Origin of the sequence: Corynebacterium sp. ACRPJ, from assembly GCF_022347345.1 — a bacterium.
Taxonomy (GTDB): Bacteria; Actinomycetota; Actinomycetes; order Mycobacteriales; family Mycobacteriaceae; genus Corynebacterium; species Corynebacterium tuberculostearicum_D.
In genome coordinates this window covers 1-56,782 of record NZ_JAKRNC010000003.1, presented here as the reverse complement: position 1 = coordinate 56,782, position 56,782 = coordinate 1, and the positions used below count along the sequence as shown (strand labels likewise).

The 56,782-nt window shown below is 57.9% G+C and carries 56 protein-coding genes, 7 tRNA genes and 1 pseudogene (1 of these 64 cut by a window edge); 18 read left to right on the top strand and 46 right to left on the bottom strand.

Annotation, left to right across the window (positions count from 1 at the left end):
* Together MHY08_RS02940 and MHY08_RS02935 are read left to right on the top strand one after the other, a co-directional pair.
* A protein-coding gene (locus tag MHY08_RS02940; RefSeq protein ID WP_239235248.1) for an L-serine ammonia-lyase crosses the window boundary here: on the top strand, positions 1-656 show its 3' end. 754 nt of this gene lie to the left of the window's left edge; only the last 656 of its 1,410 coding nucleotides appear in the window; the start codon falls outside the window, past its left edge; its stop codon occupies positions 654-656.
* A 10-nt stretch (positions 657-666) separates the two neighbouring features.
* Positions 667-1,242, top strand: a complete 576-nt coding sequence (locus MHY08_RS02935; RefSeq protein ID WP_239235246.1) for a TetR/AcrR family transcriptional regulator — start codon at positions 667-669, stop codon at positions 1,240-1,242.
* A 26-nt stretch (positions 1,243-1,268) separates the two neighbouring features.
* On the opposite strand, the gene hisS is transcribed toward MHY08_RS02935, so the two are convergent.
* From hisS to tpx, 3 genes are all read right to left on the bottom strand, one after another.
* Positions 1,269-2,558, bottom strand: coding sequence for a histidine--tRNA ligase (gene hisS, locus MHY08_RS02930; protein ID WP_204608860.1), 1,290 nt, complete (start codon positions 2,556-2,558; stop codon positions 1,269-1,271).
* A 5-nt stretch (positions 2,559-2,563) separates the two neighbouring features.
* The gene (locus tag MHY08_RS02925; protein ID WP_239235244.1) at positions 2,564-3,199 is read right to left on the bottom strand and encodes an MBL fold metallo-hydrolase; all 636 of its coding nucleotides are present in this window, start codon (positions 3,197-3,199) and stop codon (positions 2,564-2,566) included.
* 83 nt (positions 3,200-3,282) lie between these two features.
* Entirely contained in the window at positions 3,283-3,780 is a 498-nt protein-coding gene (tpx, locus tag MHY08_RS02920; RefSeq protein WP_239235242.1) for a thiol peroxidase, read from the bottom strand.
* Between the two features lie 143 nt (positions 3,781-3,923).
* On the opposite strand from tpx, the gene MHY08_RS02915 reads away from it, so the two are divergent.
* Both MHY08_RS02915 and MHY08_RS02910 read left to right on the top strand, forming a co-directional pair.
* Positions 3,924-4,784, top strand: coding sequence for a peptidylprolyl isomerase (locus MHY08_RS02915; protein ID WP_239192100.1), 861 nt, complete (start codon positions 3,924-3,926; stop codon positions 4,782-4,784).
* 354 nt (positions 4,785-5,138) lie between these two features.
* Positions 5,139-5,471: a hypothetical protein gene (locus MHY08_RS02910; RefSeq protein WP_204608852.1), complete on the top strand. Its 333-nt coding sequence runs from the start codon at positions 5,139-5,141 to the stop codon at positions 5,469-5,471.
* A gap of 129 nt (positions 5,472-5,600) precedes the next feature.
* On the opposite strand, the gene MHY08_RS02905 is transcribed toward MHY08_RS02910, so the two are convergent.
* The 13 genes from MHY08_RS02905 to MHY08_RS02845 all read right to left on the bottom strand — a co-directional run bounded on the left by MHY08_RS02905 (position 5,601) and on the right by MHY08_RS02845 (position 21,172).
* Entirely contained in the window at positions 5,601-6,173 is a 573-nt protein-coding gene (locus MHY08_RS02905) for a DUF421 domain-containing protein (RefSeq protein ID WP_239235240.1), read from the bottom strand.
* Positions 6,174-6,270: 97 nt separating this feature from the next.
* Positions 6,271-8,343, bottom strand: coding sequence for a bifunctional UDP-sugar hydrolase/5'-nucleotidase (locus MHY08_RS02900; RefSeq protein WP_239235238.1), 2,073 nt, complete (start codon positions 8,341-8,343; stop codon positions 6,271-6,273).
* Positions 8,344-8,530: 187 nt separating this feature from the next.
* Complete coding sequence (locus MHY08_RS02895) at positions 8,531-10,819, bottom strand: bifunctional (p)ppGpp synthetase/guanosine-3',5'-bis(diphosphate) 3'-pyrophosphohydrolase (RefSeq protein ID WP_239235236.1); 2,289 nt, start codon at positions 10,817-10,819, stop codon at positions 8,531-8,533.
* 86 nt (positions 10,820-10,905) lie between these two features.
* Positions 10,906-11,451 carry an adenine phosphoribosyltransferase gene (locus MHY08_RS02890; protein ID WP_239235234.1) on the bottom strand — a complete coding sequence of 182 codons (546 nt, stop codon included), beginning with the start codon at positions 11,449-11,451 and terminating at the stop codon, positions 10,906-10,908.
* Positions 11,452-11,504: 53 nt separating this feature from the next.
* Entirely contained in the window at positions 11,505-12,989 is a 1,485-nt protein-coding gene (locus MHY08_RS02885) for an ABC transporter substrate-binding protein (protein ID WP_239235232.1), read from the bottom strand.
* 236 nt (positions 12,990-13,225) lie between these two features.
* Complete coding sequence (gene secF / locus MHY08_RS02880; protein WP_239235230.1) at positions 13,226-14,386, bottom strand: protein translocase subunit SecF; 1,161 nt, start codon at positions 14,384-14,386, stop codon at positions 13,226-13,228.
* Positions 14,387-14,388: 2 nt separating this feature from the next.
* Positions 14,389-16,281: a protein translocase subunit SecD gene (gene secD, locus MHY08_RS02875; RefSeq protein WP_239235229.1), complete on the bottom strand. Its 1,893-nt coding sequence runs from the start codon at positions 16,279-16,281 to the stop codon at positions 14,389-14,391.
* Positions 16,282-16,519: 238 nt separating this feature from the next.
* Positions 16,520-16,879 (bottom strand): preprotein translocase subunit YajC, encoded by a 360-nt coding sequence (gene yajC, locus MHY08_RS02870; protein WP_239235228.1) that lies wholly within the window; start codon positions 16,877-16,879, stop codon positions 16,520-16,522.
* A gap of 74 nt (positions 16,880-16,953) precedes the next feature.
* The gene (gene ruvB / locus MHY08_RS02865) at positions 16,954-18,033 is read right to left on the bottom strand and encodes a Holliday junction branch migration DNA helicase RuvB (RefSeq protein ID WP_239235227.1); all 1,080 of its coding nucleotides are present in this window, start codon (positions 18,031-18,033) and stop codon (positions 16,954-16,956) included.
* A 21-nt stretch (positions 18,034-18,054) separates the two neighbouring features.
* Positions 18,055-18,672, bottom strand: coding sequence for a Holliday junction branch migration protein RuvA (gene ruvA / locus MHY08_RS02860; RefSeq protein ID WP_239235225.1), 618 nt, complete (start codon positions 18,670-18,672; stop codon positions 18,055-18,057).
* A 33-nt stretch (positions 18,673-18,705) separates the two neighbouring features.
* Positions 18,706-19,272 carry a crossover junction endodeoxyribonuclease RuvC gene (gene ruvC, locus MHY08_RS02855; RefSeq protein WP_239235223.1) on the bottom strand — a complete coding sequence of 189 codons (567 nt, stop codon included), beginning with the start codon at positions 19,270-19,272 and terminating at the stop codon, positions 18,706-18,708.
* A 178-nt stretch (positions 19,273-19,450) separates the two neighbouring features.
* Entirely contained in the window at positions 19,451-20,206 is a 756-nt protein-coding gene (locus MHY08_RS02850) for a YebC/PmpR family DNA-binding transcriptional regulator (protein WP_150851185.1), read from the bottom strand.
* A 93-nt stretch (positions 20,207-20,299) separates the two neighbouring features.
* Positions 20,300-21,172, bottom strand: a complete 873-nt coding sequence (locus MHY08_RS02845) for an acyl-CoA thioesterase II (protein ID WP_239235222.1) — start codon at positions 21,170-21,172, stop codon at positions 20,300-20,302.
* 182 nt (positions 21,173-21,354) lie between these two features.
* On the opposite strand from MHY08_RS02845, the gene MHY08_RS02840 reads away from it, so the two are divergent.
* The gene (locus tag MHY08_RS02840) at positions 21,355-22,692 is read left to right on the top strand and encodes a DUF2029 domain-containing protein (protein ID WP_239235221.1); all 1,338 of its coding nucleotides are present in this window, start codon (positions 21,355-21,357) and stop codon (positions 22,690-22,692) included.
* A gap of 21 nt (positions 22,693-22,713) precedes the next feature.
* Here MHY08_RS02840 and MHY08_RS02835 read toward each other — a convergent pair whose 3' ends face one another.
* From MHY08_RS02835 to MHY08_RS02760, 16 genes are all read right to left on the bottom strand, one after another.
* Complete coding sequence (locus MHY08_RS02835) at positions 22,714-23,175, bottom strand: hypothetical protein (RefSeq protein WP_239192134.1); 462 nt, start codon at positions 23,173-23,175, stop codon at positions 22,714-22,716.
* Entirely contained in the window at positions 23,175-24,278 is a 1,104-nt protein-coding gene (locus MHY08_RS02830) for a glycosyltransferase family 4 protein (protein WP_204608821.1), read from the bottom strand. Before MHY08_RS02830 ends, MHY08_RS02835 begins: the two co-directional genes overlap by 1 nt.
* On the bottom strand, positions 24,278-25,222 hold the full coding sequence (locus MHY08_RS02825) for a phosphatidylinositol mannoside acyltransferase (protein ID WP_239235220.1): 945 nt from the start codon (positions 25,220-25,222) through the stop codon (positions 24,278-24,280). Before MHY08_RS02825 ends, MHY08_RS02830 begins: the two co-directional genes overlap by 1 nt.
* Before the next feature lie 38 nt (positions 25,223-25,260).
* Entirely contained in the window at positions 25,261-25,866 is a 606-nt protein-coding gene (gene pgsA, locus MHY08_RS02820) for a phosphatidylinositol phosphate synthase (protein ID WP_239235219.1), read from the bottom strand.
* Positions 25,859-26,398: an HIT domain-containing protein gene (locus MHY08_RS02815; protein ID WP_239235413.1), complete on the bottom strand. Its 540-nt coding sequence runs from the start codon at positions 26,396-26,398 to the stop codon at positions 25,859-25,861. The genes pgsA and MHY08_RS02815 overlap by 8 nt, the downstream gene beginning before the upstream one ends.
* A gap of 46 nt (positions 26,399-26,444) precedes the next feature.
* Positions 26,445-28,508, bottom strand: a complete 2,064-nt coding sequence (gene thrS, locus MHY08_RS02810) for a threonine--tRNA ligase (RefSeq protein ID WP_239235218.1) — start codon at positions 28,506-28,508, stop codon at positions 26,445-26,447.
* 77 nt (positions 28,509-28,585) lie between these two features.
* Positions 28,586-29,812: a Dyp-type peroxidase gene (locus tag MHY08_RS02805; RefSeq protein WP_239235215.1), complete on the bottom strand. Its 1,227-nt coding sequence runs from the start codon at positions 29,810-29,812 to the stop codon at positions 28,586-28,588.
* 2 nt (positions 29,813-29,814) lie between these two features.
* Positions 29,815-30,417 carry a copper chaperone PCu(A)C gene (locus tag MHY08_RS02800; protein WP_239192163.1) on the bottom strand — a complete coding sequence of 201 codons (603 nt, stop codon included), beginning with the start codon at positions 30,415-30,417 and terminating at the stop codon, positions 29,815-29,817.
* Entirely contained in the window at positions 30,417-30,983 is a 567-nt protein-coding gene (locus tag MHY08_RS02795; RefSeq protein ID WP_239235213.1) for a copper resistance protein CopC, read from the bottom strand. Before MHY08_RS02795 ends, MHY08_RS02800 begins: the two co-directional genes overlap by 1 nt.
* A 199-nt stretch (positions 30,984-31,182) precedes the next feature.
* A complete protein-coding gene (locus MHY08_RS02790; protein WP_204608806.1) occupies positions 31,183-31,410 on the bottom strand; it encodes a hypothetical protein in 228 nt (75 codons plus the stop codon).
* 103 nt (positions 31,411-31,513) lie between these two features.
* Positions 31,514-31,589: transfer RNA gene (locus MHY08_RS02785), tRNA-Gly, on the bottom strand.
* 44 nt (positions 31,590-31,633) lie between these two features.
* A tRNA-Val gene (locus MHY08_RS02780) sits at positions 31,634-31,705 on the bottom strand.
* Positions 31,706-31,732: 27 nt separating this feature from the next.
* Positions 31,733-31,803 (bottom strand) — tRNA-Cys (locus MHY08_RS02775).
* A 30-nt stretch (positions 31,804-31,833) separates the two neighbouring features.
* Positions 31,834-31,909 (bottom strand) — tRNA-Gly (locus MHY08_RS02770).
* Between the two features lie 38 nt (positions 31,910-31,947).
* A tRNA-Val gene (locus tag MHY08_RS02765) sits at positions 31,948-32,019 on the bottom strand.
* 47 nt (positions 32,020-32,066) lie between these two features.
* A tRNA-Gly gene (locus MHY08_RS02760) sits at positions 32,067-32,142 on the bottom strand.
* Between the two features lie 245 nt (positions 32,143-32,387).
* On the opposite strand from MHY08_RS02760, the gene MHY08_RS02755 reads away from it, so the two are divergent.
* The 5 genes from MHY08_RS02755 to msrB all read left to right on the top strand — a co-directional run bounded on the left by MHY08_RS02755 (position 32,388) and on the right by msrB (position 35,796).
* A tRNA-Val gene (locus tag MHY08_RS02755) sits at positions 32,388-32,459 on the top strand.
* Between the two features lie 73 nt (positions 32,460-32,532).
* Positions 32,533-33,435: a DMT family transporter gene (locus MHY08_RS02750; protein ID WP_239235210.1), complete on the top strand. Its 903-nt coding sequence runs from the start codon at positions 32,533-32,535 to the stop codon at positions 33,433-33,435.
* A gap of 72 nt (positions 33,436-33,507) precedes the next feature.
* Positions 33,508-34,194 (top strand): pyrimidine reductase family protein, encoded by a 687-nt coding sequence (locus tag MHY08_RS02745; protein ID WP_239235208.1) that lies wholly within the window; start codon positions 33,508-33,510, stop codon positions 34,192-34,194.
* Between the two features lie 18 nt (positions 34,195-34,212).
* The gene (locus tag MHY08_RS02740; protein ID WP_239235206.1) at positions 34,213-35,364 is read left to right on the top strand and encodes a glycosyltransferase family 87 protein; all 1,152 of its coding nucleotides are present in this window, start codon (positions 34,213-34,215) and stop codon (positions 35,362-35,364) included.
* 9 nt (positions 35,365-35,373) lie between these two features.
* Entirely contained in the window at positions 35,374-35,796 is a 423-nt protein-coding gene (gene msrB, locus MHY08_RS02735; RefSeq protein ID WP_239235204.1) for a peptide-methionine (R)-S-oxide reductase MsrB, read from the top strand.
* A 114-nt stretch (positions 35,797-35,910) separates the two neighbouring features.
* Here the strand turns inward: msrB and hemQ are convergent, their stop codons facing one another.
* Positions 35,911-36,612, bottom strand: coding sequence for a hydrogen peroxide-dependent heme synthase (hemQ, locus tag MHY08_RS02730; RefSeq protein WP_239235202.1), 702 nt, complete (start codon positions 36,610-36,612; stop codon positions 35,911-35,913).
* 212 nt (positions 36,613-36,824) lie between these two features.
* Between hemQ and MHY08_RS02725 the strand changes: the two genes are divergently transcribed.
* Together MHY08_RS02725 and MHY08_RS02720 are read left to right on the top strand one after the other, a co-directional pair.
* Complete coding sequence (locus MHY08_RS02725) at positions 36,825-37,418, top strand: DUF3000 domain-containing protein (protein WP_239235411.1); 594 nt, start codon at positions 36,825-36,827, stop codon at positions 37,416-37,418.
* Between the two features lies 1 nt (position 37,419).
* Positions 37,420-38,664 carry an HRDC domain-containing protein gene (locus MHY08_RS02720; RefSeq protein ID WP_239235199.1) on the top strand — a complete coding sequence of 415 codons (1,245 nt, stop codon included), beginning with the start codon at positions 37,420-37,422 and terminating at the stop codon, positions 38,662-38,664.
* A gap of 20 nt (positions 38,665-38,684) precedes the next feature.
* Here the strand turns inward: MHY08_RS02720 and dxs are convergent, their stop codons facing one another.
* The 5 genes from dxs to dut form a co-directional block, all read right to left on the bottom strand.
* Positions 38,685-40,610: a 1-deoxy-D-xylulose-5-phosphate synthase gene (dxs, locus tag MHY08_RS02715; protein WP_239235196.1), complete on the bottom strand. Its 1,926-nt coding sequence runs from the start codon at positions 40,608-40,610 to the stop codon at positions 38,685-38,687.
* Positions 40,611-40,748: 138 nt separating this feature from the next.
* Complete coding sequence (locus MHY08_RS02710) at positions 40,749-41,972, bottom strand: class I SAM-dependent RNA methyltransferase (protein ID WP_239235193.1); 1,224 nt, start codon at positions 41,970-41,972, stop codon at positions 40,749-40,751.
* Complete coding sequence (locus MHY08_RS02705; RefSeq protein WP_370658780.1) at positions 41,965-42,687, bottom strand: DUF3159 domain-containing protein; 723 nt, start codon at positions 42,685-42,687, stop codon at positions 41,965-41,967. Before MHY08_RS02705 ends, MHY08_RS02710 begins: the two co-directional genes overlap by 8 nt.
* Positions 42,688-42,704: 17 nt before the next feature.
* Positions 42,705-43,652: a DUF3710 domain-containing protein gene (locus tag MHY08_RS02700; RefSeq protein WP_239235191.1), complete on the bottom strand. Its 948-nt coding sequence runs from the start codon at positions 43,650-43,652 to the stop codon at positions 42,705-42,707.
* Between the two features lie 48 nt (positions 43,653-43,700).
* Positions 43,701-44,174 carry a dUTP diphosphatase gene (gene dut / locus MHY08_RS02695; RefSeq protein WP_239235190.1) on the bottom strand — a complete coding sequence of 158 codons (474 nt, stop codon included), beginning with the start codon at positions 44,172-44,174 and terminating at the stop codon, positions 43,701-43,703.
* A gap of 142 nt (positions 44,175-44,316) precedes the next feature.
* Between dut and MHY08_RS02690 the strand changes: the two genes are divergently transcribed.
* Positions 44,317-44,775, top strand: a complete 459-nt coding sequence (locus tag MHY08_RS02690; protein ID WP_239235409.1) for a DUF3093 domain-containing protein — start codon at positions 44,317-44,319, stop codon at positions 44,773-44,775.
* 668 nt (positions 44,776-45,443) lie between these two features.
* Positions 45,444-46,517, top strand: coding sequence for an IS30 family transposase (locus MHY08_RS02685; protein WP_239235408.1), 1,074 nt, complete (start codon positions 45,444-45,446; stop codon positions 46,515-46,517).
* A 36-nt stretch (positions 46,518-46,553) separates the two neighbouring features.
* Here MHY08_RS02685 and MHY08_RS02680 read toward each other — a convergent pair whose 3' ends face one another.
* Together MHY08_RS02680 and MHY08_RS02675 are read right to left on the bottom strand one after the other, a co-directional pair.
* Positions 46,554-46,844, bottom strand: coding sequence for a DUF4193 domain-containing protein (locus tag MHY08_RS02680; RefSeq protein ID WP_005325023.1), 291 nt, complete (start codon positions 46,842-46,844; stop codon positions 46,554-46,556).
* Between the two features lie 112 nt (positions 46,845-46,956).
* The gene (locus MHY08_RS02675) at positions 46,957-47,844 is read right to left on the bottom strand and encodes an inositol monophosphatase family protein (RefSeq protein WP_239235189.1); all 888 of its coding nucleotides are present in this window, start codon (positions 47,842-47,844) and stop codon (positions 46,957-46,959) included.
* Between MHY08_RS02675 and ppgK the strand changes: the two genes are divergently transcribed.
* On the top strand, positions 47,843-48,601 hold the full coding sequence (gene ppgK, locus MHY08_RS02670; RefSeq protein WP_239235188.1) for a polyphosphate--glucose phosphotransferase: 759 nt from the start codon (positions 47,843-47,845) through the stop codon (positions 48,599-48,601). The genes MHY08_RS02675 and ppgK overlap by 2 nt on opposite strands.
* 200 nt (positions 48,602-48,801) lie before the next feature.
* On the top strand, positions 48,802-50,274 hold the full coding sequence (locus MHY08_RS02665; protein ID WP_239235187.1) for an RNA polymerase sigma factor: 1,473 nt from the start codon (positions 48,802-48,804) through the stop codon (positions 50,272-50,274).
* 140 nt (positions 50,275-50,414) lie between these two features.
* On the opposite strand, the gene MHY08_RS02660 is transcribed toward MHY08_RS02665, so the two are convergent.
* The 6 genes and pseudogenes from MHY08_RS02660 to MHY08_RS02635 all read right to left on the bottom strand — a co-directional run.
* Positions 50,415-51,158 carry an ABC transporter permease gene (locus MHY08_RS02660; protein WP_204608763.1) on the bottom strand — a complete coding sequence of 248 codons (744 nt, stop codon included), beginning with the start codon at positions 51,156-51,158 and terminating at the stop codon, positions 50,415-50,417.
* Positions 51,159-51,162: 4 nt separating this feature from the next.
* Positions 51,163-51,909, bottom strand: a complete 747-nt coding sequence (locus tag MHY08_RS02655; protein WP_239235186.1) for an ABC transporter permease — start codon at positions 51,907-51,909, stop codon at positions 51,163-51,165.
* Positions 51,906-52,820, bottom strand: coding sequence for an ABC transporter ATP-binding protein (locus MHY08_RS02650; RefSeq protein ID WP_204608759.1), 915 nt, complete (start codon positions 52,818-52,820; stop codon positions 51,906-51,908). The genes MHY08_RS02655 and MHY08_RS02650 overlap by 4 nt, the downstream gene beginning before the upstream one ends.
* Before the next feature lie 73 nt (positions 52,821-52,893).
* On the bottom strand, positions 52,894-53,571 hold the full coding sequence (locus MHY08_RS02645; protein WP_239235185.1) for a response regulator transcription factor: 678 nt from the start codon (positions 53,569-53,571) through the stop codon (positions 52,894-52,896).
* Positions 53,568-54,701, bottom strand: coding sequence for a sensor histidine kinase (locus tag MHY08_RS02640; RefSeq protein ID WP_239194915.1), 1,134 nt, complete (start codon positions 54,699-54,701; stop codon positions 53,568-53,570). Before MHY08_RS02640 ends, MHY08_RS02645 begins: the two co-directional genes overlap by 4 nt.
* A gap of 179 nt (positions 54,702-54,880) precedes the next feature.
* Positions 54,881-55,989: pseudogene (locus MHY08_RS02635) on the bottom strand (IS3 family transposase); the annotation flags it as partial.
* A gap of 70 nt (positions 55,990-56,059) precedes the next feature.
* On the opposite strand from MHY08_RS02635, the gene MHY08_RS02630 reads away from it, so the two are divergent.
* Both MHY08_RS02630 and MHY08_RS02625 read left to right on the top strand, forming a co-directional pair.
* Complete coding sequence (locus MHY08_RS02630; protein WP_239194917.1) at positions 56,060-56,368, top strand: transposase; 309 nt, start codon at positions 56,060-56,062, stop codon at positions 56,366-56,368.
* A 53-nt stretch (positions 56,369-56,421) separates the two neighbouring features.
* Positions 56,422-56,782 (top strand): IS3 family transposase (locus tag MHY08_RS02625; RefSeq protein WP_239235184.1); only part of this gene is annotated, 361 nt, incomplete at its 3' end.

Below are 56,782 nucleotides of genomic sequence, written 5' to 3'. Positions count from 1 at the left end.
TGTACGCCCAGTTGCTAGAAAATCAGGACGACACCAGCTGCGGTTTCTCCGCCATGGAGTGGGTTAACCTGTACGCCCTAGCGGTTAATGAGCAAAACGCTGCCGGTGGCCGCGTCATTACTGCTCCTACCAACGGTGCATGCGGCATCATTCCAGCAGTACTGCATTATGCGCGCGATTTCCGTGCAGACTTCACCCGTTCCACTGCCCGTCGGTACCTATTGACCGCCGGTGCCATCGGCATGATTATCAAGGAAAACGCGTCCATCTCCGGAGCCGAGGTTGGCTGCCAAGGCGAAGTGGGTTCTGCCTCCGCTATGGCCGCCGCAGGAATGGCAGAGCTGCTGGGTGCAGCCCCAGCGCAGGTGGAAAACGCCGCGGAAATCGCTTTGGAGCATAATTTGGGCCTTACCTGCGACCCAGTGGGCGGATTGGTGCAAATTCCGTGCATCGAGCGCAATGCCATTGGCGCGGTAAAGTCCATCAACGCCGCACGTATGGCCAAAATGGGCGAAGGCACTCACCACGTGACCTTGGACAATGCTGTGCAAACCATGGCTGAAACCGGCCGCGATATGCTCTCCAAATACAAGGAGACCTCCCTGGGCGGATTGGCCAAGACCATGGGCTTTAGCGTTTCGCAGGTGGAGTGCTAAAAAGGATTCCATGCGCGCAGATGCCCTTCACCGCCGCACCGCCATTATTGCCGCGGCGTGCCAGCTTTTTCGTACCCACGGCGATGATGTCGCTTTGGAAAAGGTGGCTACGCAGGCAGGGGTGAGCGTGGCCACGGTCTATCGCAATTTCCCCAACCGCGCGAGCCTCATCCGCGCGTGCGCGGAATATATGGGTGATGCCTTTGCCAAGTTTCAACAGCGCCTCATCGCAGACTTTGAGAACTCCACCCACTCTGGGAAAGACTACGTCCGGACCTACGCCACTCATATCCTGACCATGGGACTGAACACCCTCATTCCTGCGTTCGTCCCTCAGGATTTGGACTCTCTGAGCCCCGAGTTAACCGCCCAGCGCGACCTCCTCGAGCGCAACGGGCGCCGATTTATCGAGCTTGGCCAAGAGCAAGGCGAGATTGGCCCCGGCGTCACCCACCTCGAATTCATTGTGGGACTGTTGAGCCTGGCACGACCCCGCGAGGTTGATATCGAGGCCTACCAGCCGGATATTCAGGAAAAGATCATTGATCTCTTTCTAGCGGGCATAAAAAGAGGGCACCGCGCCTAAACGCAATGCCCACCGCCCAAAGAAATCTAGGCCTCGCCGTTGATTTCCCGAGCAAGTACGGACACTAGGTCAGAAACCTTTACGTCGTGCTGCTCATGGGCGGCAAGGTCCTTGAGCGCAACCGTGCCATTTTCTAGCTCCTGCTCGCCCAAGACCAGCGCGAAGCGTGCACCGGCGCGGTCGGCACCCTTCATCGCGCCCTTCAGGCCACGGTCTCCAAAGGACATATCAGCAGAGATTCCAGCCTTGCGGAGATCATTGATCAGGGTGGTCATCGTGCGCTTGGCGGTGCTACCCAGTGCAACGCCAAAGACGTCCACGCGGGACTCCACGCCTTCGAGGGTGATGCCCTCAGCCTCCAGCGCCAGCAGGGCGCGGTCGACACCCAGACCGTAGCCGATACCGGATAGGTCTTGACCGCCTAGCTGGGCCATCAGCCCGTCGTAGCGGCCACCGCCACCGATGCCGGACTGCGCGCCGAGTCCGTCATGGACGAACTCGAAGCAGGTCTTGGTGTAGTAGTCCAAGCCGCGGACCATGCGCGGATTAATCTCGTAGGCTACGCCCATATCATCCAGCATGCCGGTGACAGTTTCGAAGTGCTCGCGGCATTCGTCATTGAGGTGGTCGAGCATCAAGGGGGCGTCGGCAAGCTGCTCCTGGATCTCCGGGCGCTTGTCATCCAGCACGCGCAAAGGGTTGATCTCTGCACGGTGACGGGTCTCTTCATCCAAGTCGAGCTTAAAGAGGAATTCCTGCAGCTTCTCGCGGTAAGCCGGGCGGCAATTGCGATCGCCCAAGCTGGTGAGCTCGAGGCGGAAGCCGCTAAGCCCCAGCGCGCGGAAGGAACGATCCGCCAAGGCGATGACCTCGGCGTCTAGCGCAGGGTCGTCCACGCCAATAGCCTCTACACCGACCTGCTGTAGCTGGCGGTAGCGGCCAGCCTGGGGGCGCTCATAGCGGAAGAAGGGGCCAAAATAGTTGAGCTTCACGGGCAGCTGGCCGCGGTCCAGGTTGTGCTCGATGACCGAGCGCATCACGCCAGCGGTACCCTCTGGGCGCAAAGTAACGGAACGGTCGCCGCGATCAGCAAAGGTGTACATCTCCTTAGACACCACGTCGGTGGACTCGCCCACGCCACGGGCGAAAAGCGCGGTGTCTTCGAAAATGGGCAGCTCAATGTGCTGGAAGCCGGACAGATGTGCCTGCTCCACCATGGTCTGGCGCACCTTATAGAATGCGGCCGACTGCGGTGGGAAATAGTCTGGGACACCTTTGGGGGCGGACAGGGCTTGGAACTGCTTCTTTTTACTCACGGGTATTACAGTACCTCCCTCAATGTCGCGAAGAAGGGATTGGTCGCCCTCTCCTTACGCATCGTGGTGGTGGGCCCGTGGCCGGGTAGAATGTCAAGGTTATCGGGCAGACTCCACACTGGGCCAGCAAGCGACTTCTGCATGGCATTAGGGTCCGAGTGAGGTAAGTCAGTACGCCCAATGGCCCCGGCGAAGAGCACGTCACCGGTGAGGGCAAAGTCCTCGGCGACAATCATCACGCATCCCGGCGAATGCCCGGGCGCGTGTTTGAGAGCAAAGGTATGACCAATAAGCTCCAGGGTTTCGCCATCATGGAGCTCGCGGAGGTCGGAGATGGGGGTCATATGGGCGGCGTCGAAAAGCTCTTGGGCCTGGGGCGACACTCCTTCGCCGCTATCGAGCATAAACCTGTCAGCAGGGTGGATATAAACAGGGATGTCGAGCTTTTCTGCCAAAGACCCGGCATCCCGAGTGTGGTCAATATGGCCGTGTGTGAGCACGATAGCCTCATAGTCCAAGTCATGCTCGAGGACCTTTTCCATCGCATCCATGCCCGGGTCCACTATGAAGGCGCGGCGGCCTTCCGCAATCACGTAGGTATTGGTCTGAAACGGACCGGCAGTAAAACCGTAGATTTCCATACCCATTACCCTAGCTGCCCGAAACAAAAAGAGCCGGCCTCCCCCATTTTCAGGATGAGTAGAGGCCGGCCGCGCCGAACGGCTTAACGCAAAATATCCCAGACCTCGTCATAATCAAGCTCGGTGACCACGCCTGGAACCATTTGAGTGTGGATGACCTTGTGGTTTTCATCAGCCACCACCACGGAGCGGGCAAGCAAGCCTTCCAAGACGGAATCGCGCACAGTCACGCCGAACTTCTCACCAAAGTCAGAGCGAAATGCGGAGGCGGCGATGACATCATCAATGCCGTCAGCCGCGCAAAAGCGCTTGAGGGTAAAGGGCAAATCGAGAGAAACGGAAAGAAGCTTGGCGTTATCTAGCTGCGAAACCTGCTCATGAAAACGGCGCAGCTGATCCTGGCAGGCAGGGGTTTCAATAGAGGGTAAGATGGAAATAATAAGGCGCGTGCCCGCAAAAGTCTCATTGGTAATCTGACGCAGGTCGGTACCGATGAGTTCAAATTCGGGCAGCGGGTCTCCCACTGCGGGAAGTTCACCAACGGTGGGCGTTGGCGGATCGGTAAAATCTGGTTCAACCATAGAAACCAGCGTACTTATTATTGGGCTTTAGAGCTATTAACTTGCTCAGTTTTCCATGCCAACGCTTTCTCAGCTGTCGGGAACCGCTAGACTCAGTCAGGTTGAATCATGCCACCGATAATCGCTAGAAAGGTTGACTCCCGGTGCCAAATAATCAAAAGCGCGGCGAAGAGGCGCTGAGCAAGCTCGAGCGCGAGCTGAAATCCCGCGAACGCAAGCAGAAGGCACGCCCGCTAGGCGTTGTTGCCGCCTCCCTCGTAGTAATTCTCGCCCTCGTCGGCGGCATCTACTTCTTGTCCACCCGCGAAGGCGACGATGAAAACGTACAGGCTGAGGAGTCTTCCGCAGCTGAGACCTCGCAAGAAACGCCACAGGCGCAGCCCATCGCTGACAAGCGGGCCAAGGCCCTGCCGGATACCGTGACCTGTAAGTACGAGGACAACGGGCAAGAGTCCAACGGCGCGAAGAAGCCCAACGGCAAGGATATTTCCACCAAGGGCACCGTCACCGTTTCCTTTGAAACCAACCAGGGCACTATTGAGATGGAAATGGACCGCGCCAAGGCGCCGTGTACCACCAATGCTATTTCTGAGCTGGCCAAGTCGGGCTACTACGACGACACCGTTTGCCACCGCATGACCTCAAGCGGGATCAACGTACTGCAGTGCGGCGACCCAACCGGTTCCGGTTCCGGCGGCCCCGGCTTTAGCTTCGCTGATGAGTACCCCACCGACGAAGTGGAGGAGAAGGACGCACAGAGCCCCGTTGTCTACCCGCGCGGCTCCGTCGCCATGGCCAACAGCGGCCCAGACACCAATGGTTCCCAGTTCTTCCTCAACTACGACGATTCTGAGCTGGCCCCTAACTACACCTACTTCGCCACCATCACCGACAAGGGCATGAAGACGATGGATAAGATTGCCAAGAACGGCGTCGAAGGCGGCCAGCCAGATGGTAAGCCCGCTAAGGAAGTCAAGATTAAGAAGGCAACCGTCAAGGCTTAGGCCGCAGAAGAGCCCTGCTTGGCGACGCCCCCTCTTAGCTCCACCGCACCACCCCCTAACGGGGGCGGGTACAAAGCCCCGGCCATTGACCACACATACCGTGGATGAATGCGCCGGGGCTTATCCTTTCCTTAAGTTAGGCTGAGCTCTATTTTGAGGGTTAAGCTGCAGAAACAGGAGAACACTAAAATTCCCCCAGATCACAAGAGCCACAGTAGTAAACACGCAGCACACAGCGGACTTTCAGCTAGTTCAGCCAGTGAACAAAAACCTGCCGATACTGTTGCGGAAGCCTGTCAGCCTGTCTAGTATTTGAAACGTCTTTGACCACACCAAGCTTGTTAGGAATCAAAAATGAAGCTTTTCTCCCGCAAGGCACTCGTTGCTGGCGCAACCGCTCTGTCCGTCGCTTTCGCAGGCACCACCGTTGCTAACGCTGAGGACACCACCTCCGACCTGTCCTCCAAGATCACCAACTCCGTCGAGGGCCTTTCCTCTTCCTCTGACAACGACTACGCAGCTGACAAGTCTGATGACTCCAAGAACAAGGAAGATGACCGCACCTCCAAGGAGAAGGCTGACGACATCAAGGCTTGGATCGGCGTCTTCACCGCTGTTATCGGCGCTCTGGGCACCCTGTTCGCATTCGCAAACAAGTACTTCGACCTGCCTTTCGGCAACAAGTAAAGTCACCGCTTCATAGCGATTCTTAAGCCGCTGCTTCCCTGAGTGGGACGCAGCGGCTTTTCGCGTGCTCTTGGGTAAAGGGAGCCTACAGGTTGTCTTTGCGCTTCTGGCCAAGCTGTAAGGTGCGCCCTAAGAGTCTTTAGCGTCTTCGATGTATTCGGACCCCACCAGGTCTTTAAAAAGCTCCGGTTCGATGGTTTGACCGACCTTGATGACGGAGATGTGGCCTGTAGGCTCCAGGATCATTATCTGCACGTCTTCCATGCGGCTAATGCCGGCTCTACGAGCCGCCGAGTAGATATCCGATTTTGTAATGTGGGCCAGAGTCAGGTTATCTTCAACCATCTCACCGCTAAAGACTAAAAGGATGGGACGACGGTCCAGAAAGCGCGTCCACTTCACTACCTTGCGAATGGTACCGAAGGCAGCTTCGAGCGCCATCAGCGTGGTCAGACCGATGACGCCGGCGGCAAGGGTCGGTGGATTGCCCACGATGACACGGCCCGCGACCGCGCCAAACATAATAATGATGATGGCATCTGAGGCCGTCATGGACGTAAGCACGCGAGAGCCAAATAGCTTCACCAGCACCATGAAGGATAGGTAGATACCCAAAGTCGCCAGCACGACAACGGGGATACGGTGCCATTCAATACCCAGTTGATAGGTAATCTCGCGCAGAAAGAGTTCTAGAGTATCCACGACTGCTTAGGTTACCTGGCAGCCACGAGACATACAGAAAAGGCGGAGCGTCACTCCCCCGTTCAGGAAGAGCCGCTCCGCCTAGTGCTGTGCTGTCTTAGATGTGGAACTGCTTGCGCAGGTCCTCAATCATCTTGCGAGCTGGGGCAGGAAGAATCTGCGGGTTCATGCCCACAACCGCAACGCCAGCTACCAGTGCTGCAACGATGGCGAATACTGCGCCGCCCACGGAAGAGCCGTTGGAGGACAAGGAAGAGCCCTTTGGCGCAGGCTTAGCTCCCGGCTCTCCGGAGCCCTCGCCGCTTACCTCGAGAGGCAGAGTTGCCTTAGTGCCGGCGTCGGTGGTGATTTCCAGGTTCTGGGTACCGCTCAGGTTCTCCGGAACGGTGAGCTTTACCGTTGCGCGACCTCGCTCACCGAATTGCGCATCGCCTTCTTGCGCAGCGTTGTCGATATCGACGGTCTGCTCAGCGTCGCCCAACTTGACGGTTGCCTTCTTGGCCATCGGCTCACCGTCGGTGGAGTAATTGAGGCTGGACAGGTTCACCGTGATTTCCTCGCCCGGCTTCACGTCCCCCTCGATGTTGGCGCCAATCTGGCCCTGGCCCGTGCGGACCTCCGATTCACCCGACTTGATGTAGTCGATCATGGCCTGAGTGTCCATGTAGCCCACATCGTTTTTGTCCTTGATGGAACCAGCATTGAAATAACCATCGCCGCCGGCTTCTTCGTCACTGGAAGCAAGGAACGAAGACAGCGCAATGGAGTAATCCTTCTTCGGATCAATTGGCTCGCCATTGATAGTCACGGACTTTACGCGCTCGCCCTTGCCGGCCTTCTGGTCGTAGACCACCTGCACGTTATTGGAAAGCCCCATGGCCAGGCGTGGACGGCTTCCCTCCTGCCACTGGTTTTCCAAGGCATTAATGAACTCCTCGCCGGAAATCTTGGCGGTAATTACAGAGTTGCCAAACGGCTGTACCTCAAAAATATCCTTGTAGGTAACGTCGCCGCCCTTCAAGTCAGCACGAACACCGCCAGCGTTCATCACACCGATCTCGATGTCCTCGCCTACCTGCTTGCTCATGGCGTAACGCTGGCCGTCAGCAATGAAGTTATTGAGGGTAGATTCGACACCACGGTTAGAACCCGAATCAGCATTCTCATCAGATCCGCGGAACAGGGCCCGTTCCACAGTACCGGCGGTCTTGGCACCCTCGATTCCAGCCTCTTGCTGGGCCTTTTTTACAATAGCTGCGATTTCAGCATCTGGCTCAACCTTTGCTGCAGCGGTCGCGTCGTACTGCTTCAAGCTGATGTCGGTAATCTTTTTAGCAGTCTTATCAAAGGTAATATCAACGTCGTTGAGCAGTTTGCCGTACTCGTGTCCCTGTGCCCACTGCAGTGGCAAGGCGCCCTCGCGCTCAATTTCGCCCTTAGTGGCAACGTGGGTGTCGCCGCCAAAAGCTACGTCGACGTCTTTGTTAAAGTCCTCTGCAAAGCCTTGGGCATCTTCGTGCATGAGCGCAACAACAACATCGGCCTCACCAGATTCTTTCAAACGAGTAGCTTCCTTATTGGTAGCCTCGGCTGGATTAGTAAAAGTGATCCCTGGGATCTTGGCAGCAGACACCTTATACTTGGTATTTTCCGTTACCGTGCCAACATAGCCGACTTTTACGCCATCAATTTCTTCGACGTGGGAAGCCTCCAGAAGAGGCTTCCCATCCTTGAACACGTTGGCACCCAAGATTGGGTAATCAGAGCTATCAGCGATACGCCCTGTAAGGTCTTCGGTACCCTTATCAAACTCATGGTTACCTACAGCAGTCACCTTCATACCCATCTCGTTGAGGGCTTCGAGGGTGTACTTATCATCAGAAATTGCAGAGACAAAGGCGGAGCCACCCACGTTATCGCCCGAGGAGGTCAGGTTGAATTCCTGTCCTTCATTTACCTGCTCGATTAGGGACTGCAAGCGAGCCACGCCGATTTCATCGCCGGCCTTTGCTGGGTCACCAATCTTGTCCTCCAAGTGACCGTGAATATCGGTGATATTGGTGACGGAAATGGTGGTCTTATTTTCCTGTGCCACCGCCTGAGCGCCGGAGAGAGCAACAGCGGAAACGGTAGTGGCGGCCACAAGCTGGCCGATGCGACGGAACTGCATTGAAGTACTCCTAGATAGTAGAAAGCGACAGGATAATTTATATCGCTTCGCTAACTACTTGGCAGGAGAAAATAAGCTTGCTTGCTGGAGCTTTACCTTGCAGCAGTCAAGAATTCACACACAGGTAACCTCCCCGATGCCTTCGCGTTGCTTGCCCCGCCCCTCCTTGAGGGTAGGGGCAAGCACCTTAGGCGGTTACTCGGTAAACATCAAAGACGCCTTCGGTATTGCGCAGTGTGGTCATCAGGGTACCCAATTGCTTGGTATCCGAAACGGAGAAGGTGAACCGTACCGTCGCGATATGGTCATCGCCGCGGTTAGAGTTCATGGTCAAAACGTTGATGTTTTGATCGCTCATTACCCGGGTGAGCTCCGACAAGAGGCCTTGGCGGTCGAGGGCTTCCAATTGTAGCGTCGCGGAGAAAGCGCCCGTCGCAGAGGTACCAGAAGACCAGGCCACCTCCAACATGCGCTCTGGTTCTGCCTTGAGCTTTTCCGCGTTTGTGCAATCGGCTCGGTGCACGGAGACTCCCCCGCCGCGGGTAACGAAACCGAAAATGGCATCGCCTGGCACGGGTTGGCAGCACTTGGCGAGCTTCGCCAAGACATCGGGGCTGCCTTCCACCAAGATGCCGGTCCCCGATGCCGAATCTTCGGTGTGTTGGGCGCGGGAGTGCTCAATCTCAGAAAGTGGCGTGCGCGAGGCCAGGGTGTCTATGGCATCGTCTTGGTCGCCGAACATAGCAACCAATTGGTTGGCCACGTGCTGAGCTGATACGTGGCCCGCGCCGATGGCGGTATACAGCGAATCGACGTCGGTATAGTGCAGCTGTTCGGCTACCTGCTTCATAGAGCTGGCAGTAAACAGGCGGTGCATTGGCAAGCCACCACGCTGGACTTCGGTAGCCAGGGCATCGCGACCGGCTTCCAAGTGTTCTTCGCGGCGTTCCTTGGCAAACCACTGCCGCACCTTTGTCTTGGCTCGAGCAGACACGAGGAAGTCTTGCCAATCGCGGGACGGACCGGCGTTGGGATCCTTCGAGGTAAAGATTTCCACCTTGTCGCCGGATTTTAGCTTCGATTCAAGCGCGACGAGCTTGCCATTGACCTTGGCACCAATACACCTATGCCCCACCTCAGTATGTACTGCGTAGGCAAAGTCCACCGGTGTAGAACCGGCAGGCAAATTCACCACGTCACCCTTGGGAGTAAACGCGAAGATTTGCTTGGCGGTCAGGTCGTAGCGCAGCGAGTCGAGGAACTCGTTGGGATCTGCGGCCTCCTTCTGCCAGTCCAGAAGTTGGCGCATCCACGCCATCTGGTCCACTTCTTCCTGGTGGCCCGAATTCTTGCCCTTGGTTTCTTTGTAGCGCCAGTGAGCAGCCACACCGAACTCGGCGTTGTAGTGCATCTCGTGGGTACGTACCTGGACTTCCAAGGTAGCGCCGCCATCTGCCAGCACCGTGGTGTGCAGCGACTGATACACGCCGAATCGCGGCGAGGAAATATAGTCCTTGAAGCGCCCCGGCAAAGCCTGGTAGATAGAGTGGACCACGCCGATCGCGGCATAACAGCTATTGACGTCCTCAACCAAGATGCGAATTCCTACGAGGTCGAAGATCTCCGCGAAGTCACGGCCGCGCACGATCATCTTTTGGTAAATGGACCAGTAATGCTTTGGTCGGCCCATCACCTCGGCTTCAATGCCGTTTTCCTTCAGCGCCCCACTGACCTGGCTAATGATCTCCTTCAATGCGCGATCGCGCGAGGGGGCGCGATCTGCTACCATCCGCACGATCTCGTCGTACTTCTTCGGATACAAGATGGCAAAGGATAGATCTTCCAGCTCCCACTTCACGCTGGCCATGCCGAGGCGGTGAGCTAGCGGCGCGATAACCTCGAGGGTCTGCCGCGCCTTCTTAGCCTGCTTTTCGGGCGGGAGGAACCGCATCGTACGCATATTGTGCAGGCGGTCGCTGACCTTAATGACCAGGACTCGGGGGTCAGTGGCCATGGCGACGATCATTTTACGAATGGTCTCCGCCTCTGCGGCCGAGCCCAGTGCCACCTTGTCCAACTTGGTCACGCCATCGACCAAGCGAGCCACCTCCGGACCGAAGTCTCGGGTGAGGTCCTCTAGGGAGTAGTCCGTATCCTCCACAGTGTCGTGCAGCAGTGCTGCGACGATGGTGGTGGTGTCCATACCGATCTCCGCCGCGATCGTCGCCACGGCGAGCGGGTGGGTGATATACGGTTCTCCGGATTTGCGAAAGACACCCTCGTGGAGCCGCTCCGCGGTGTCATAGGCGCGATTGAGTAGATCAGCATCGGCCTTGGGGTGAAACTTGCGGTGGATGGACATCAACGGGTCTAGCACCGGATTCACCTTCACTCGTCCGCCGGTAAGCGAACGAGCTAGGCGAGCCGACATGCTGCGCATTCCGCCGCCGGACTGGCGCTTTACGGGTTTGTCCATGGCCAAATCTACCGCCCTTCACAGTGCCACGGGCCTTGTGGCCTCATGTCCTACTAAATCGTGCGATCTAGCTTAGGCATCCCATCTTAGTCTGTGGCATTCAACACAATGAGCGGTGGGCCGGATAAACGCTCACGACCGTTGAGACCCTTGACTTCCAGGACCACCACATTGCCAGCGACTTCGGCACCTGCGGACTCAAGCAAAAGCTTGGCACCGTGGAGGGTGCCACCGGTGGCCAGGACGTCGTCGACAAGCACTACGCGCTTGCCCTTAATGTCAACGCCGCTGGCTGGAATCTCCAGCGCCGCGGAGCCATACTCCAGCTCATATTCTTCGGTAAATACCGGTGGGGGAAGCTTGCCCTTTTTACGGATGGCCAAGATACCCAGGCCCATCTTGTAGGCGACGGCCGAGCCGAGGAGGAATCCGCGGGCATCCAGACCGCCGATCATATCCGCGCCCAATTCCTCGCAGGCGGCCGCCAAGCCGTCCACTACGGTGCGAAATGCCTCTGGGTCCGCCAAGACTGGGGTGAGGTCCTCAAAGAGGATGCCCTCCTCTGGGAAGTCTTGAACGAGGCGAACCTTGTCCTTGAGTGCCTGTGCTGCTGATTCGTAGTGCGAACTCATAATCTTCCTTGAGAAATAATTGCGAGAGGTCTTAAACGCCCGATATCCGGGCCCTATTCCTTGTCCGTTGGGGCGGTGCTGTGCCAGCGGTCCATATTCCAACCGATACCCGAGACGCCAGTGTACGGCAGGACACCTTCCACGTCGCGGCGGACGAGGAAGACCCGCGGCTGCGCGGAAAGCGGAATGGAGGGCACATCCTTCCACAAAGCCTCTTCTGTCTTCTTCAGCTCCGCAGAATTCTTCATGCTCGACTCCACCGTGGAATACTCCGTCTGGGGATCGACTGGGCCGAGAAAGGCATCGACGGTAGGCGCCCAGGTTTCCGGATCCATTTCCAAGTAGTGCTGGGACATGAACTCCGCAGACGCGTCCTCGATGGTGATACCGGCCGGCTCACAGGATGCACGAAGTTGTTCCACCATGGCGGCATAACGTTTATCCGGTCCCAAGTAGCCCACCTTGATAGTGGTCCCGTTGAGATCGCCGGCCTTGGCTAAATCGGTGCCCTGGTGATCCTTCCCCACCTTTTCTAGGCTGCCGGCAACTGGGTTGGTCGCGGAGACGGTACGCAGGTAAGCCGGTGGCACTTCCACACCAGAGGCTGCCGAGCTTGCCTGAGCAACCGCCTGCTGATCGACGCAGGCCGCGAAGCTCTCGCGCGCCCACGGCTCCGCGAATACTCCAGCTTCAGATAGCGTGAGCGTATCCGTTAGCTCGCCGACCATTGGAGTGACCTCGTAGGGGGACTCCCCTGCCTCATCCTTCGTGCTGTCCAGCCAGTCAGGATTTTCGCTTGCGGCATCGACTACGCGCAACGCGCCTTTATCTGCGAGCTTCTGTGCATCAGCCTCCGAAGGCCAGACCACAACATGATCTTCCGCTGGGGCGTCTCCGAAGTACTTTTCGTTTGCTTTGAGAATGATCTCCCCTTCGTCGCCTACCTTGTCAATGACATAGGGCCCAAAGGAGACCTGCAGCTCGGGATCTAGTTGATCCTCGGCCACGGAAAAGCCATAGCGCCATTCCTTAGCAACCGGCGCAAGCGCCTGCATGTCTTCTACTGTCAGGGCGGCGTTGAGTTCCTCAATGCTCAACTCGGACTTCTTGGCCAGCGCATGGGCCGGCATGACCGTGCCGGCGCCAAACATGTGGCGCCAGCGCTGCCCCTGATCCTTGTTAAAGGTCAGGGTGAACGTTCTGCTTTGGGGCTCACAGCTAAAATCTGCGATGTCATTCATCAACGGCATATGGGAGGCGAATTCAGCTGGATGAGTACCGGCCACATACGCCAAAAAGTAGTCGTCACAGGTAACGGGGGTACCATCGGAAAAGACGGCATGCTCTTCCAAAGTGAGCTGAACACTCCGCTGGTCGCTGCCGGCAACGGGCGGAAGCTCCTCGGTCTCAACTAGATCCGCGTTGGGAATCAGTTCGCCAGAAGGGCCGGGCACAAAAAGGCCTGGATAAAGCCGCGTAGACAACAAACCGGCGGAGGTAGCGTCACCAAAGGAGGTGCCAGAATTAGTGGTGGCCAAGCGGGAATTTACCTGGTAGCCAAAGTATCCATAGGATTCTGGCTCCTGGGGAACACTAGGCGAGTCCTCTTCGCCGCCCTGCCCGCTACAGGCAGAAGCAGCTAGAGCTAGAGCTGAAACGCACGAGGCAATGGCCTTCCTTCCCCAGTGACGTTCGCTAGAACTGCTCTTTGATTTAAGCACCGTTATTTGCCCTCACTTCAGCTACAATTCCGCCAAAATCTTACTACCGGAGGTTACCGGCCCGGGCGCCAGGTTGCGCCAGGGTGCCCAGTGGACTCGGACGGATCATCGTCGATCTCAGCCGGGGTGGACTTTACGCTCACTGGTGAGACCACGGTGCGGCCGGAGGATGCTGCGCCAGATTCAGCCTCGGCGTTCTCGTCCTCGCCAGCGCGGTAGTCCGCGACCCGCTTGTTGTGACGCTTGATCTTCTTGGACATGTTGGCGAGGGTCACGACCAGCGGCGTAGCGAAGAAGATGGAGGAGAAAATGCCCTCGACCACGCCGATGAGCTGAATGAGCGCCAGATCGCGGAGGGTACCGATACCCATGAGCCACACGGCCACCACGAAGAGCGCGATGATAGGCAGTGCAGAAATCACCGAGGTAGAAATCGAGCGCATGACCGTCTGGTTAACAGCCAAGTTTGTCAGCTCAGCAAATGTCTTCTTGCGCTGGCCCTCGAGGCCTTCCGTGTTCTCGTTGATCTTGTCAAAGACGATGACCGAGTCATACATGGAGAAAGTCAGGACGGTAAGCAGACCAATGATGACGGCCGGGGAAACTTCGAAGCCAAACAGGGCGTAAATACCGGCGATGATCACGCCGTCTGCAATCAGCGCGATAATTGCGGCAAAAGCCATGGTCTTCTGCAAGCGAATGGCCACGTAGACGGTCGCGGCTACCAGGAAGACCAGCATGGCAATGAGCATGCGCTGGGTAATAGAAGAACCCCAAGATTCGGAAACCGTGGACGAGCCAATGGCATCCGGGGTGGCCTTGCCGTTTTCATCCTTCGGCTGGAAGTTGTCATAGATAGCCGCGCGGGCCGCATTCACGTCCTCTTGGCTCAAGCGCTCAGAAACGATTTCCAAGGTCTCGGAATCGCCAGCGCCCACAATGTGAACCTGCTCGGGTTCTACACCGGTGGAGTCTTCGAAGACCTGGCTTACCTCATCTTCCTTGAGGTCGCCTGCCGGCATCGACAACGTGGTGCCACCTTCGAAGTCAATCGAGAGCGAGAAGCCACGAATGAGGATCGCGGCCACTGCTGCCACGATTAGTGCTGCAGTGATGCCGTACCACAGCTTGGTGCGACCGATGAAGTCATAACCGCGCTCGTCCTCGTAGAGGCGGTCCATCCGGGAAATCTTGTGCTTAGTCGAAACAGCCATGCTTATTTCTCCTCATCTTCCGCAGCATCTACGGGACGTGCGGTTCCTGCGGCAGAATCTCCTGCCGTTTCCTTGGTGGCTGGCTCCTTTGCACTCGCGGATTCAGCAGCGTTCGCTTGACGACGTCCCGAGCCAAAGTAGCCGCGCTCACGGCGCTCTTCCACCAGTGCGTAGATACCGCCGAGGCCATTCATCGAAGGTTTAGCGGCAGCCGGACGTCGGCCCACCATCTGCATCAGCGGCGCCATGACCAAGAAGGATACGATCAGGTCGAAGACGGTGGTCAGGCCCATGGTAAAGGCGAAGCCCTTCACCTCACCGATGGCGAGGAAGTAGACCACAACAGAGCCAATCAGGGTCACCGCGTTACCGGTCACAATGGTGGCACGAGCGCGCTCCCACGCCTTTTGCGTAGCGGAGCGGAAGGTGCGTCCCTCGAGGAGCTCGTCCTTGATGCGCTCGTAGTAGACCACGAAGGAGTCAGCGGTTGCGCCCACACCGATGACCAGACCGGCGATGCCGGAAAGGTCCAGCGAGTAACCGATCCAGCGGCCCAGCAGAACCAGGGAGCCATAGGTCAGGAGGCCAGAGGCAATGAGGAAGATAAGGGATACGCCGGCCAGCGCGCGGAAGTAGTACAGCGAGTACGCCATCACGAGTACCAGGCCAACAAGGCCTGCAATGAGGCCGGCCTGCAGAGCGGCCTTACCCAGTGTTGGCGGAATGGACTCTACGGTGCCACCCGGCTCGCCATTTTCACCGGCGAAGGACAACGGCAGTGCGCCATACTTTAGGTTATTTGCCAGGCTCTGTGCCTCTTCCTGGCTAAAGTCACCAGTAATGGAGGTAGCAGAACCAACTGGGGTTGCGCCCTGAATGAACGGTGCGGAAATAACCCCAGAGTCAAGGGTGATGGCTACCTGGTCCTTTAAGTGTTCCTGGGTCAGGTCCGCCCAGGTCTGAGAACCGTTCGGGCCATCACCGGTCTTGAAGGAGAAGTTGATCTCCATCTGACCGGACTGACCGTTCAGGCCGCCTTCGATCGGAGAATTGGTATCGATCTCGTTACCGGTGAGGCGGGTGCCGTTTTCGTCCTTGATGCCATTGAGAAGCGGTGCGGGCTCCAGAACGTACGGATTGCCGTTGGAGTAGTCACAAGTAACAAATGGCTTGGCAGGATCATCGGCGCCGGCCAGTGGGTCGCTGCTGCCCTGGCAGGTCATCAGCGCGGAGGCTGCTGCCTGGGTGGTCGGGTCCTCGGACTGACGGTCCTTCAGGAGCATCTCCGTGACTTCATCACGGCGCTTAGTCTGCTCAATGGAGTTGCTTGGCTCCTCAAGCGGCTTGGCGCTGACCTTAGGAGCCTTCTGTTTCTTTGGCTCCTTGCCAGTCATCTGTGCTTCTTGCTGAGCGATGGACTGGGTCATCTGTTCCATCTGCTTATTGGCCTCGTCTGCGCTGAGTACGTCGTACTTCACCCAGCGATTGGCCATATCTTCCAGCTCCTTATTGAGCTTTTCCATGTCCGGCATGGAGGGCTTAGCCACCGGACGGAAGAACAGCTGCGAGGTCTGGCCCACGGCCTGTGCCTGGGAGGCGTCTTCACCTGGCACGGTAATGACCAGGGTATTGCCGTTGATGACAACCTCAGAACCAGAAACACCCATGCCGTTAACACGCTGTTCCAAAATATTGCGTGCTTGCTTGAGCTGGTCTTGGGTGGGTTCCTCGCCTTGCGGCGCCAGCGTTACGCGGGTACCGCCCTGCAAGTCGATGCCAAGCTTTGGGGTGCTTTGACGGCTACCAGTTAAAAAGATAAGCGCATAGATAACAACCACAATGAGCACGAAGAGCGCGAGCGCGCGCTTCGGCCATTGGCGTTTGCTATTTTTCATAGCGCCACGGGTTTTTGCGGACAACGATAATCTCCTGTGCTGCTTATAACAGGGTGTTTAAACATTAAATACGGCCCCGCCACATGGCGCAGGCACGTCAACAACGCACAATCGTACGTCATCAGGCTGAGTTTTCCTTAACGAGGTCCGGAAAAGACTCAAAGTGTGATGGGGTCTACGCTCCGCGAAGGCCCCACCTATCTAGCAAACGTTAAGGCAACTCTTAGGAGATAGCCGGCTATTTCTTCTCCTGGCCGTCAAACGGAGGATATTTCTCATCTGGCAGGTTATCTGCCGCATCGTTCTTCTCTTCCCCAGCAGCGGGACGCGCCAGGTCATTGGCCTCTTGTTCGGTGCGAATCACGGCCATCTTGTCAAAAGTCACCACCACACCAGGGGCGATTTCTAGATCCACATCCTTGTCGCCAGTGCTGCGCACCACGCCGTGCACGCCGCCTGCCGTAACGATGGCGTCGCCCGGCTGCAGGGAATTCTGGAGGGCCTGCATCTCATTTTGGCGCTGGCGCTGCTTTCGCATGGCCATAAACGAGGGAACGACGAAGAGGATGCCAATAATGATGAGAATGATGATTTCCATAGCACCCTAGTGTGCCAGACGGCGGTGTGCACAGAAACCCCAAGGGGGCATCGCCAAGCAGGCTAGCCTCTGAATTAAAATAGCCCGGCCGCGCCCTCCGGCGGGGTAAGACCCAGGTGCCGCCATGCTGCAGCGGTAGCTACACGGCCGCGTCCCGTGCGCGCAACCATCCCGGCACGCACCAGGTAAGGCTCACACACCTCCTCCACCGTCGAAGGCTCCTCGCCCACTGCGATGGCCAGTGTGCTCACGCCAACCGGTCCGCCGCCGTGCCCCTTAATCAAGGCATTGAGCACCGCCCGGTCGAGGCGGTCAAGTCCCATGTCGTCTACGTCAAAGACTTCGAGCGCTCCCTGGGCAGCGCTGAGATCAATCAGCCCGGTGCCATTGACCTCGGCATAGTCACGAACACGGCGGAGCAAACGGTTAGCAATACGCGGGGTTCCGCGCGACCGAGAGCCAATTTCTACCGCCGCATCGTGGTCAATGTCCACGTCCAAGATGTGGGCGGCGCGCTTGATCACCTGGGTGAGATCAGCCGTGTCGTAGTACTCCATCTGCGCGGTGAAACCGAAGCGGTCGCGCAATGGGCCGGTGAGCATGCCGGCGCGCGTAGTCGCGCCGACCAGGGTAAAAGGCGGGATCTCTAGCGGAATAGAAGTAGCACCAGGCCCCTTGCCCACAATGACGTCAATGCGGAAGTCCTCCATTGCCATGTACAGCATTTCTTCTGCTGGCCGGGCAATGCGGTGGATCTCATCGATGAACAGGACATCGCCTTCCATTAGGTTGGAAAGCATTGCGGCCAAATCACCGGCGCGCTCCAAAGCGGGCCCGGAAGTCATACGCAGCGAGGTCCCCAGCTCCTGGGAAATAATCATCGCCATTGTGGTCTTGCCCAGGCCCGGCGGCCCTGAAAGCAAAACGTGGTCGGGCGTCACCCCACGGTTCTTTGCCCCCTTAAGCACAAGGGAGAGCTGCTCGCGCACCTTGGGTTGGCCGATGAACTCCTCGAGCGACTTTGGACGCAAGGAGCGTTCAATATCATGCTCCTCGGAGTGTGCGGTGGCATCCACATCGCTATTGCGTTGGGTGGCGTGCGCGGCGTCGACGCCCTCAGGGAGATTGAACTCGGTGCGCTCAATATCGGACATATTTTTCAGCCTTCCTGCCGGTTATTTCTTCTTGCCCAGCTGCGCCAACGCTGCACGCAAAAGAGTGGACGTATCGGCATCGGGATTTTCCGCGTAGGCAGATTCCACCACGGGACGCGCTGCCTTATCGGTAAACCCGAGGCCAATGAGCGCCTCAGTCACGCTTTCTACCACGGCACCACCGTTCGGCGCGACGGCGGTATCAACGGAGCCTGCGGCGGCGGGCTCGCTTGGCGCAAAGGCCGCTACCTTATCTTTCAGCTCCAGCGCCAAGCGTTGGGCCATCCGCTTGCCGACGCCCGGGATAGACTGCAGTGCCTTCACATCTTCCCCGCCAATTGCCGCCGCAAGCTCCCCTGCCCCCATGACCGACAGCGCCGCCAAGGCAAGTTTAGGCCCTAGGCCGGACACGGATTGCAGCACATGGAACATCTCGCGATCCTCATCAGCGCTAAAGCCATAGAGAGTCAGAGAATCTTCCTTGACCACCAAGTTGGTCAGAACCCTGGCTTGTTCTCCGCGGCGCAAGGTGCCCAGCGTTTTTGGGGTAGCTAAAAATTTGTACCCCACGCCTGCACAGTCGATAACCCCATGGTCGAGTCCAATATGGATTACCTCTCCACGCAGTGCAGCAATCATTGGCTTCTTATCCTTCCACTCTCAGTAAAATTCCTAGCGCTTCTTGCCCTGGCCGCGCACGCCGCTGGTCTTAGCACCAAGCCCGAGACCGGTATGGTCCATCCGCACAATGGCCGGGGCACGCCAACAGTGGCACACTGCCAACGCAAAAGCGTCGGCGGCGTCGGCAGGCTTGGGTGGTTCAGTCAACCCCAGAATACGGGTAATCATGGTGGTCATCTGCTTCTTATCTGCACGTCCGTTACCAGAGATGGCCTTTTTCACCTCGGACGGGGTGTACATGTACACCGGAATATCGCGTTCGGCGGCAGCTAGCACCAGCACGCCTACGACGTGGGCCGTTTGCATGACTGTGGACACCTGACCGCGTTCGAAGACGCGCTCGATCGCAACCACATCTGGCGAATAGTCATCCATCCACTCTTTCGCCGCCACCGAAAGGCGCAGGAGGCGCTCCGTCAAGTCCTTATCGCTAGGGGTGCGCACCACGCCGACAGAAACGGGAAGGATTGCTCGGCCACGACCAGCCTGAACCACGGAAAGTCCGCAGCGCGTCAAGCCTGGGTCAATCCCCATCACGCGCATTCCTTCTAGGTTCATCTCTCCCCCATTGTCATGTTGGCACCACTGAGCACCGCCTACTGCCCCATTATGGACTACACACAGGTGTTCTACAAGCGTAGCATCCAGCTTTCGCATAACGAAGCGCCGGCAACGTCTCCTGGGCTATACCCACGGAGCGCTACCGGCGCTAAGAGCCGTCCTTGCGGCGAGGTGGTTAGTCCTCGTTCAGCTCGGCTAGAACTTCATCGGAGAGATCCATATTGGTGTAGACGTTTTGCACATCGTCGGAGTCTTCCAAGGCGTCGATGAGGCGGAAAATCTTCTTGGCGTCATTGGCCTCCAGCGGTACCTCGACAGACGCACGGAAGTCATTGTCGGAGTCATCGACCTGAATATCGGCGTCCTTGAGCGCGTCCTTGACTGCCTGCACGTCCGTCGGCGCGCAAACAATCTCAAACTTCTCACCCTGGTCCTTGACCTCTTCCGCGCCTGCTTCCAGCACGGCCATCAAGACGTCATCCTCCGTCAGCTCGCCCTTTTCTACCAAGACGTAGCCGGTACGGGTGAACATGTAGGCCACAGAGCCGGACTCACCCAAGTTGCCGCCGTTCTTGGACATCGCGGTACGCACGTCGGTTGCCGCACGGTTGCGGTTATCCGTAAGGCACTCAATGAGCATGGCTACGCCGTTGGGGCCGTAGCCCTCGTACATGATGGTTTCCCAGTCAGCGCCGCCGGCTTCTTCACCGGAACCGCGCTTGCGAGCACGCTCAATGTTGTCATTGGGGACGGAGGCCTTCTTGGCCTTCTTGATCATGTCATCAAGGGTTGGGTTAGCCGCTGGGTCACCACCGCCGGTACGAGCCGCCACTTCGATGTTCTTGATCAGCTTGGCAAATTCCTTGCCACGCTTGGCATCGTTGGCAGCCTTCTTATGCTTGGTAGTTGCCCATTTCGAGTGGCCTGACATGTAGTCCCTTTCTAATCGGGTGCTGAAACTGGTGGCAATTATACGTGTGCTGCACGAATGCGTGAAAGCGACCCCCTTATAAGCGGGACGTTCTTATACGTTGTGCCAATTGCCATGGGCAGAGCCGCTGCCCAAATTTTCATCTAAGTAACGTGTAAGCCCCTCTTGATTCACCAACGCCACCAATTCACCCTGCTCGGTAAAAATCTTGCCACGCGCAACCGCCGTTGCATTCGACGCCGTGGGTGATACCTGCTCATATAGCAACCACTCATCCACGCGGAATGGGCGCAGGAACCATATCGCATGGTCAAGGCTAGCCAATTGCACCTTTTCTCCCTGATGCGGAATAAGGGCCGAGCGAATCAGCGTCATATCAGACATAAAGGTCAGCGCCGCACGGTGAAAGGCAGAATCCGCTGGGAGGTGACCTGTGTTGCGGAACCAAATATGCCGATAGCCGGCACCGGTGTGCTCTGCAGCCACCGGATCGCGGCCCTCTTCCGACACGAGGCGAATATCCCACTCCTCCCACTCTTTGAGGATAATCCTGGTGGAGTACGGGGCTCCGCCGCCAATCCGAGCTACTTCCTCGGGCCCTGGCACCTCTGGCGCAGGATCCTGATGCTGCGGGCCGCGATCCCCGTCGCGATGGAAACTAGCCATAAGAGTAAAAAGGAGCACATGTCCCTGGTAGACGCGTACCTGCCGGTTGGCGAATGATTTCCCCTCCCGAATGCGTTCGACCCGGATTTCAATTGGCCGGCTCACATCGCCAGGGCCTACAAAGTAACCATGCAGGGAGTGGATGTCTTTGCCGGTCACAGTGCGCTGGGCTGCGGCCACTGCTTGAGCGGCAATCTGCCCGCCGAAGGTACGTTCAATTCGCGACTCCACAGCAGGGCCTCTAAACACATCGGCCAAATTCGTTTCCTCGACGGCCAGAATCTCGCGAATGGATGCCATCTGCACACTCCCTATGTCTGACGTCACTTCTCCCAGCGTTTGCCGTCCACACTACTCACTGGACGAGCCGTCAGTTTCCTTTTCAAATCCGTCCCCCACTTCTGGGCGCAAAAGTGGAGGAATTTTCTAGAAGAAACTATGTCCGCTACCGAAGTAAGCGCGCATTGAATAAAGTCTTTCGAGTGAAACGCATCGCTTCTGTTCCAGCAGTATGGATTGGGTGGGTCATCGCCCGCCTTGTCCTTATTTACCTACTCAAGATTAACCACAATCCCAGGGGCGATGTCGCATATTATTTTGCTGGACGCTTTGGCGATGACCCGACAAAGATGACCGAATACCCTCACGCGGGCACGTGGCCCACGGTGCTTTTGGGGTGGCTCACCGGTGAGAATATCACCGCATTCTATATCGGCTTCACCATCATGACCCTGCTAGTGGACGCCGCCTTTTTAGCCCTCCTTCTGCGTCACCACGCGACTCAACCGCGCAGTTTCCAGGCCGCCTGGTTCTGGGTCCTCTTTGGCACCGCAGCTGGCCACACCGTTGTGTGGCGTCTCGATATATTCCCCGCCCTAGCCGTTGCCGGGGCGGCTGCCCTTCTAGCAACCCGCCCGCTCATCGCCTCGGCGGTACTGGGCTTTGCCACCACGATGAAGCTTTGGCCGGGAGTCCTCGCTGCCGGCTTAGTGGGCCGCTTCAACAGATCCGCAACCTGGCAGCGCCTCCTTGCCTTCTTCTGCACCATCGTCGCGGTCTGCACCGTCACGATTGCCGCCTCCGGTACCGACCGCCTGCTTTCACCGCTGAGTTATCAGGGCGTGCGCGGTCTCCAGTTGGAGTCCATCCCGGCGACGTTCCTGTTGTTGCAGGCACATCGTACTCCAGGGCGCTGGCACCTGGGCTACGCCCCGTCCAAGAGCTTTGAGATTTCCGGGCCTGGCGTAGATACCGCAATGACCTGGAGCACGATTGCCACCATTGCCATGCTCGTTTTCGCAGTGGGCTGGGCGCTGTACCGGCTGTGTGCCGGCGGGTGGACCACCCGCACAACCATGGCGTTTTTTACGGTCATGGTCCTACTGCTCATTGCGACCAATAAGGTTTTCTCCCCGCAATACATCGTCTGGCTGGGCCCCTTGCTTGCCGTGGTGATCCGCCAGCGCCTGCCGCAAGGATTCGCCTCCGTGCGGATATTCCAAGCCTTGTTAGCGTCCTACACCATTATCGCCGCCGTGCTGGGCACCTTGGTCTACCCATTCAACTATGACTACATCTGGAACCACGTGGGCGAGAACATGTTCGCCGTCTACCTATTGGTAGCCCGCAATATCCTCATCGTTGTCATGGCCATCATCGCACTTGTCTGGTTCGCAATCGAGGTGGCTCTGGCTTCGAAGATCGAGCAGGCGCAGGCGCAGCAGCAAGCGCCTAACGCCCCGGAGGAAGACCCGGCCGCTAGCGCCGAGGCGAAGCCGGTATTCCGCCGCCGACGCGGCCGGCACGCACTTGCGTCCTAAATCTTGAGGTAGAACTGTTGGCTACTCGGCCAGCATATAATCAAAATATTCCGGCAGTTTTGCGGTGCCACCCAGATGAAAGAGCCGTACCGCAGGACGCAGGCGCAGCGCGCGAGTGTCGCTGACCGCTTCGTTGTAGAAGCGGTGGGCAAGTTGGATGCGGCCCTCGGCGTCGGCAAGCGCGGCCGGGCGACGGTCCGCGGGAAACTCCCTCACTATGGCGGCAGATAGTTCCCGCTCGACCATCGTGCGCGGTTCAAAGTGGCCTTGATAGAGCTCGGTAGACTCTGCTCGCTGAGCTAGCGCCGCAAGCGATGGTGCGACCGCCGCTGTCACCGCTGCCCTGCGGTCAAGTGCCGCCTGCAGCTGGGCCAGCGAGGCATCAGTGCGGATGTGCAGCGAGTTAAGCCGCTGGGCGGTAAAAAGTGCCCACAAACCTACGATGATAAGTAGGAAGAGGACTAGGGCGATTTCAATGGTCATCAACGCTTTACCCTCACCTTGGTGCCGTCTTGGACAGTCTCGTAGACCTGCATCACGGCCGCCGCTACATGGTCCCAGTCATAGGTGCTGGCGCGTTGGACGCCATTGCGCACCAACTGGGCCCGATACTCGGCGTCATCAAGCACCTCGTTGAGGACACGAGCCAGATCCTCGCTGTCTTCGTTGCGGAACAGCGCGCCGGCAACCTCGTCGGAATCGGCATTGCACACCGCACGGAAAGCCTCGAGGTCAGAGGCAACAACAGCCGCGCCGGCCGCCATAGCCTCTACCAGCACGATGCCGAAGCTTTCGCCGCCGGTATTTGGGGCCACGTAGACATCGGCGCGGCCCAGGATTTCCGCCTTTTCGGCGTCGCTTACCCGGCCTACAAAATCCACGCCCTCGACCTCGCGGGCGCGACCACCGCCCATGATGGTCACGCGGATATCGTGGTGTACTTGGCGGAGCGCGCTCAGTAGGATATCGAGGCCCTTGCGCGGTTCATCCAACCGCCCCAAGAAGACAACTTCCAGGGGATCGCCGGGGGCCTTAGCCGGGCTGCGGCGCCGAGCCTGCGCGTAAACCGACGTATCCACGCCGTTGGGAATAAGGACCGGGTCTCCGCCCAATTGCTCCACCTGCCACCGCCGCGCCATATCGGATACCGCGATGCCGCCGCGGATCTTTTCCAAAAAGGGAACGAGGAAAGGTTTGGCCAAAGTCAACACCAAGGAGCTCGACGCGGAAGCGTGATACGTCGCCACCAGCGGGCCTTGGGCCACGGCCAACGCGGTCATGGAAAAGCTCGGGGAGTTAGGCTCATGGATGTGCAAGACATCGAAGTCGCCCTCCTTGATGAATTGCTTTACCTTGCGTGTGACGTGGGGTCCCACGGACAGGCGCGCCACCGAACCGTTATACGCAATGGGGAAAGCCGGCCCTCCCTTGATTACGAAATCCGGCAACTGGGTGGATTCCGCAGCGGGGCCAATGACCTGTACGTGGTGCCCTTGCTCAATGAAGACCGTGGCTAGATCAAGGATATGGGCTTGAACTCCGCCTGGTTCATCGAAGGAGTAGGGGCATACGATTCCTATGCGCACTAGCTCTCCCCTTCCTGCGATGGCCCGGTGTGGCGGGCATTGCGGGCTTCTTTGCCCGCCCGCGCTTGCCGACGCCTCTCTATGTCCACATTCCACTGCGGCTGCAGCATATGCCAATCCGCTGGGTGTCGGCGGATATTGGCGGCGAAGCAATCGGCCATGCGCTGAGTTGTCTCCTGCAAGTCCGTTACCTCAAGCTCAGGAGACACAGAGAGCCCCCAGCCCTCGCCCTCAAACCACGAGTGCACCACGTGCAGGGCGGCGCCGGTCTCTATAGCAAGCTGCGCGGGGCCTGCGGCCATATTAGCCTCTTCCCCCATGAAATCCACGGTAACGCCGCTTCGGGTCAGGTCGCGCTCAGCCAACAGGCATACCACGCCACCGGCTTCCAGCACCTCTTTGAGGCGAGCAAAAGGCGAGGCTTCGCCGCCGGTGAGGGGAAGAACCTCAAAGCCAAGGGTTTCGCGGTAGTCCACAAAGGCGTCGAAAAGCACTGCGGGCTTAAGGCGCTCCGCAACGGTGGTGAACTGCCCATAATGGCCAACGAGGAAGACACCCGCCATGTCCCAATTGCCGGAATGCGGCAACGCCAAAATGGTGCCGCGGCCGGATTGAGCCGAAGCATCAAAATGCTCAAGGCCTTCCAAACCACTGAGCAAGCGCTCATGCAGCCCGGCATCACCGTGGATAGCTGGCAGGCGGAACGCCTCCATCCAATAGCGCATATAAGAACGCACGGAATCCCGCACCAACGCGCGGGTAACGTTTTCCGGGCCCACCACTCGCGCTAGGTTGCGGCGCAAGCCCTCCATTCCCCGACCGTTGCTACTTGCGTAGTCCGCACCCCAGCGAAAAAGCGTGCGCGCAATGGGCTCGGGCAGACGGCGCACCACCTTCCACCCCGCCAGGTAACCCGCCGCGGAGAGGTCTTCTCTATCCCACATGGTGTCACAACCTCCTGTTTTAGGTGGTGCAGTACCAGCTACTGCTGCTCTTGGCGGGCAGCAATAACCATACGCTGGCACACGGTAAAGACGGAGCCAACGGCCAAGATCCATAGCGCTACCTCAATGGCATGCGGGACTCCCAAGCCTTCGAGGCCGATGCCGCCCAATCCCAAAATAAGCCGCTCGGGACGCTCAATCAGGCCGCCGACCATCTTGAACCCGGACGCTTCTCCCCTAGCCTTGATATAGGAAATGACCTGAGAACATACCAAGGTGACAAAGCACGCAATAACCGTGATGCGGGAAGAATCCGTAGAATAAATCAGCCACCATGCAATAGCACTGAACAATGCACCGTCGGTGATGCGATCACAGGACGCATCCAAGGTCGCACCAAAGGCAGTAGCCTTGCCGGTCAAGCGCGCCATTGTGCCATCGAGCATGTCGAAAGCGGCGAAGAGGCCGGACAAAACGGCAGCGGAAAAAAGGTGGCCGGTAGGAATGAGGATCACCGAAATCGCAATGGTGACTATGGTACCCACAACCGTGACCACATTCGGGGTCAGGCCTAGCTTCAAAAAGGCCTTGGCTATAGGTTCCACCACCACGGCGGCGGGCTTTCGCCCATGCACGCTAAGCACGCGAATCCTCCTCTTCCATCTCGCGCCATCCTTCTGCCAGCACGCGGCGCGTATCCTGCAGAAGCTGCGGTAATACCTTAGTCCCATCGAGGACAGTCATAAAGTTACTATCCCCGGGCCACCTTGGCACCACATGCAGGTGCAGGTGATCTCCCACCGAGCCGCCCGAAGCGCGACCCAGGTTTAGGCCTACATTGATGGCTTCTGGGTGTGAAACCCGCTTGAGCACCCGGACGGCCTTTTGTGCGAAGGCCATCAACTCCTGAGATTCCTCTTGCGTGAGGTTCTCCAGCTGCGATTCCTTGCGATACGGCACCACCATGAGGTGCCCGGCGTTGTACGGAAACAGGTTCAACAATGCATAGACGGTCTTGCCGCGAGCAATAATGAGCCCGTCCTCATCGCTGCCCTTCGGGGCTTCCACGAAGGGGTCTTTAGAGCGCTTGGCAATATAGGCCATGCGATAAGGCGCCCATAACCGCTCAAGACGGTCCGGCTCGCCAGCACCTGAGTCAACGAAGGTCTCCGCCACCGCTTGGTTTTCAGCGACGGCGGAGCTGTCGGTTTCGTGTGTCTCTTTAGCGTCGGGCACTGATGAGCTCTTCGGTCGGCTGCTCGTTGTTACGCTCTGCTACCCATGCGGCGATGAGCTCCACGGCTTCCTTTACCGGCACACCATTGACCTGGGTGCCATCGAGGAAGCGGAAGGACACGGCATCAGCTTCTACGTCGCGTGCGCCAGCCACCAGCATGAAGGGAACCTTACCGGTGGTGTGGTTGCGAATCTTCTTCTGCATGCGGTCATCAGAGGTATCCACATCGGCGCGGATACCCTTCTGACGCAGCTGGGCGGCAACCTCTTCGAGGTGCGTGGAGAATTCATCAGCCACCGGAATGCCCACCACTTGGTGCGGTGCCAGCCATGCTGGGAAGGCGCCGGCGTAGTGCTCCAGCAGGACGCCAAAGAATCGCTCGATGGAGCCGAAGAGCGCACGGTGAATCATGATCGGGCGCTTCTTCGTTCCGTCAGACGCGGTGTATTCCAGCTCGAAGCGCTCCGGCAGGTTGAAGTCCAACTGCACGGTAGACATCTGCCAGGTACGGCCGATGGCGTCGCGCGCCTGCACAGAAATCTTCGGGCCGTAGAAGGCTGCACCTGCGGGATCCGGAACCAGCTCCAAGCCGGACTTTTCTGCGACCGACTGCAAGATAGACGTAGAGCGCTCCCAGATCTCATCAGAACCAACGAACTTATTCGGGTCCTTGGTAGAAAGCTCCAGGTAGAAGTCAGACAGGCCGTAGTCCTTCAGCAAGGAAATGATGAAGTCGAGGACCTTGGTCAGCTCTTCTTCCAGCTGCTCTTCGGTGCAGTAAATGTGGGCATCGTCCTGGGTAAAGCCGCGGGCACGGGTCAGACCGTGGACCACGCCAGACTTTTCGTAACGGTAGACGGTACCGAACTCAAACAGACGCAGCGGAAGCTCGCGGTAGGAACGACCACGGGATGCAAAAATCAGGTTATGCATCGGGCAGTTCATAGGCTTGGCGTAGTAGTCCTGCGGCTCCTTGACGGTATTGCCCTCTTCGTCATACTCGCCATCGAGCTGCATCGGCGGGAACATGCCGTCGGCGTAGAAGTCCAGGTGGCCAGACTTCTTGAATAGGTCACCCTTGGTGATATGCGGGGTGTTAACAAAGGAGTACCCAGCCTGGACGTGGCGGTTGCGAGAGTGGTTTTCCATCTCCATGCGCACGGTCGCGCCATTCGGGTGGAATACCGGGAAGCCGGAGCCAATCTCATCCGGGAAGGAGAAGAGATCTAGTTCCTGACCCAGGCGGCGGTGGTCGCGCTTTTCCGCCTCTTCCACCATGGTCTGGTAGGCCTCCAGCGCTTCCTTGGACTCAAAAGCGGTGCCGTAAATGCGCTGCAGGCCAGCCTTGGACTGGTCGCCGCGCCAGTAGGCGGCAGAAGAACGGGTCAGGGTGAAAGCCGGGATGTACTTGGTGGTCGGTACGTGCGGGCCGCGGCAGAGATCGAACCACTCTACTTCCCCGGTGCGCGGGTTGATGTTGTCATAGTGGGTGAGATCGCCGGAACCGACTTCTGCGGCCTCGTCGGAGTCAGGGTCAACGTTGCCCTTGTCCTGGACCAGCTCGAGCTTGAAGGGCTCCTCGGCGAGGGCCTTTTCCGCTTCCTCAGCAGATTCGTAGACGTGGCGCTCGAAGCGCTGGCCGCCCTTGATGATCTTCTTCATGCGCTTTTCAATCGCCTTGAGATCTTCCGGCGTGAAAGGCTCGGCGGTTTGGAAATCGAAGTAGAAACCATTCTCAATGGCCGGGCCGATGCCCAGCTTGGTGCCGGGGAATTCGGCCTGCACGGCCTGGGCCATAACGTGGCCGCAGGAGTGGCGGATGACGGCGCGGCCGTCTTCCTCGCTGGCGGCAACCGGGGTGAAGGTGGACTCCGTGTCTGGGGTGTGCGACAAATCGAAGAGAGTGCCGTCCTCACCGCGAACGACTACGACAGCCTCAGGGCCCTTATTGGGAAGGTTGAGCTCTCGCATTGCTGCGCCCACGGCCTGGCCGGCGGGCACGGTGAAGGAATCGTAATTGACCGGTACTGCGGGGATGAGTTCCGCCATAATCGCGCTCCTTTATGCGCTCGTGCGTCGGCGGCATACCTGGCCGCGTCCGCTATTTAAATTTACGGATAGCCATTCTACAACCCCGCATGCTCACAGAGCGATTTTGCCCACCATGATTCACGTCCATCGGCGGCAAGGGTGCCCGGCGGACAGAAATACATAGCGGAGCCAATATGGGTGAGCCATTCATTCATTAGGTCGGATTCATCCAAGCGGGCCTGGATAGGCTCAAATTGCTGGGTTGGATCCTGCTGGTAGCAGATGAAAACCTGGCCAATATTGGAAAGCTGCCCATCCTTGCCATCGGGAGCCAGCTCATAGTTATACGGCCGGCGCAGGATGCGCTGCTCTGGATGATCGGCCGGCGGGGCGGCTACCGCCATGTGCGAGTTCTTATCGATAACCGGCAGTCCATAGTCATCTACCGCGTCAAAATCCACGGCGTCGAATTCGTCCTCGCCGGTGAGCGGGGCACCAGTATCGAGCTTGCGGCCGATAGCATTCTCGCGGGAAGAGCGATCCAGCTTTTCCCAAGTATCCACGTTCATGCGGATGCGGCGCACCACCATCGCCGTTCCCCCATTGGCCCACTGCGGGCCCTTATCAATCCACACCTGGGCTGCGAAGTCCTCCTCGCTGCGTGGGTTTACAGTGCCGTCCTTTTGCCCAAACATATTGCGCGCGGTGGCGCCCTTTTCCTGGCTGCCATAGGCGTTAATAAAGCCCTGCTGCAACCACTTCACGCTGGCATAGTGCTCGCCTGCGCGCACCATGTGCCGCAGGGCGTAGGTATTCATCAGTGGGTCATCGCAGCAGATTTGCAGGACGAGATCGCTTTGACCCCACTTATCTTCCAGCTCATCGCGCTCATAGGGGCGTACATCTCCCAGCCACCGTGGCTTGTCCACTCCGAGCAGGTTAAAAACCTCTTCGCCTAGACCGCAGGTGATAGTCAGGTTGGCAGGCTGTTGCACCATTTCTGGCTCCAGCGTGCCCAGCGGCGCCTCCCCCGTGCACAGCGCGCGGGCATCCTCGGTCCACAGCTTCATGAGGCTGGCAAACCCCCGCTTGTCGACGCCCCTTTTAAGGTCAAACCCCACCAAATTCAGGTGGGCCTGCGCTGCGGTAGCGATACCCGCTTGATGGTCGCCGTCGAATGCCACGAGGGCGTCGGCAAGCGCCGGCCGATCCGTTGCCTGAGCATCCGGGGAAGAACCCTGGTCATTACAGCTAGCCAACGCGAAGGCGCTGGTCGATACCGCAGCGCCGGTAAGAAATCCCCTTCTGCTGAATCCAGACATAACTAGTGGTCGTGGCCTTCCTTATTGTGGGACATATCTCCGTGCTCCATGTGGGACATTTCGTGGCCCTTCATATCGCCGTAATCCTCATTCCCAGCAGGCATGCTACGCGTTTGGATCTCGCCCAGATCGAACTCTTCGCCGCCCTCTAGTTCCACTTTGAGGTCAAGGGATTCGCCGGGAGCGATGTGGTTTTCCATGTCCATGAGCATGAAGTGGTCACCACCAGGTGCCAGCTCGTGGGACTCGTCGGCTTTGACTACTAGTGGGCTCGACATTTCCTGCATCTTGCCATCGACAGTCTCATGCATCTGGTTCACCTTGGCATTGAGGCTGGTGGAAAAACCGGTGATAGCGATGTCCTTATCGGTATGGTTCACCAAGGTGCCAAAAATAGCAGTCATGTCCTTGTCCTCATTGGCGCGCACGACAGCATCCTCAAAGGTCAGTTCTTTAGATTCCGCAGCGGAGGATGTTTCCCCGACACTAGTGGAAGCATCCACCTTCGACTCGGTGGAATCATTTTGGTTTTGCGGTGAGCAACCTGCCAGGGCGAGGCCGGCCACAGTGAAGCCCACAAGGGCGATGCTAGAAATCTTGGACATTATTTTTCACCTTCCGAATCAATGCGACGAGACTTGGCAATAAATAGGGCAGCTACTGCGGCAATTGCCAAAACGCCGCCCACACCCAGGATGATTTTCAGCGCGGTCGGCAGGCCCTCATCCTCATCCTGGGACGATGATTCAGCAGCAGCTGCCTCGGTGCTCTCGGTGGGGTCACCTTTGACAGAAAATTCCACACCGCCGCGGGTAGCGTGTCCGTCCGAAGACGTGATCTGGAAACCCACCTGGTAATTACCCGGCCCAGGATGGACATCCGCAGGGGTCTCAATGGTGAGATCCCGCTCATGGAGCTTTGGTTCCTGGCTAAAAAGTTTCTCACCAGTATCCGCGTTGGTCACGGCAAAGGTATTGAAGTCTTCTTTGGGGATGCCAGAAAACTCGAGGGTGATTTCCTTAGGGAACTCATCGAGTTGGTCGCCGTCTTTGACCGAACCGCCAATAACGGAGTCGTGCGCGAATGCGGCCGGCATCGACCCGCCCAGAACCAGTGCTGCAGTGCCGACTGCTGCCGCCGTGCGGCGCAGCCAAGGTACGCGGTAGCCCATAGATAGCTCCTTTTGTGTTGAAAATGCACAAGTTGAATTGTCAGACATACTAGCCCCGCGACTTGCCAGAGCGGCAATCACAAAAGCAGAGCGTCGAGACATATGTCGGCTTGAACTGGGATCGAGTTCCACCTTCGCAATAAAAAGAGGTATTTATCACTATGTAAGGCAAGTTGACTCAATTCGAACGGGCCCTACCTTAGGAGCTCTCCATTTGTCGGGCATTAAAAAACGGACCAGAAGCCATCAGGGCAAAAATAACCAAGGTGGTGCCTACGCCGATAAGCGCCAAAGGCCACGCCGCGTTGCCGCTGCCGTCACCCGCATCTGCCGCATTAAGGCCCGCAAAGAAAAGAACAGTCCCAGAAACAAAAGACGCGAAGCCGCAAGCTCCAAGCAATAGCGGTACCACTAATGCGCGTAACATCTTTCCTCCTCCGCTGAGGGTTTTGACCGTGCAAAGGCAAGCGTATCGCACAAAGCGCAGAAGAAAACATAGAAAAAGCCACCCCGTTACAGGGGTGGCTATATGGAGCGGATGACGAGACTCGAACTCGCGACCCTCACCTTGGCAAGGTGATGCGCTACCAACTGCGCTACATCCGCACAACAAACCGGAGTTTGTTGCAGAGCCCCAAGTAGGACTCTCGTGCGCGATACTGGGATTGAACCAGTGACCTCTTCCGTGTCAGGGAAGCGCTCTCCCACTGAGCTAATCGCGCTTAATGCCCGAAGGCATTAAGAAGTTGAGGTGGAAACGGGAATCGAACCCGTGTGCACGGTTTTGCAGACCGTTGCCTCACCACTCGGCCATTCCACCGTGGCGATACCGCCTCACACAATACAGTGCTGGAGCGGATGACGAGACTCGAACTCGCGACCCTCACCTTGGCAAGGTGATGCGCTACCAACTGCGCTACATCCGCATGCGAAACCAGGCCCGGTTTCTAGGACAAAGTCCTTGTGCGCGATACTGGGATTGAACCAGTGACCTCTTCCGTGTCAGGGAAGCGCTCTCCCACTGAGCTAATCGCGCGCTATTCATTTAGAATCACTCTTCACAGGCGAACCCTTAGAAAAGCGTGGAGCGGATGACGAGACTCGAACTCGCGACCCTCACCTTGGCAAGGTGATGCGCTACCAACTGCGCTACATCCGCATTGCCCCGCGAACTTTGTACCGTTGCGGTGCGAGAAGAAACATTATCGTGCTCCGCGCCAGTTTCCAAATCCCCAGCCCAGCGGCATTCTTTCCGGCACCGATTTTTCACATTTGGGCCATCCCAAAACACACTGGTGTGATTCTCCCAAGACAGTGGACCGCAGGCCGCCTCCCCTTGATGCGCACTCCTGCCCAGCCAATTAGGTGTTTGAATTTGGTGCGGTGTAGATTTAGCCACCGCAAGGTCCTATAGCTCAGTGGGAGAGCGTTCCGTTCACACCGGAAAGGTCACTGGTTCAATCCCAGTTAGGACCACAATTTCCCGCCCACCGCTCCACTCCAAAGGGGCTTGGGCGGGTTTCTTTATATGCCTGTAAAGTGTCCCGACGTGTTGTGGATTCTCTTAGGCATTTTCGCCGGACTCGTTCTACCCGTTCAGACCCTGGTTAATACGCGCCTTCGCGCATCTACTGGCACGCCGTTTTCCTCTTCGCTCATCTCGTTTGCCGTGGGCACGATGACTTTGCTTGTCATTGCGACAGCCGTCACCGGCGGCGAGTTTGGTATTTCCCGTGCCTTTGGGGAACCGCTGTGGATTTGGTTCGGTGGCCTGCTCGGCGTGGTTGCGCTTACTGGAAATATCCTGTTGTTTCCTCATCTGGGTGCGGTCCAGACCGTAGTCCTTCCCATCGCGGGCCAAATCATGATGGGCCTTGTCATCGACCACTTTGGGCTGTTTGACTCCCCCACTTCCCCACTGTCCCTGATTCGCACTCTAGGTGCACTAGTTGTTCTCGGTGGAGTGATTTCTATTGTCGCCAGCCCCGGCGCGCCAACGAAGCAAGAAGACAGCGCTATGGCGTTGTGGCTGTGGCGCCTCGCAGGCTTTGTCTTTGGTTGCTTTACCGCAAGCCAATCCGCCATTAACGGCCACCTGGGCCAGATTACCGGGTCGCCCGTTAGTGCGGCTTTGGTGTCTTTTAGCATTGGCGTTTCCGCGCTCGTAATGCTCAATATTGTTTTGCGCTGGCGCCCTCGCATTGAGCGTCCCGAGGGAAAGGCTAACCCGTGGTGGATGTGGGCAGGCGGCGCCTTGGGAGCCTTGTTTGTCTTTGGCAACGCGGCCTTAGTACCGCAGATTGGCACTGGGCTTACTGTGGTGGCAACCCTTCTTGGTTCCATGTTGGGCTCCGTGCTCATTGATCGGATGCGGGGTGCCCGCGTCGCCATGCGCCAGGTAGCCGGCATTGCAGTGATCTTGGTTGGCGTAATACTCATCCGCCTAGTGTAAGCCCCTCTCCTGTGGCTATGCCCGGTACTTTGCCGTGCTGGGTATCTGGTGCCTTGACTAGGCTGGGAAGGCATGGATATCTCTTCGCTATTGGGCCCCGATTCCGGTGATGTATTCACCGTCCGCACGAATATGGTTAGCACGTTAACCGGCTCGGCAACCATGAACCACGTTTCCGAGGACATGGGAAACGACACTGACGGGCAGCTTTTTACTGCTCTACGTAACTGGGCAGACGTCGTGTTGGTGGGTGCGCAAACGGTGCGCGCAGAGGACTACTCCGGAGTAAAACCTAACGGGGTTGGTTCGCGGCCGACTCCTATTGCCGTGCCTTCCCGCAGCCTTGATTTCGATATCACCTCGGACTTCTTCACGGATTTTACTACCCCGCCCATCCTCCTAGTCCCCCATAGCAGCCGGGACGATCAAGAGCTCGCAAAGCGCATCGCGACCATCGAATCCACAGGCGCGGAAGTCTGCGATGCTGGCGAAGGAACCGTGCAGGACTACATATCTGTCTTAAAGGACCGCGGGTTTAAGCGCGTGCTGTGTGAGGGCGGGCCAGGAATGATTGGGCAGTTGGTAGATGTCGATGCCATCGACCAAATGTATTTGACCCTGGACCCACATCTATCTACCGGCGTGGAAACTCCCATGGCGACGTTTAAGGGCGAGCATTCCCATCGCCGCATGCAGTTAGAAAATGTCGCGACCGATCAGGATGGCACGGTGTTTCTGCGGTATTCCCGCGCCCGCTAGGCCGTAGACTAAGGGGCCGTGAATTCCCGTATCAATGCCGCTGCCTGGCCCGTGGCCATCCTGCTTGTTGTGCATCGCGTGTTCATCGTCGCGCGCAATGGCACGCCGACGGATGATTTCACCACCGTGTATAACGCTGTGGCACGCATGTCCACTGGCCAGCCGGTTTATGAGCAGGCTTATAACCACGTTGACCCGCTGTACCTGTATACCCCGGGGGCGACGCTGCTGCTCGCGCCGCTAGCTCATATTGATTTTTCGCTAGCACGGGGACTATTCATCGTCGCCAACGCTGCTGCAATCGTGGCAGCGCTAGCGGTGCTCACCCTTACGGTGGGCCGTAAACTTACTTCGGCAGTGTGGCCAGTATCTATCGCTTTGGCCTTTGTCACGGAATCGGTGACCAATACGCTCGCTTTTACCAATATCAACGGCATTCTCTTGCTATGCATGGCCGTGTTCTTGTGGGCTTTCGTGCGCGCCGAGCGCACCCCATGGCTGGGCTGGGTGGCAGGCGTGGTCATTGGCTTGGCCATCGTCATTAAGCCGCAATTTGCGCCATTGCTCTTCCTGCCCTTGGTCAAGCTGCAATGGCGCAGTCTTGCTACCGGCATTGGCGTACCGGTAATTCTCAACCTCCTAGCGTGGCCGCTCGTGCCGGGCGCTAGCGGCTTTGTGGATAACCTCCTGCCCTACCTCTCAGAAACCCGTGACTATGCCAATTCCTCCTGGGCAGGCTTCCACGCCTACGTTGACTTTGGCGCGGGACTGTATTGGACCGTGTGGTTGATTTTTGCCGCGCTTTCGGCCGCAGCGATTCTCGGGCTTTTGCGCTGGCGCAACTCCGACCCGACCTTGTGGGCACTGACGACGAGCGGGGCGATCATGGTGGGTATCTTCTTCCTGTCTTCCCTTGGCCAGCAGTATTACTCCATGTGGCTATTCCCATTGATGTTTACCGTTGTGCTCAAGCGATCGGTTTTCCATTCTGCGGGTGCGTGGTTTGCGGCCTTTTTCTATTTGGCTCCCGTTTCCTGGGCGTCTACAGCGCACCCGGATGCTGGTCGGTGGATGAATTTTTTCACGGCCACGGCGGGATGGGCGCTGCTTATCGTCGCAATTTTCGCTACGGTCGCCGGCTGGTGGCGTACCGCGCGCAGCACGGTTTAGACTCGGCCCATGACCGATTTCAAGCTCATTGCCGATACCGAATGGCGCCAGCGCTTAAGCCCCGAGGAATACTACGTCCTGCGCGAAGCCGGCACCGAGCCGCCCCACGTAGGCGAGTACACCAATACCACCACCGAGGGGGTCTATTCTTGCCGCGCGTGTGGAACGGAGCTTTTCCGCTCTACGGAAAAGTTTGAGTCCCACTGCGGCTGGCCTTCCTTTTTCTCCCCACTCGCAGGGGACAAAATCATTGAGCGCGAAGACAACTCGCTAGGCATGCGCCGTTTAGAGGTTTTGTGCGCCAACTGCGAATCCCACCTGGGGCACGTCTTTGAGGGCGAGGGCTACGATACCCCCACCGACTTGCGCTATTGCATCAACTCCATCTGCCTGGACTTGGAGGAAAAGCCGGTAGAAGGTGGCACCGCCTAAGGTGGCAGGCACAAGAAAGCGCGCCCCGTCAGCAGCCTAACGTGCAGGCTAGTGACGGGGCGCGGCTAAGAGGGGGACGTCGCCAAGCAGGGCTACTGCTGGGCGGCGTTACTTTTAGGGCAGTACTGCGATGAGCTCTGCTACGTCCTTGACGCGGCGGCCGGTGTGGAAAGGAATCTCCTCGCGCACGTGGTGGCGGGCCTCGGTGTAGCGCATCAGGTACATCAAGTCGACGATGCGGTGGAGCTCATCCGCCTCGAAGGCCAAAATCCACTCGTAGTCACCCAGGGCAAAGGCTGGGACGGTATTTGCGCGGACATCGGGGTAGTCGCGCGCCTGCATGCCGTGCTCCATAAGGATGCGGCGGCGCTTTTCATCATCCATGGTGTACCAGTCATAAGAGCGCACGAAGGGGTATACCGAGATCCACTCCTTCGGCTCCTCACCCATAATGAAGGAGGGCAGGTGGGACTTATTGAACTCTGCCGGACGGTGCAAGGAATTGCCCACCCAGGTCACTTCGCTGACTTGCCCCAGAGTGGTCTCGCGGCGGAAGTCCCCAAAGACCTTCTGCAGGTCAGAGAATTCCTCAGCGTGCCACCAGATCATGAAGTCGGCGGAATCGCGCATAGCCGTGAGGTCGTAAATGCCGCGCACCGTTACCTTCCCGGCCTTTTCCACGCCGGCAAAGAACTCCTGCGCTTGGGCGATGATCTCTGCTCGCTCAGTGCCGAGCGCGCCCGGAATCACCTTAAAAACCGCGTGCTGGGAATATTGCTGAACCGCGTTGAGTTCCTTGTAGTCGAGCTTTGCCATTGCGTTCTCCTTTGCAGAAGCCTTTGGGTTAACGAACATATCCATCATAAGTTGGATATAGAACGTTGTCACTTCCCGGCCACGAGGAGGACGACACGCCTCCGCATCGGCGCGCCTCCCCCAGCTAGAGGACGCGAAACTATAGCTTGAACGTCGTGAGCAATTCCGAATCGATCACCCCACGCAGCGCCGAGGCCTCCGCCCCCACCCCTTTGCACGGGCAGGCGGAAAGCCACGAGCCAGCCACCCCCGCCACTTTCACCCAAGCAGTGGAGTCCATGCACGCGGCCGACCTGCGCCCTGAGATCACCCTAGGCTCCATTCGCCCACCGCAACGCCTTGCGCCGTTTAGCCACGCTATCGGCCTCGAAGTGGGAAACGAAGACGACCCAGATATCGTGCCCACCGATGCAGAGGGCGACGCCTTTGGCCGCCTCATCCTGCTCCACGATCCGGGCGCTGAGGAAGCTTGGGAGGGCGCCATGCGCCTTGTGGCGTATATCCAGGCGGATATGGACGATGCCGTAGCAGGCGACCCGCTCTTGCCTGATGTGGCGTGGCAATGGCTCAATGAAGGCCTGGAAAAGGAAGGAGCCGACCACACCAATTTGGGCGGCACCGTCACCTCCACCGCGTCCGTGCGTTTTGGCGAGATTGGCGGCCCACCGCGCGCCTACCAGATCGAAATGCGCGCTTCGTGGACTGCCGAAGGCCTCGATCTCGCACCCCACGTGCAGGCCTTTGCCCAGGTATTGGCCAACGTTGCCGGACTACCCCCTGAGGGCGTCACCGAGCTCGGCCGCTAATATGCCAGAATTGCGCAGCCGGCCGCTCGAGGGCATCCCGCCGGTTCTTGCCACCCCGGAGGAATTCACCGCTGCCGCAGCCCGTCTCGCCGCGGGTACGGGCCCCTTTGCCATCGATACCGAGCGCGCCTCCGGCTATCGCTACGATGATCGCGCCTTCGTAGTGCAAATTCGCCGCCGCGGCGCGGGCACGATGCTTTTTGCCCCTGAGGGCCACCGCGAGGAGCTCACAGCCGCCCTTGCTCCAGTACTGAACGGCGCGGAATGGATTATTCACGCCGCCCATTCGGATTTGCCTTGTCTCGGGTGGCTCGGTCTCTTTCCCGGCTCCATCTTTGATACGGAACTGGCGGCACGGCTCGCGGGATTTGAACGGCCCAATCTGGGCACTGTGGTCGCAGAGCTTTTTGACGTCGAATTGGAAAAGGGCTACGGCGACGCCGACTGGTCCACCCCGCAGCTTAGCGAGGAACTCAAGGCCTACGCCGCGCTCGATGTGGAACTGCTCCTCGAGCTAGCCGACGCCCTGCGCGACATTTTGGCCGAACAAGACAAGATGGACTGGGCGCTGGAGGAATTTTCCGCCATAGTCCAGGAACATTCCGGAGACTTCGCTCCCCAGCAGCACACGTGGCGCGATCTGAAGGGCATCTCCAGTTTACGCAGCGGCAGTCAGCTCGCTGCTGCTCGAGCGCTGTGGGCTAAGCGCGACGCTATCGCTCGGCGCACGGACACTGCGCCAGGCCGGGTATTAGGAAATAAGACGCTGGTAGAAATTGCGCGCACCCTTCCCACCACCGCCGGCGAACTTACCCGCGTCAAGGGATTTCCTCGCCGTCGCAAGGGCGCGACTGCCCGGTGGATGGCTGTACTTAACCAAGCGCGCACCGTTCCCCCGCAGCAGCGGCCTCGCGTCCATCGCGCCCCACAACCGGTTCCTTCCAAAACCATCTGGGCCAAGGACTACCCGGACCTATGGGAGATATACCAAACTATCCGCGCGGATATCTCCGATCTCGCTACTGAACTCGGCATGCCATCCGAGCTTCTTATCCGCCCTGCCACTGTGCGTGCAGCGGTATGGGCGAAGGTAGGTGTGCGCGCCAATAAGCGCCACCGCGGACCTGATTCTGTCGCCGGCGCCATCCGGCAGCCTGGCGACGTCGCTGCCTTCCTGCGCGCGGAGGGCGCGCGCGAATGGCAAATAGAAATGACCGCCCCGATTATCGTGGACGGTCTTTTCTAGGAATATTTAGTGGGCTAGGTTTAGTCCTCTTCTCCTCGCGCGTTGGCATCAGCAGTGAGGTTTTCTAGCCACTCGCTTATCGACGCCGCCATAAGCTCAGGCGTCAACCCGAACTCTTCCAAAACCTCGCCGCGGGACCCGTGCTTAGGGAAGTAACCTGGGACGCCGAGTCGGCGCACAGGAGTATCGACCTCGGCTGCGCTGAGGGCCTCCGAAATCATGGAGCCAATACCGCCGCGTACAAGGCCGTCTTCTGCAGTAACCACCAAGTCGTGGTCAGCGGCGAGAGCCACCACAGAGCTTGCCACCGGCGCTACCCAACGCGGGTCAACAACGGTAACGTTCACACCCTGCTCGTCGAGCAGCTTCGCAGCCTCGATGCTGCGCGCGGACATGGCACCGATAGAAACAATGAGTACCTCAGGGGTGTCCTCCCCGGCATCGGCTTCGCCATAGTGCAGGATGTCTACGCCATCGCCCAACGTATCCACCGCTTCCATATCCGGCAGCAAATTGCCCTTAGGGAAGCGCACCACGGACGGGCCAGATTCAATCTCTAGCGACTCGCGGAAGAGCTCCCGCAGGCGCGCGCCATCGCGCGGGGCGGCAATATGCATTCCCGGCACGATGCTCATGAGCGCCATATCCCACACGCCATTGTGCGAAGCGCCATCGGAACCGGTAACTCCGGAGCGGTCAAGCACGATGGTTACCGGCAGCTTTAGCAGCGCAATATCCATAATGACCTGATCCACGGCGCGGTTTAAGAAGGTGGAATATACCGCCACGACGGGGTGCATCCCGCCAAGCGCCAGACCGGAGGCAGAGGTCATTGCGTGCTGCTCGGCAATTCCCACATCGAAGAACCGCTCTGGGAAGCGCTCTTGGAAGGGAGCGAGCCCAGTAGGACCTGCCATTGCGGCGGTAATGGCTACGATGTCATCGCGCTTCTCGGCAGCGGCTACCAGTTCCTCTGAGAAGGCGGCCGTCCAGCCAGGCTGCTTGGTGCCCTTAGCCACACCGGTGACCGGATCGATAGCACCGGTAGAGTGCATCTGGTCCTTCGGTTCATTGACGGCCGGGGCAAATCCGTGGCCCTTTTCGGTAACCACGTGCACGATGATGGGCCCGTCATAATCGCGGGCATAAGTCAGGGCATGTACCAAGCTATCGATATCGTGGCCATTGATGGGGCCGATGTACTTCATGCCCAGTTCCGGGAACATTTCGGTAGGCAAGACGGTGGACTTGACGCCCTCTTTCATGGCGTGCAAGGCATCAAAGGCACGCTCGCCTACCCATCCCATTTGCTTCAAGCGGCGCTTGCCCTGTTCCATGAGCTCGTCATAACCGTGCTGGGAACGGATACGGCCAAGGTTTTCGGAAATGCCACCGATAGTGGGCGAATAGCTACGGCCGTTGTCATTGACCACGATGACCGCATTGCGGCCCTTGTCCTCCGAGATATTATTTAACGCCTCCCAGCACATGCCGCCGGTGAGGGCGCCATCGCCGACAACACCGATGACATTGCGGTGACCGTCGCCGCGAATCTTGAAGGCCTTAGACAAGCCATCGACCGTAGACAGCGAGGCCGAAGCGTGGGAGGACTCGGTCCAGTCATGCTCGGACTCGCCGCGGTCCGTATACCCCGAAAGGCCATCCTTTTGCCGCAAGGTATCGAATTGATCCGTGCGCCCAGTCAGCATCTTATGCACATAGGACTGGTGCGAAGTGTCAAAAATAATGGGCTCGCGCGGAGAATCAAATACGCGGTGCAACGCAATGGTCAATTCCACCACGCCCAAGTTAGGCCCCAGATGTCCGCCCGTGACGGAGACCTTGTCAATGAGGCGCTGTCGAATCTCTGCCGCCAGCTCCTCAAGCTTGTCTGCAGACAGTGCCTTGAGGTCCTGCGGCGAGTTAATGGTATCCAAGATAGTCATGGAGCGGCCTTCAACTCCTTCTGTGCTTAGTTCTTCTTTTCTACCGTACCCGCGGCGGGCGGTGAATATTATATCGGTCAATGTTCCGAGAACGGCGCGGCAACGTGCAACACCCCGCCTCGGAGCCACAAAGGCTCATTAGGCAGGGGTAATGAGCGCAATCGTTTCAAAGTGGTGCGTTCCAGGGAACGCGTTAATGAGTGCCATCTTCTCTATTCCGTATCCGTGCTGGTTCCAGTATCCCAAGTCGCGCGCGAAGGTGGCGGGGTCACATCCCACGTGAACGACCGCCTGGGGTGCAGCGGCCGCCACGGAACGAATCACGTCCTCCCCTGCTCCGGTGCGCGGCGGATCAAGGACTACAGCGCCAGGCTTGGGAAGCTGGGCGGCGACCTGCTCCACCTTCGCGGACTTTACTTCCACATCGCAGTCCGCAAGGGCGGCCTGTTCCCCGGCCGTAGCCGCCGGTGAGTAATCCACGGAGATAACCTTGCCCTGCACGGCATGGGCCAGTGAGGGAACGAATAGGCCTACGCCGCCGTAGAGATCCCAGGCGGTGTGCTCTTGGTACTCGCGGCCCCCGAGCCACTCCTCTATCAGATCGGTATACGCGGCCGGTGCGTGGCTGTGGGCCTGCCAGAAGGCGGTAGCAGGAAAGCTAAAAGTCCGCCCGTCGACATGCTCGTGCACCTTGCCGCTGCCTTCTACCACCTCACGAATGGTCTCCACGCGGCGCCCGCGCGGGGCCTTGCGGGTTTCTACCACGTGGCGGTTGCCCTCGCCATCGAGAACGGCGATGACCTCGGCGCCTGGGGTAAACCGGCGCGCGCCCTCTCCAACGAGCCCTTCTGCCAATCCCGGAGCCAGCTGCGTACACGCAGCTTCCGTAATGAGTTCATTGGACCGACGCTGACGGGTTCCGGCGCGCCCTTGCTTATCGACGCCCCACCTCACCCGCGTGCGCCATCCCCGAACCGGCTCTAGGGTGTGCTGCTCAATTTTCAGTTCCTCGCCGGTGACAACGCCGGTTCGGCGCAGCTGATCCGTCAAGATCTCTGCCTTGATTCCGGTTTCAGCCGCGGGATCCAGCTCGTCAAAATCGCAGCAGCCTGCTCCTTGCGCGGCTGCAGGACAAAACGATGGAACGCGCAACGACCCAGGACTTAGTACACTTTCCAGCTCTGCCTTAATGAACGACTTTTTTACACGGCCGGCCGTAGCTTTTACGACGTCACCAGGAAAAGCGCGAGGAACGAATACCACTCGCCCATCCGGCGCCTGGCCAATTCCTTCCCCGCCGTGCGCCATGCGGTCAATGGTGACCTCAAGACTATCGCCGCGGCTCATCGTTGATTCAGTCATTTTCTGCCTCAGACTTTGGTTCTCGTTCTGCGTTAGTGTGCTCACCTGCGCCCGCCGCTGCGTCAACGGCTGCATCCGCGCGGCGCACCATCCACACGGTCAGCGCCGTAACTAGAAGCGTCAATGGCCACCCCATCAAGATTCGGGTCACCCCTAAGGCCGTGGTTGCATCCGCATCATAAATGGCGCGCTGAATAACAAAACGGGCCAGGAAGATAACCGCCCACCCACCAGTAGCGATGGCATAGGCCCGGCGCGCCTGGGCAACCTTTTGCCACTGCATTTCCTCGCCATTAATCCCCTTCCAGATGACACCCACAGCGGGCCACCGAAAGAGGATTGATAGTACCGCGGCAATACACAGCGCCAACGACATCCAGATGCCGTACAAGAAATACCCTTTGGCATCACCGGTAAACCAGGCGATGGCTGCGCAAAGGGCCACTCCCAGCAGACCCGATATGGCTGGCTGCAGGGTCTCTTTCCGGATTACCCTCCAGAGTGCAATAACAACGGCCACGCCGAGCGCCGCTGCCAAGGCTGGTCCCAGCCCAAAGAAATTATTGACAGGAATCAGCACAATGACCGGCAAAGTAGCCGACACGAGCCCTGATAAGCCACCCATTTGCTCCAGCAAGGTGGGTTCGGCAGCAGACTCCTCAGAGTCCAGGTTCTTAGCGTCCGGGGAAGGTTGCGGCGAGGAAGAATGTGTCACGTGGTTTACTGCTTTGCCTAGTTCTTGGAATTAGGTGCAGATCCCTCATCGGGATTCTGCGGGGACGATCCATTTTCACCCTGTTGTGGGCTGCCACCCAAATCGCGCAAGTGTTGTTCCGCCTCTGCTTCTGCCGCAGGGTCAGGGCCGCCCACGCCGTTTTCTGGGTGGTCTTGAGCATTAACGGCTGCCTGCTGTTCTTGCTGGCGCTGGTCCATGGCCTGCTTGACCTGCTCTACCAGCTGCTCGGGCATGATGACTGGCAAAGCGTTTCCTGCCAGGATGGGGTCTTCTCCGCGGTAGACGAAGGTACGGGCGGCTACCTCGCGAGCCATGTCTGCGAGGTCGGCTTCCATACCGGCCGGCGCGGCCAGGGTCATGCGCAGCATCCAGCGCGGACCATCTGCGCCGATAACGCGGACCTGGCCGTTGTCGTTCTTGCCCACGACCTCAGCACCCCAAGGCCCCGGCTCGGTGGTGACGGTAAGTCCGTCGCGGCTCATGCCCTCCTTAATTTCCTCCACGGATTCTGCCCACTGGCCTGGCTTACGTGGGGCGGCAAAGGCTACGGGAGTAATTCGGCCTACCTTGGTCACGATGTGCAGCATTCGTGGGCCTTGTTCGCCCATTTCTACCTGTACCTGGGATTCCTTTGGCAGTGGGATGCGCAGGGAACCCAGATCTAGTACGCCAATGGAAAAGTCGCTGAAATCGAAGGTCTCGATATCGACGGAGTCACCATCAAAGGGGCCGGTCTGGCCATTGATGGCATCATGGGCGAATTCGCGGGGTTCGTTTCCAGAAGCCGCCGCAGCGTCTGCCGCGGTGTCGCCTACTGGAGCATAAGTCTCCTGCGCCTCCGCATCCGCGGACGTGGGGGCCGCCGGCTTTTCGCTTTGTGCTGCAGGCTTGTCCTGAGCCTTCTTTTCTTCGTCGTTCTTCTTGCCAAAGGGCCAGATTCCCATGGGTGCTACGTCCTTTCTAAAAGTTTCGTTGAGTCTCTACTGCTTTAACTACACACCGGTAGAGCCATAGCCACCGGCTCCGCGGACGGTGTCATCCAATTCTTCAACCTCAGCAAACCCCACCAGCTCTACGCGCTGGACCACGAGCTGAGCGATGCGCATTCCGCGTTCGATCTCAATGGGAGTGTGCCGGTCGTGGTTGATGAGGCAGACCTTGATCTCCCCGCGGTAATCGGCATCTACCGTGCCCGGGGTATTGACAACGGAAAGCCCTTGCTTGGCGGCTAGTCCGGAGCGCGGGTGAATTAAGCCGACCGTTCCTAGTGGCAGCGCAATGGCAATCCCGGTGCCGACGAGGGCGCGCTCGCCGGGTTGCAGGGTAAGAGCTTCGGCTGCGTAAAGGTCTGCACCGGCGTCACCACGGTGGGCACGGTGCGGTAATGGAAGCTCCTTATCCAGGCGCTTGACTTTAACGTCCCCAAAGGGGCTTTCTGGTTGAGAATGCGGAATCGAGTCAGTCACCTGGCCAATCCTACCTGCCTTGGGAGGTTCATTCTGCGGCGCGTGTGGTCTAGACTGACTAGACGTGTCTGATACATCTGCTACTTCCGCAACTCCGGCACCGTCAAGCGCCGCTTCGCCACAGGGCACGGTGGACTCTCAAGTGCTCTACCGCGAACGCCAATGGGTCCCTTGGTACTTTTGGCTTTTTGCAGCCGCCATCGTGGCACTTACTTCCGCTACCGCCGGCCTTAACCGCTCCATGTGGTGGACCATTATTCCCGCGATCCTCCTTGGCGCTATCGCAGTGTGGGTACTTATTACCTGGTCCAATACGGTCATCAAGGTAGAGCGTGACCCGGATGGAACGCGTTGGCTCACGGTCAAAGATGCCCAGTTGCCCAACGACGTCGTGTCGCGGTCTATCACCGTTCCGAAATCTGCGCGGCGCAATGCGCTGGGTCCACAATTCGATCCCGCGGCGTTTTTGGTCTCCCACGCTTGGGTCGATGAGCACGCCATGATGGTGCTCGATGATCCAGAGGACGATACTCCTTATTGGCTTATCGCCTCGAAGGATCCGGAGGCCTTGCTCCACGCCTTTGTTCCGGAGCAGCACTAATCTTTATTGACTTTGCACACCACCAAAATTTTGGTGGTTGCTACAGCAAACCCCGCACTCGGCACGTAGAAGGTTGCCAAGTGCGGGGTTTCGTTTCTGGTGCGTATTCCCTGATTTCTAGTGGTCGTGGAAACACCTGACATGGGTTAGGTGATTGTGTGAAGTCGAAATGGGTTCCGGATCCTGCTGTTGTGGCGCGGTTTGCGTCGTTGGTTCGGGCTGGTAGTTCAATACGGACGGCTGCTGGGGTGGTTGGTTTAGCGCGGTCGGTGGCGTATCGGCTTGCTGGTGAGTTGGACTTGCCGCGCAAGCGCCGCAGGACTACTGGCTCGGCTGATAGTCAGGAAATAGCTCGCCTGTGGCTGGAAGGTGTGGCACCGATGGATATTGCGCGCCAGCTTTCTATAGGCTCTTCTCCGGTGTACCGCATCGGTATTGAGCTTGGTTTGTGGAAGCGCAATCCACATGGCCGCAAAGCTGCGGCCACAACTGGCCGGTGTAGTTATCTGCAATTGCGCGCGAATGCTTTAGGCCGCAAAGATGCCGCTTTAGCCTGTGGCATTCATCCGCGTAGTGCTGCTGATATAGACAAAGGTGTCATTAAGCTTTCCACTGGACGTGTGCCTTTTGTCCCGGCTGGCCCAGATGTGGCGCTGTATAACAGGCTTATGCAGGTAGTTGAGTACGTTGATGGTCGCCAAGCAGTCCCAGTCCAGGTTATTTCCCAACAGCGTATCGATAGGCGTATTTCTTCGCGCTACTTATCGGTAGAAGAGCGCGAGCTCATCTTTGATCTTGACCGGCAAGGCAAAGGTATACGTGAGATAGCTCGGCGTCTTCAGCGCTCTGCTGGCACTATCAGCAAGGAACTTAAACGCAACCGGGATGAGTTTGGGGTATATCTTCCCACGCATGCGCACCGTAAATCGGTGTTGCGTAGGTTTAGACCGAAACAGCGCAAGATTGATGCCAATCCACGCTTGCGCACGGTGGTCTGGGAAATGGTAAAAGACAGGTACTCGCCAGAGCAGATTTCTGGGCGGTTGCGCAGTTGCTACCCCGGTGATGAGACTATGTACGTGTGTCCTGAAACGATTTATCAGTCTTTGTATTTCCAGGCTAAAGGTGAGTTGAAAAAGGAAGTCGCTGCTGCACTGCGTCGCGGTCACGCCCAACGTCGACCTCGTGGCACGCGCAGTGCCCGCAGGCGGTTTGTTGACCCTATAGTGATGATTTCCGACCGGCCAGCAGAAGTAGACGACCGAGCCGTACCAGGTCATTGGGAAGGCGACCTCATTTTAGGCGCGGGCAATAAGTCTGCAATTGGGACTCTCGTAGAACGAACCACGCGCTATGTCATCTTGCTGCATCTACCTAATGGGCATAATGCTACCGAAGTAAATGAAGCACTTACTAAAGCGATCGCTGGCTTGCCAGATCATCTCAAAGGATCACTTACCTGGGATCAGGGAAGTGAAATGGCCTGCCATAAGGCCTTTTCTGTAGCGACAAACTGTCCCGTGTTCTTTTGCGATCCTGGCTCGCCGTGGCAGCGAGGCACCAATGAAAACACCAATGGACTACTTAGGCAGTACTTCCCTAAAGGAACAGACCTAAGCGTTCACAGTGCAGCGGACCTAGAATTCGTCGCCATGCAACTCAACCGCCGCCCCCGCAAAACCCTGGGCTTTCAAACACCAGCCGAGAAAATGGCCGCACTGATAAACTCAACCGAAACATAAGAAGTGTTTCCACGACCACTAGAATCCGCCTTCCTTTTAGGCGCAATCCTTGCAGATTGGCTGGCCGTCCTCTTCGTGGGAGTAACGCTTATTGGACTGCACTAGGAAACACGAACCACAGGTAAACTCATTTTCCTGACGTGGAACTACCTCAACATTAAGCTCCTCGCCAGTGAGGTCTACTGATGGCGGCTGGAAGGCTTCGACGATTTCTCCGTCATCGTCCATGCCGTTGTTATCGCTCTCAGCGGCTTTGAGTCCTTCTAGGGAGTCAGTTTCGAGTTCATCTTCCGCGCGCCGGCGCGGTGCGTCATAATCGGTGGCCATAATGCACGCCCCTAATGGTCAAGTTGCTTTAAGGAATGGGTATTTATCGATCGCGCATAGTAAAGCACAAATGGCTAGATGTCATCTCACCGCTCGCCGGCGTGGGAAACTATTACCCCCGCAGCGCGTCCGTGGCCCCGTGCGCTGCTAAAAGCTTTTCGAATGCGGGGGCCAAATCTGCCCCCGCGGCCCAGGTAAGTTCACCGTCAGCGGAGCCTTTATCAAAGCCTGGATGGCGCACCACCGCACCTGCCTCGCGAGCAATGATTGCCCCGGCAGCGAAGTCCCACGCATTGATGCCGTGTTCAAAGTAGGCATCAACGGTTCCCTCTGCCACCCTGCATAGGTCGAGCGCTGCAGCGCCGATGCGGCGAATATCATGCACATTAGGCAGGAGCTTGGTGAGAAGCTCGGCTTGGGCTGCTCGCCGGTCAGCTTCGTAACCAAAGCCGGTAGCTACCAAAGCCAAGGCAGGATCTTGTGTCTGGCCACACCGCAGTGCGTGCTCAATTCCGTCTGGGCCGGTGACCGTGGCGCCTTGGCCGGCTGCGGCAGCATAGGTGCACCCACGCGCCACGTTGACCACCGCGCCAGCGACGAGGTGCCCTTGGTACTCTGCACCAATGGATACGGCGTAATCCGGCACCCCATAGAGGAAATTCACGGTGCCGTCAATCGGATCGACAATCCAGGTAACGCCACTGGTCGATTCCTCATTGGCGCCTTCTTCGCCAAAGATTCCATCCCCGGGCCGTTGGGTGCGAATGGTGGTGGCAATGAACTCCTCTGTCGCGGTATCGACCTCCGTTACGGGATCTACGTCGCTGGACTTGGTGTGGGTATGCGCCGCGATGCCGTCACCTGCGACTAGTTCTGCGCGGCGCGCAGTAATTAATTCCGCAGCGCGCGTGGCGATAGAAACGGCAAAATCCCGCAATTGGAGAAAATCGATCTGCTCAGTCATGCCAACTATTGTGCCTTCTTCTAGACTGTCGGGCATGACTACTCTTTCTGGCCATTCCTTTGGCATCGATATCGGAGGCTCCGGCATTAAAGGCGCTGAGGTGGACCTTGCCACCGGCGAATTCGTGGGCGAGCGTTTGAAGATCGCCACCCCACAGCCGTCTACGCCGCATGAAGTTGCCAAGGTAGTAGCCCAAATCGTGCAGGAAAAGCAGTGGGACGGCCCCGTTGGCATCACCCTGCCTTCCGTGGTTCGCAACCAGGAAGTCGAGACTGCGGCAAATATTTCCAAGGATTGGATTGGGGTCAACGCCACAGAGCTCTTCGCGGACTACCTGGATGCGGATTTTGCCGTGCTTAACGACGCCGACGCGGCGGGACTAGCCGAGGTTGCCTACGGAGAGGACATCGCCAAGCAGGGCTCCGTAATCTTCCTAACCCTGGGCACCGGTATCGGTTCGGCCTTCTTCCTAGACGGCCAGTTGTTCCCGAATACCGAATTGGGGCACCTCACGGTGGGCGGTGACGAGGCTGAGAAGATTGCGTCCTCGGCTGTAAAGGACCGCGAGGAACTCAAATACAAGCAGTGGACGAAGCGACTCAACAAGGTCCTCGCGGAATATGAAAAGCTTTTTAACCCGCAGGCCTTCCTCATCGGGGGTGGGATTTCCCGCAAGTTTGAAAAATGGGGCCCACACCTTGATATTGAAACCCCCGTCATGCCTGCACAACTGCGCAATCGCGCAGGAATTGTCGGAGCTGCGATGGCGGCGGTAGACGGTTTGAAACCGTAGTATTCACGCACTGCAGGTGACCCTATCCACCGGCAGATTGGAAAGATCCTCTATACTGGGCGGTCGATCCTAAGTTAAATAGCTCTAGGGCGTGTCTGGCCTGCATAAGGCCACAACGCGTTAACATCACACTGATGCACGAGCGCCCGACTAGGGCGCACTGAGCTGTTTCAATCAAGAAGTTAGTCGAAAGGGCGTACGTGGCAGCCACTGAATCTTCAGACCAGGCACTCGGCGAGGGCGAAAACGCCGCTGAGGCATCTACTCCTGCAAAGAAGACCGCCAAGAAGACGGCAAAGAAAACCGCGAAAAAGACGGCTAAGAAGACGGCCAAAAAGACCGCTAAGAAAACAGCCAAGAAAACCGCGAAGAAGACCGCCAAAAAGTCGGCCAAGAAGACCACTAAGAAGTCTGCCAAAAAGGCCACTAAGAAGACGGTCCGCAAATCCGCGGCAAAGAAGCAGGAATCCACAGCCGAGTCCGAAAAGCAGGCACAGCCGGAAGCAGAAGAGGAGCTCGAGGAGGACGAGCACGACGAGGACGTCGACTTCGATCCCACAAATGCGGACATCGAAGACGATGATGACTTCGACGCCGGCGAAGACCTCGAAGACGATGATCTCGAAGAGGATTTGGACGACGACGATGAGGAAGAAGAGGAAGACTCCTCTTCCGTCTGGGACGAGGAAGAGTCCGCTGCGCTGCGTCAGGCCCGCAAGGATGCGCAGTTAACCGCCTCTGCTGACTCCGTCCGCGCCTACCTCAAGCAGATTGGTAAGGTCGCCCTGCTCAACGCCGAGCAAGAGGTTTCCCTGGCCAAGCGCATCGAGGCTGGCCTGTACGCACAGCACCGCATGGATGAGATGGAAAAGGCCCGCGCCGAAGGCGATAAGGCTGCCAAGCTCTCCCCCATGGAAAAGCGCGACCTGCGCAGCATCGCCCGCGATGGCCGCAAGGCCAAGAACCACCTGTTGGAGGCCAACCTGCGTCTGGTGGTTTCCTTGGCCAAGCGCTACACCGGCCGTGGCATGGCTTTCTTGGACCTCATTCAGGAAGGCAACTTGGGTCTTATCCGCGCGGTGGAGAAGTTCGACTACACCAAGGGCTATAAGTTCTCCACCTACGCCACGTGGTGGATCCGCCAGGCCATTACCCGCGCCATGGCTGACCAGGCTCGTACCATCCGCATCCCAGTGCACATGGTGGAGGTCATCAACAAGCTGGGCCGCATCCAGCGCGAGCTCTTGCAGGACTTGGGCCGCGAGCCTACCCCGCAGGAGCTGGCGAAGGAGATGGATATCACCGAGGAAAAGGTGCTCGAAATCCAGCAGTACGCCCGCGAGCCCATTTCCTTGGATCAGACCATCGGTGACGAAGGCGATTCCCAGTTGGGTGACTTCATCGAGGACTCCGAGGCCGTCATTGCGGTCGACGCCGTATCCTTCACCTTGCTGCAGGACCAGCTCCAAGACGTTCTGACTACACTGTCCGAGCGTGAGGCCGGCGTGGTTCGCCTCCGCTTTGGCTTGACCGACGGTATGCCGCGCACTTTAGACGAGATCGGCCAGGTCTACGGAGTTACCCGCGAGCGCATTCGCCAGATCGAGTCCAAGACGATGTCGAAGCTGCGCCACCCCTCTCGTTCCCAGGTACTGCGCGATTACCTCGACTAAGAGGCCAAGCTTGCCAAGGCAAGCGACAAGACGCACACGCTTGCCGACGCCGCCCTCGCCTCCCCCGTTAGCTCTAAGGTGCGGAGGGACGCGAGGGCATTTTGCATCTGTGGCACAAGCAAGAGTCCCAAGGATGAGTCCTAAGCCTTAACGTCATGGGTTCGCAGCCAGGCAACAGATGCAATCCAAGCTCCGATGACGAAACAGATAGAAACAGCCATCCTGAACGCGATACCGCGCACATCAGGAGTATCATCTGCGCCGAAGGCGGTACTGCCGAGCGAAATCGTCGACGTAACCATAGCCGGTGGCAGCAGCATCGGGATGAGCCGAATACCGCTGTAGAGAATTCCAACTGAGACAATCGCGCCCACAAGTGAAATCGCCACGGGCGTGGCAAAGCTGCGAAAGATCATCGAGAAAAAGGATTGCCAGGCCCCGACTGCGAACGCCGGGATGATTGCTAAGAACAGCGCGCTCAAGTTGAGAGGCGAAATCTCTCCCTGTATTCCTAAGCCGCGTCCAATGCCTAAGGCCAGCGCGATGAACACCGCCTGCATTAGCGCGATGAGGACCATGATGGAGAAAAGCTTGGCCGCGACTACTTCTCCCGCCGAGCGCGGTGAGGTCAAAATAGTGTTCCAATTGTGGTTGCGGTGTTCCAGGCGCCAGGCAGCTGCAGCGATGATGGCCACTCCCACAGTCATAAAGATTAAGCCGTAGAACAGCGTTGCTTGGGAAAGATAGCTTGCCCATCCGGCATTAAGTGACGCCAAGTTAGCGTGATAATTCGCGGCACCAATGCCGACTGCTATAGACGGCACGAGGAAGATGACAGCCCATACGTAGGAGCGTCGAAATTTCAGCAGGTCGATAGCAAACATGAACTTATTCCTCCTGGGAGTCAAGCGTGCGACAAAGCACGGTGAAGATGACGGTTACAACGGCGATGAACAGTGCCCATGGAATCCACAGTGGTTCGATGCTCACCAGGCCTTCGGGGCGGAAGGTAAATGGGGATAAGACTGCGTAATAACCGAAGGGATTAATGAGCGTGACCGCGGTTGGAGAAAGCATTCCTGCCACACCGAGGAAGCCGCCTACTACCCCAGTGCTGAGCACCACGAGCTGGGATTCCACGCGTGCTGCCTGCCACAAGAAAATCGCCATCAGTGCGCACGAGGTTCCATATAGACCAGCTGCTGTGAGAACCCATGTGCCGGGTGAATCAATCGACTGTGCGCCAAAGAGGAATGGAGTGGTCAAGACCGAGAGCAATTCAACTACCTTTACTGCGGCTAGGACAAGGGCTAAAGCTGCGAACTTCGCGCGGAGCAGACCACCGCGGCGGTATCCGGCGATGGAATTAAGCCGCCAGCCGCCGTGGAGATGCTCTACATCGGCTGCGCGGCTGGCTAGCAATGCCACCTGCACCGGAGTGAGGAAGGCCGTCACCATGATGTAACCAAGGAGATGTCCGCCCCATTGACTATGCGGATCTTGCTGAAATTGTTCGGCGGTGTGCTCACCCACCAGATTCATACTGGAAAAGGCAACGATGGCGAGCGTGACAGCAAGGGCTAGCGGCAGCATCCGGGTATGCCGCATCTTGGCATATTCATTCTGCAACATCATTGCAAGCCACCTCGTCCCGTAATCGAAATGAAGATCTCTTCGAGACTGCGGTGCGTTCTTAGCACCTGGTAGATGGGCACGCCATGGTTGACGAGCTGCGTACAAGCCCCCGCGACGTCGCGCTCGCTTAAGTTCGGGACCCGAATGCCACCTTCTACAAAGCGCACTGAGATACCCGCGAGTGCTTGCGCCGCTTCCTCGGGGTTCGGGGTTTCGATAAAGACTTCAGGCGGCTGGGAATGGAAAAGCTCCTGCTTTGTACCTTGGAAGAGCAACTGCCCGCGATTGATAATGGTCAGCTCACTAGCCATCTTTTCGATTTCCGAGAGAAGGTGGCTCGAAACCAATACGGTTCGCCCCTCATCGGCAGCGAGGCTGACGATGAGATTGCGAATCTCTTCGATGCCGGCAGGGTCAAGACCGTTCGTTGGTTCATCAAGGATCAGAAGCTGCGGGTTACGAATCATAGCCATTGCGATGCCGAGGCGCTGCTTCATGCCCAAGGAATAGTTCGCTACTTGCTTGTCCAGCTGCTTTTCCAGCCGCACGAGGTGCACTGCGCGATCGATGTCTTCTGCCTCAGCGCGTAGAAGCCGCGCAGCGATGCGCAAGTTCTCTCGCCCGGTGAGGTGCAAATAGGCCGAAGGCTGCTCGATGAGCGAGCCGGTGCGGGCCAAGGCCCGGCTGCGCGTCTTAGGCCCGAAAGGCTCGCCGAACAAACTGATGCTTCCCTCAGTCGGCTTTGCCAGACCCAAAAGCATTTTCATGGTCGTGGACTTGCCCGAACCATTCGGCCCCAACAAACCGTGAACGACACCGTGGCCGATTGCCATATCAAGGCCGTCGACGGCCTTGAATCCTTTATATTCCTTGGTCAAACCCTGAGTTTCGACAACATATTCTGTGCTCATAACTCAATCGTTGCCCGGCGCGCCTACGCCGCACATCGCCGCGAGGCACGATTTTGCGAGTCATACCGGGGTATTAGGAGCTAAGCAGGTCAGCACGGGAGACAACTCCTGTGCGATAGGCGAAAAGAGCTGCGTGTACACGGTCCCTAGAACTCGTCTTGGCGAGCACTCGTCCAACGTGCGTCTTGACGGTCGGCATAGAGATGAACATCCGCTCACATATCTCTGTGTTTGACCATCCCATCCCGATTGCTTCAAGGATTTCTTGTTCACGGGCAGTCAGCGATTCAAGTACCCGACGGTCTGCGCCGCTAATACTCAGCGTGTCCGTGGATTCATCCCTCATACTGTGGACAAGGCGCTTAGTGGCGCGGGGTGAGATTACCGCGTCTCCGCGATAGACAGTGCGCAACGCGCTTAGTAGCTCCTCTGGCTCTGCGTCCTTGAGCACGAAGCCACTCGCTCCTGCTCGCAGCCCGGCTACTACATAGTCTTCGTCATCGAAGGTTGTCAGAATGATGACCTTCATCTCTGGAAGAGTGGATGCGATCTCAGCAGTGGCGCTAATTCCATCGCGGACAGGCATCTGTACATCCATGAGCACCACATCAGCAGGCGTGGCCGCGCATTGGGTCAGCGCATCTTCGCCATCGTTTGCTTGCCAGATAACATCCATGTCTGGCTGCGAACTAATGATCTGGGCAATCCCGTGCAGGAAGAGAACCTGGTCGTCTACCAATCCGACTTTCATTGCTTACTTCCTCCTACGGTGGGTAACTCTGCTTCTACTATCCATGTGCCAGCATCACTGCGCTGTTGGAAGGTTCCTCCAACCAATTCCGCTCGTTCCTTCATGCCAGCAATGCCATGTCCCTCGCCTCGAGCATCACCCATATATCCATTGCGCACCTCAAGGCGGACGATACCTTCAAGCCATTCGACTAGTACGTCTGCTTGCCCGCCACCATGTTTGTTCGCATTGGTCAAAGCCTCTTGGACAATTCGGTACAGACTTAGTGACGTCGCGGCGGAAAGTTCTTCAGGTGGCGTTCCTGTGCAGCGATATCCCGCAGCAATGCCAGCGCTTCTAACGCTGTTAATGAGTTCTGGAAGATCACCGAATCCCGCCATCGGTTGAGTGCCGCGCTTTTCCCCTGTGCGCAGCAAGCCCACGACTCCCCGCATCTCCCTCAAAGAGGTCCTTCCCACGCGGGAAATAGACTTCAAAGCTTCTTCTTGCGCTTCCGTGTCTTTGGTGTAGAGCGCCCCATCGGCCTGGGCAACTATGACCGATAGCGAGTGCGTGACGACGTCATGGATCTCACGTGCGATAAACGCCCGTTGTTCCGTCGAGCTTTTCTCGAATTCCAGGCGTTGTTTCTCTAGAGCACGCGAAATCTCCCGTGTGCGTTCTTCCTCTGCTCTCCTACGCAGTTCACCCACAAGCATGCATACCGCAAGGACCAGTAGGCTCCAGCCCACGACGAAAAGGCGCCGCGCAATATCCTGTGCTGCTTCCTGTACCGTTTGGCTCACCCAAAATACGCCGATAAAGTCCGCAGCAAGCATCCCTATAGTCATTATTCGACGCAGGGGATCTTCCAGCCTGCGGCGAATAATGTAGGCGACCTGCCCCGCAAGGATTATGATGCCTACAGTGAGTTCCACCTGGAAAAGGCTGGCGAAGAGCACCATTGATGCAACGAAGACCACCAGGCGCGGCCACCGCCTGCTTATAATTGGCATTAGCACGACCAAGGCGATAATCAGGTAGTCAAAGAGCGGCCGGGACATCAGCTCCCTACCGATGAGAGACGCCGCTCCGCACAAAAGCGACACCGCAAGGTCACGAATCATTCGCCTATCAGAAAAGACTTCCACGCCTCTACGCTATCCGGTTCGACGAGTTAAGTAGTCATGCCTGAGTACGATTCCGTCGGCCATTTTTATCCAAGGCCGGGTCTAGATAGACCTCCTTCCCCACAAATTCGGGAAGCCAAAGGTAGGAAAACTGCGCCCCGCTCTGTGAACTGGCCCCCAAAAGTTGGACTGGTTTAATTCTAGGCGGTGAGGGGTTCAAGGGCCTGATTCCGATATTGCATCGGGGTCAGGCCCTTGAGTCGTTGTTGGATGCGTTCGGTGTTGTACCACTGGATGTACTCGTCGATCGCTTGGGTGAATTCCTCGACGGTGTCAAAGACTTCCCCGTGGTACATCTCGGCCTTCACGTGCCCGAAGAAGTTCTCCATTACTGCGTTGTCGTAGCAGTTGGCTTTACGCGACATCGACTGGACACCGCCGTTGTCACCGATCAGGTTACGCCAGGAGGAATGCTGGTACTGGAATCCTTGATCGGTGTGCATCATCCACCCAGGCTTCGGCGCACAGGCCGCAATCGCCTTAGTCAAGGATTCGGCGGTAAACGCTGCCGTCGGCGATGTAGCCACGGTGTGGGCGACGATTGAGCGGTCGAACAAGTCCATCACCGGTGACAAATACACTTTTCGGCCTGCGACCCTAAACTCGGTGACGTCGCTGACAAAGACGGTGTTTGGCTTATCTGGGGTGAACTTGCGGTCAAGCTTGTTGTCAGCAATGCGACTTTTAGTTCCTGCGTAGGAAATATACGGTCTGCGTTGGCGGATCTTGGCCCGAAGCCCCATCTGGCGCATGAGTTTGTAAACGAGTTTGTGGTTGACCACCCAGCCCTTGTTGCGCAGGTCCAGCAACACTCGCCGGTAGCCGTAGCGATGCTTGTTAGCCTCGAAGCTTTCTAGGATCGCCTCCTTGATCGCAGCGTGCTTATCTGGCTCGCTGAGTCGTTTCTGGTGGTAGAAGAATGTCGCCCGCGGCATACCGGCTGCCTCTAGGAGGTCCTCCAAGCGGTGGTGAGACTTGAGGATGACGATCGCTTGGACTTTCAGGCGCGTCCCTGATTCCTCAAGTCCCGCAATTTTTTTAGGTAGGCATTTTCGGCCCGCAACCGTTCGTTTTCGCGACGTAGCTTATCTTCTTCAGAAAGCACTTTCGGCTTAGCTGAACCTTTAGGCCTGCCCTTCGGCTTCGGTTTTAAGGCGTCATCGCCGCCTTTGCGCCATTTCCGCGACCAATATCCAACCACTTGGTCTGACGACAGGCCAAACTCACGGGCAAGACTCATCTTTGACTCGTGAGGTTACCCTCGAGTAGTGGACACCCTATTTGTGCGGATCTTGTGTCCGTAGGAGAGGATGTTCATTGTGAGTCAACAGCGCAAGAAATACACGCCGGAGTACCGGCGTGAAGCCGCAAACCTGGTAATCGAGTCGCAGCGCCCGATTGCTCATGTGGCTAAGGAGATTGGTGTATCAGCCACAATTTTGGGCAGGTGGGTCAAACTCGAGCGTGAGCGCCGTGGAGCATCAGATGGGATGAGCGAGGCGGATCTTCGTGCTGAGAATGCTCGTCTGCGCCGTGAGCTGGCGGAAGCCAAGATGGATAATGAGTTTTTGTCAAAAGCGACAGCCTTCTTCGCTGCGAAGCAACGCGAGCAGAAAAGTTCGAATTGATGCGGCAGGAGAAGGCGAACTACAGCATCAAACGTATGGCACGGCTATTAAAAGTGTCTCGGTCTGGATACTACAAATGGTCTCATACGCAGCAGAAGCGGCTATCCGGCGACGATGATCGCGCAGCATTCTACGACGATGTTGACCGTAAGATTCATCAGATTTGGTCGGACTCCGACCAGGTTTATGGTGCTCCGCGGATCACCGCAGAACTTATCGAGCGGTACCACATTTCGCTTAATCGTAAGACTGTGGCTAAACGAATGCGCATGATGAGCATTGAAGGGATTTCCCCGCGGGCCTTTGTCCCAGTGACAACGGTCCAAGCCAAACGTAAGTCCACGCTTCCTGACCTGGTCAAGCGCATGTTTGATACCGGTGAGCTCAACCGAGTGTGGATGTCGGATATTACCT

Coding starts and splice junctions, on each gene's coding strand:
- MHY08_RS02700 (WP_239235191.1), bottom strand. CDS start 43,652: ATGGGAATCTGGCCCTTTGGCAAGAAGAACGACGAAGAAAAGAAGGCT.
- secD (WP_239235229.1), bottom strand. CDS start 16,281: ATGAAAAATAGCAAACGCCAATGGCCGAAGCGCGCGCTCGCGCTCTTC.
- MHY08_RS02745 (WP_239235208.1), top strand. CDS start 33,508: ATGGATATCTCTTCGCTATTGGGCCCCGATTCCGGTGATGTATTCACC.
- MHY08_RS02645 (WP_239235185.1), bottom strand. CDS start 53,571: ATGAAAGTCGGATTGGTAGACGACCAGGTTCTCTTCCTGCACGGGATT.
- MHY08_RS02935 (WP_239235246.1), top strand. CDS start 667: ATGCGCGCAGATGCCCTTCACCGCCGCACCGCCATTATTGCCGCGGCG.
- MHY08_RS02825 (WP_239235220.1), bottom strand. CDS start 25,222: ATGTGGGATAGAGAAGACCTCTCCGCGGCGGGTTACCTGGCGGGGTGG.
- tpx (WP_239235242.1), bottom strand. CDS start 3,780: ATGGTTGAACCAGATTTTACCGATCCGCCAACGCCCACCGTTGGTGAA.
- MHY08_RS02710 (WP_239235193.1), bottom strand. CDS start 41,972: ATGACTGAATCAACGATGAGCCGCGGCGATAGTCTTGAGGTCACCATT.
- ppgK (WP_239235188.1), top strand. CDS start 47,843: ATGACTACTCTTTCTGGCCATTCCTTTGGCATCGATATCGGAGGCTCC.
- MHY08_RS02850 (WP_150851185.1), bottom strand. CDS start 20,206: ATGTCAGGCCACTCGAAATGGGCAACTACCAAGCATAAGAAGGCTGCC.
- MHY08_RS02790 (WP_204608806.1), bottom strand. CDS start 31,410: ATGTTACGCGCATTAGTGGTACCGCTATTGCTTGGAGCTTGCGGCTTC.
- msrB (WP_239235204.1), top strand. CDS start 35,374: ATGACCGATTTCAAGCTCATTGCCGATACCGAATGGCGCCAGCGCTTA.
- thrS (WP_239235218.1), bottom strand. CDS start 28,508: ATGGCGGAACTCATCCCCGCAGTACCGGTCAATTACGATTCCTTCACC.
- MHY08_RS02720 (WP_239235199.1), top strand. CDS start 37,420: ATGCCAGAATTGCGCAGCCGGCCGCTCGAGGGCATCCCGCCGGTTCTT.
- MHY08_RS02680 (WP_005325023.1), bottom strand. CDS start 46,844: ATGGCCACCGATTATGACGCACCGCGCCGGCGCGCGGAAGATGAACTC.
- MHY08_RS02650 (WP_204608759.1), bottom strand. CDS start 52,820: ATGAGCACAGAATATGTTGTCGAAACTCAGGGTTTGACCAAGGAATAT.
- MHY08_RS02845 (WP_239235222.1), bottom strand. CDS start 21,172: ATGGCATCCATTCGCGAGATTCTGGCCGTCGAGGAAACGAATTTGGCC.
- MHY08_RS02890 (WP_239235234.1), bottom strand. CDS start 11,451: ATGAGTTCGCACTACGAATCAGCAGCACAGGCACTCAAGGACAAGGTT.
- MHY08_RS02795 (WP_239235213.1), bottom strand. CDS start 30,983: ATGGGCTACCGCGTACCTTGGCTGCGCCGCACGGCGGCAGCAGTCGGC.
- ruvC (WP_239235223.1), bottom strand. CDS start 19,272: ATGAACCTAGAAGGAATGCGCGTGATGGGGATTGACCCAGGCTTGACG.
- MHY08_RS02685 (WP_239235408.1), top strand. CDS start 45,444: ATGCAGGTAGTTGAGTACGTTGATGGTCGCCAAGCAGTCCCAGTCCAG.
- MHY08_RS02900 (WP_239235238.1), bottom strand. CDS start 8,343: ATGCAGTTCCGTCGCATCGGCCAGCTTGTGGCCGCCACTACCGTTTCC.
- MHY08_RS02675 (WP_239235189.1), bottom strand. CDS start 47,844: ATGCCCGACAGTCTAGAAGAAGGCACAATAGTTGGCATGACTGAGCAG.
- MHY08_RS02925 (WP_239235244.1), bottom strand. CDS start 3,199: ATGGAAATCTACGGTTTTACTGCCGGTCCGTTTCAGACCAATACCTAC.
- yajC (WP_239235228.1), bottom strand. CDS start 16,879: ATGGAAATCATCATTCTCATCATTATTGGCATCCTCTTCGTCGTTCCC.
- secF (WP_239235230.1), bottom strand. CDS start 14,386: ATGGCTGTTTCGACTAAGCACAAGATTTCCCGGATGGACCGCCTCTAC.
- ruvA (WP_239235225.1), bottom strand. CDS start 18,672: ATGATTGCTGCACTGCGTGGAGAGGTAATCCATATTGGACTCGACCAT.
- MHY08_RS02660 (WP_204608763.1), bottom strand. CDS start 51,158: ATGTTTGCTATCGACCTGCTGAAATTTCGACGCTCCTACGTATGGGCT.
- MHY08_RS02655 (WP_239235186.1), bottom strand. CDS start 51,909: ATGATGTTGCAGAATGAATATGCCAAGATGCGGCATACCCGGATGCTG.
- dxs (WP_239235196.1), bottom strand. CDS start 40,610: ATGACTATCTTGGATACCATTAACTCGCCGCAGGACCTCAAGGCACTG.
- MHY08_RS02805 (WP_239235215.1), bottom strand. CDS start 29,812: ATGTCTGGATTCAGCAGAAGGGGATTTCTTACCGGCGCTGCGGTATCG.
- ruvB (WP_239235227.1), bottom strand. CDS start 18,033: ATGTCCGATATTGAGCGCACCGAGTTCAATCTCCCTGAGGGCGTCGAC.
- MHY08_RS02910 (WP_204608852.1), top strand. CDS start 5,139: ATGAAGCTTTTCTCCCGCAAGGCACTCGTTGCTGGCGCAACCGCTCTG.
- MHY08_RS02800 (WP_239192163.1), bottom strand. CDS start 30,417: ATGTCCAAGATTTCTAGCATCGCCCTTGTGGGCTTCACTGTGGCCGGC.
- MHY08_RS02835 (WP_239192134.1), bottom strand. CDS start 23,175: ATGACCATTGAAATCGCCCTAGTCCTCTTCCTACTTATCATCGTAGGT.
- MHY08_RS02895 (WP_239235236.1), bottom strand. CDS start 10,819: ATGGACAAACCCGTAAAGCGCCAGTCCGGCGGCGGAATGCGCAGCATG.
- hemQ (WP_239235202.1), bottom strand. CDS start 36,612: ATGGCAAAGCTCGACTACAAGGAACTCAACGCGGTTCAGCAATATTCC.